The organism is Streptomyces sp. NPDC018029 (genome assembly GCF_044327655.1).
Taxonomy (GTDB): domain Bacteria; phylum Actinomycetota; class Actinomycetes; order Streptomycetales; family Streptomycetaceae; genus Streptomyces.
The window spans coordinates 852,686-906,526 of sequence record NZ_JBIRFV010000001.1 but is presented as its reverse complement, the minus strand read 5'-3'; the positions used below and the strand labels follow the sequence as shown (position 1 = coordinate 906,526).

Here is a 53,841-nt window from a genome sequence, read left to right as displayed (position 1 = left end):
ACAAGGTCCTCCCGAAGTATGAGAAGGCCTACAAGTCGCTCCCGGTGCTCGCCAAGGAGTACCCCTCCTACGAGAAGCTGCTCTCCGCCAATCCCGACTTCGTCTACGGCGGTTACGCCAGCGCCTTCCTCGCCGGCGACGGCCGCAGCCGCTCGGCACTCGCCAAGTCCGGCATCGAGAGCCGCCTCAACGTAGAGGGCTGCGCCAAGAAGCCCGTCTCCATGGACGACGTCTACCGCGAGGTCCGCGAGGTCGGCTCCACCTTCGGGGTGCGGGCCCGCGCCGACCGCTGGGTGAAGGGCGCCCAGCGCGAACTGGCCGCCACCGCCAAGAAGTCCAAGGACAAGAAGCCGCTCTCCGTCTTCGTCTACGACAGCGGCGACAAGACGGCGTTCACCGCGGGCGGCCGCGGCATCGGCAACGACATCATCGAGCGGGCGGGCGGCCGCAACATCTTCGCCCACGTCGACAAGTCCTTCAGCGACGCGTCCTGGGAATCGGTCGTCGAGCGCAGGCCCGAGACGATCCTGATCCTCGACTACGGCGCCACCACGGTCGCCCAGAAGAAGAAGCGCCTCCTGGAGGACCCCGTCCTCAAGGACGTCCCCGCCGTCAAGAACAAGCGCTTCGCGGTCCTGCGGCTCTCCGACATGGTCACGGGAGTACGAGCACCCGAGGCGGTGAGGAAGCTGGCGGCACAGCTGTGAAGCACCTGCGCTACGCCACCGTCGTGACGACGCTCTGCGCGGCCCTCGCGGTGGCGCTCGTGGCCGGTCTCGCCCTCGGCTCCGTCCGCATCCCTGCCGCCGACGTCCTGGACATCCTCACGGGCCGCGCCGAACCCTCCCCGTTCCGCACGATCGTTTTGGACGTCCGCCTGCCCAGAGTCCTGCTCGGGGCGACGGTGGGCGCCGGGCTCGCGGTCATCGGCACCGTCCTGCAAGCCCTCGTCCGCAACCCCCTCGCCGACCCGTTCCTGCTCGGCGTCTCCTCGGGCGCCTCCGTCGGCGCGGTCTGCGCGATCGTGCTCGGCAGCGTCTTCGGCCTCGGCGCGGCCCTGTCCACCACCGTCACGATCCCGGCCGCCTCCTTCGCGGGCGCGCTGCTCTCCCTCGTCCTCATCTACGCCCTGGCCCGCGGCGGCGGCAGCTTCGCCACCGGCCGCCTGATTCTCGCGGGCGTCGCCGTCTCGTACATCCTGACCGCGCTGACCAGCCTCATCCTCGTCACCGCCGACAGCGCGGACCACCTCAAGGAAGTCCTGTACTGGACGCTGGGCGGCCTCGGCAGCGCCCGCTGGGACATGCTCGCCCTGCCCTGCGCCACCCTCGCCGTCGGCACGGCCCTCCTGGTGTCCATGGCCCGGCCCCTCGACCTGCTCCTCGCCGGGGAGGAGGGCGCCACCGTCCTCGGCCTGCACGCCGCCCGCTTCCGCGCCGGCGTCTTCGTCCTCGCCTCGCTCCTGACCGGCGTCCTCGTCGCGTACAGCGGAGCCATCGGCTTCGTCGGCCTCATGGTGCCGCACGCCGCCCGCATGCTGGTCGGCGCCGCGCACCGCGCGCTGCTCCCCGTGGTGGCGCTGATGGGCGCGGTCTTCCTGGTCGTCGCCGACCTCGCCGCACGCACCGTCGCCGCGCCGCAGGACATCCCCGTCGGCGTGCTCACCGCGCTGACCGGCGGCCCGTTCTTCCTGTGGCTGCTGCGGCGGCGTACCGAAGGAGTCCCGGCATGACCGGCGAGCTGCGCACCCAGGCCCTCTCGTACGAGATCGACGGCAGGCGGCTCGTCGACGCCGTGGACCTCACCGCCGCCCCCGGCGAGACCGTCGGCGTCGTCGGCCCCAACGGCAGCGGCAAGACGACGCTGCTCCGCTGCGTCTACGGCACGCTGCGCCCCACCGCGGGCCACGCACTCCTCGACGGCGACGACCTGCACACGATGACCCCGAAGGCCCGCGCCCGGCGCCTGGCCACCGTGCCGCAGGACGGGCAGGCGGCGTTCGAGCTGACCGTCCGGCAGGTGGTCGCGATGGGCCGCTCCCCGCACAAGCGGTTCTGGGAGGCGGACACGGCGGCCGACGAGGAACTCGTCACGGCGGCCCTCGCCCGCGTCGGCGTCGAGGAGCTGGCCGACCGCGCCTTCCCCTCCCTGTCCGGCGGCGAGCGCCAGCGGGCCCTGGTGGCCCGCGCCCTGGTGCAGCAGCCCACCCTCGTCGTCCTCGACGAGCCCACCAACCACCTCGACATCCGCTACCAGCTCGAAATCCTCTCCTTCGTACGGAACTTGGGCACGACGAACCTCCTGGCCCTGCACGACCTGAACCTCGCGGCGTACTACTGCGACCGCCTCTACGTCCTCGACGGCGGCCGCCTCGTCGCCTCCGGGGCGCCCAAGGAGGTCCTCACGGCCGAGCTGCTCGCCACCGTGTACGGCGTGACGGCCGAGGTCAGCACGCATCCGCTGACCGGCGCCCCGACCGTCGTCTACCTGCCGCCGCCCGCATCCTGAACGGATTCCGTCCAGCAGGTGAGATCACATTCCGGGATCCGGACCGGGAATCGATACGATGACCGCATGGTTCCCCATGACGTGAGCGAAGAGACGCCGAGCGCACCCCTGCTGCTCGTGGCGCGGCTGCACGTCGACCTGTGCCGCCTCGCCAGCGCGATCTGTTCCCGCTGAACCGATCCGCCGCCCGGCCGTGGGCCGCGGCGCCGCACCACGCACGCGGGCGCACCCCGCGTACGCCAGGCACCACCCCGCAAGCACAGCGCCGCCGCGCGCCCACCGTCCGCACTTTCCCGCCCCCCGACAGGAGCCCCCAGCCATGGCCATCGAGGTCCGCATCCCGACCATCCTCCGCACCTACACCGGCGGCGCCAAGGCCGTCGAAGGCAGCGGGGACACCCTCGCCGAGCTCCTCACGGACCTCGACTCGCGGCACGAGGGCATCGCCGCCCGCATCGTCGACGACGGCAAGCTGCGCCGCTTCGTGAACGTGTACCTGAACGACGAGGACGTCCGCTTCCTCGACGGCATCTCCACGAAGCTCTCCGACGGCGACAACGTCACGATCCTGCCGGCCGTCGCCGGCGGCATGGTCTAGGCCCGATCCCGGATGCCTCGCTACGACTCCCCGCTCGCCGCGGTCGGCAACACGCCGCTCGTCCGCCTGCCGCGCCTGTCCCCCTCGGCGGAGGTCCGCATCTGGGCCAAGCTGGAGGACCGCAACCCGACCGGCTCCATCAAGGACCGGCCCGCGCTGCACATGGTCGAACAGGCCGAGAAGGACGGCCGGTTGACGCCCGGCTGCACGATCCTGGAGCCGACCTCCGGCAACACCGGCATCTCGCTCGCCATGGCGGCCAAGCTCAAGGGCTACCGCATCGTGTGCGTCATGCCGGAGAACACCTCGCAGGAGCGGCGCGACCTGCTCGCCATGTGGGGCGCCGAGATCATCTCCTCACCGGCCGCCGGCGGCTCCAACACCGCCGTCCGCGTCGCCAAGGAGCTGGCCGCGGAGCACCCGGACTGGGTCATGCTCTACCAGTACGGCAACCCGGACAACGCGGGCGCCCACTACGCCACGACCGGCCCCGAGGTCCTCGCCGACCTCCCCTCGATCACCCACTTCGTGGCGGGCCTCGGCACCACGGGCACCCTCATGGGCGTCGGCCGCTACCTGCGCGAGCAGAAGCCCGACATCAAGATCGTCGCCGCCGAGCCGCGCTACGACGACCTCGTCTATGGCCTGCGCAACCTCGACGAGGGCTTCGTCCCCGAGCTGTACGACGCCTCCGTCCTCACCACCCGCTTCTCCGTCGGCTCGGCCGACGCGGTGACCCGCACCCGGGAGCTCCTCCAGCAGGAGGGCATCTTCGCGGGCGTCTCCACCGGCGCGGCGCTGCACGCGGCGATCGGTGTCGGCAAGAAGGCGGTGGCGGCGGGCGAGCGGGCCGACATCGTCTTCGTCGTCGCCGACGGCGGCTGGAAGTACCTCTCGACGGGCGTGTACACCGCCCCGACCACGGAGGCGGCGATCGAGACGCTGCAGGGCCAGCTCTGGGCGTAGAACCTCAGACCGCCGGAGGGGGAAAGCCCAGCCCCTCTGGGGGTCCCCCCTGCTCTTCAAGAGCTCGGGGGAGTTTGAGGAGCGGGGTCCGGGGCGGAGCCCCGTGGACACGGCGGGTCAGCCCGCCAAGTACTTCACCTGATCCCACAGCACCGGGTCCACCACCCCGGCCCGCCTCCGAAAGTCCCCGAGGGACACGTCCCTCAGCTCATCGGTCTCCAGGAAACTGGGCCGCCCGTGCGCGTCGCCCACCGAGCCCGGCGGCAGCGGAATCACGCCCGCGCGCTCCTCGTGGTACTTGCTGGTGATCTTCGCGACCCGGGCGCGCCGCCCGCGCACGGACAGCACCAGACACGGCCGGTCCTTGCCGCCGGGCCCGTCCTCGTACGGCACCCGGGCCCACCAGATCTCCGCCGGCCGCGGCGCGGGCAGCCGCTGCTGAGGCCCCCGCGGGCCCCGCGGCGGCCGCGTCCGGCCCGCCGGGCGGCTGCTCCGCTTACGCGGTCCGCGACCCCAGCCGTCCACCAGCGTGACGACGAACGCCAGCACCACCACGGCTGCCAGCGCGAGCCACCACGACGTGTCCATACGCACGACGGTACCGGTGGCGATCCCGTGGCGCCCGCCGCCTCCCCCCGGTCCCACAAGCCCCCCGAACCGGTGACAGCGCAGGTGAGTTCCCCCACAACGGCCCGCGACGGAGGAGCGACCAGGGCTTTTGCGCCTTACGCTCGATCCACCGCACACTCCCCAGCTCTCCTGCCAGCGCGGAGGTTCCAGCTTCATGAAGCTCACCGTCGTCGGCTGCTCGGGGTCGTTTCCGTCCGCGGAGTCGGCCTGCTCGAGCTACCTCGTCGAGGCCGACGGCTTCCGGTTGCTGCTCGACATGGGCAACGGCGCCCTCGGCGAGCTGCAGCGCCACATCGGTCTGTACGACCTGGACGCGGTCTTCCTCAGCCATCTGCACGCCGATCACTGCATCGACATGTGCGCGTACTTCGTGGCCCGCTACTACCGGCACGAGGGCGGCCGCTGCGCCCCCATCCCGGTCTTCGGCCCCGAAGGCACCGAGCAGCGCCTGACGACCGCGTACGCCGACACGCCCTCCGCCTCCTCGATGAGCGAGGTCTTCGACTTCCACACGGTCAAGCCGGGCTCGTTCGAGATCGGCCCGTTCTCGGTGCGCACCGAGAAGATGTGCCACCCGGTCGAGGCGTACGCCATCCGGGTCGAGCACGCCGGGAAGTCCCTCACGTACTCCGGCGACACCGGGCCCTGCGAGCCCCTGGACGAACTCGCTGCGGGCACCGACCTGTTCCTGTGCGAGGCGGCCTTCACGTACGGCAAGGAGAACATCCCCGACCTCCACCTGAACGGCCGCGAGGCGGGCGAGTCCGCCCGGCGCGCGGGCGCAGGAAGGTTGCTGCTCACCCACATCCCGCCGTGGACGGACCCGCAGGTGAACCTCGCCGACGCGCGCGCGGTGTACGACGGCCCCACCGCGCTGGCGGCGCCGGGCGCGACGTACGAGATCTGACGACAGCGAAAGAGCCCCTCAACCGTCGCGTGGACGGTGAGGGGCTCTTTCGTGTGGGCTTCGTGTGGGCCGGTGCGGCGGAGGCTACTTCGCCTCGGCCTTCTGGAGCTCGGCGAGCTCCTCGTCGGACTCGCGGCCCGGCGTCGGCAGGTTGAACTTGGTGATCGCGAAGCGGAAGACCACGTAGTAGACCGCCGCGAAGCAGAGGCCGACCAGGGCGAGGCCCCACGGGTTTTTCGCGATGCCGAGGTTCAGGAAGAAGTCGACCGCGCCGGCCGAGAAGCCGAAGCCGTCCTTCATGCCGAGCGACCAGGTCAGCGCCATGGAGATGCCGGTGAGCACCGCGTGGATCGCGTACAGGACCGGCGCGATGAACATGAAGGTGAACTCGATCGGCTCGGTCACACCGGTCACGAAGGCGGTGAGCGCGAGCGAGAACATCATGCCGCCGACGACCTTGCGGCGCTCGGGACGGGCGCAGTGCACGATCGCGAGGCAGGCCGCGGGGAGGGCGAACATCATGATCGGGAAGAAGCCGGTCATGAACTGTCCGGCGGTCGGGTCACCGGCGAGGAAGCGGTTGATGTCGCCGCTCTTGCCCTCGTACGAGCCCGCCTGGAACCACGGGAAGGAGTTCAGCAGGTGGTGCATGCCGACCGGGATCAGCGCACGGTTGGCGACACCGAAGATACCCGCGCCGACGGCGCCCGAACCGACCAGCCACTCACCGAAGTTGTGCAGACCCGTGCCGAGGACCGGCCAGATGTAGCCGAAGGCGATGCCGAGGATCAGGCCCGCGAAGGCGGACAGGATCGGGACGAGGCGGCGGCCGCCGAAGAAGCCCGCCCAGTCGGGCAGCTTGGTCCGGTAGAACTTCTGGTAGAGCAGGGCCACCACGATGCCCATCACGACACCGCCGAGGACCTTGGCGTCCACGGGCGCCTCGGTCATGACGATCTTGCCGTCGACGACCTTCGCGATCTTGTCGAGGTTCGGGTCGGTGAACGTGGCGAGGACGTTCTTGAAGACCAGGTAGCCGGTGACGGCCGCCAGCGCCGTCGAACCGTCGGACTTCTTGGCGAAGCCGATCGCGATGCCGACGGCGAACAGCAGCGCCATGTTGTCGAGGATCGCGTTGCCGCCCGCGGCCATGAAGGAGGCGATCTTGGTGATGAAGGTCGGGAAGGAGTCCCGGCCCAGCATGTCGGGGTTGCCGAGGCGGACGAGCAGGGCGCCTGCGGGCAGCACGGCGACCGGCAGCATGAGGCTGCGGCCGATGCGCTGCATGACAGCCATCACGCCGGCGCCCTTCTTCTTCTCGGCCGCGGGAGCGGAACTGGCCGTGGACACAACTTCCTCCAGTGGGCAAGGCGCCGCCTGGGGACATGGAAGTGGGGGACGGCGGCGTCTCCGGGGGACGCGGCCAGAACGGCCGCGTGGTCTACACCATTAGTGGTGTAGACCTGTTGTAGCACGGTGAAGGTGGCGTAAGGAACCTGCGATTCCTGTTACCTGGGCCATATCCGGAAATGCCGGAGGAAAGCGCCGCCCGCAGGGGAGTTAGGCCTCGGTGGTCACGCCTTGGTCTGCTCCCGGTCCTCTGCCTCCGCCTCCTCCTCCGGTTCGCGTCCGGGCGTGTGCAGATCGAACTTCGTGATGACGAAGCGGAACAGCGCGTAGTACACGACGGCGAAGCACAGCCCGATCGGAATGATCAGCCATGGCTTCGTCGCCAGGCTCCAGTTGATGACGTAGTCGATCAGGCCCGCCGAGAAGCTGAAGCCGTCCTTGACCCCCAGTCCCCACGTCACCGCCATCGAGACGCCGGTGAGCACCGCGTGGATCGCGTACAGGACCGGCGCGATGAAGAGGAACGAGTACTCGATCGGCTCGGTGATGCCGGTGACGAACGACGTCAGGCCGACCGAGAGCATCAGGCCGCCGACCACCTTGCGGCGCTCGGGGCGCGCGCAGTGCGTGATCGCGAGGGCCGCCGCGGGCAGCGCGAACATCATGATCGGGAAGAAGCCCGAGGTGAACTGGCCCGCCGTCGGGTCGCCCGCGAGGAAGCGGTTGATGTCGCCGTGCACGACCGTGCCGTCCGGCTTCGTGTAGTCGCCGAACTGGAACCAGACGAACGTGTTCAGGAACTGGTGCAGCCCCACCGTGAGCAGCGCGCGGTTGGCGACGCCGAAGATGCCCGAGCCCAGCCAGCCGAGGTCGACGAGCCACTTCGAGAAGCTGGTCAGCGCGTCGCCGATGGGCGGCCAGATCCAGACGCAGAGACCGGCGAAGATCAGACCGACGAAGGCCATGATGATCGGCACGAGTCGGCGGCCGTTGAAGAAGCCGAGCCAGTCGACCAGCTTCACGCGGTGGTAGCGCTGCCAGAACCAGGCGGCGAGCAGGCCCATCACGATGCCGCCGAACACCCCCGGATTCTGGTACGCGGCCTGCGCCACCGTCCCGTCCTCCGCCACGCACACCCCGCTCCACATGCCCGCGCTGCCGAACACCGTGTCCTGCGGGCAGTCGTCGGGGAAGGCACGCAGCACCCCGTAGTAGACGAGGAACCCCGCGACCGCCGCGAGGGCCGTGGAGCCGTCCGCCTTCTTCGCCATGCCGATCGCGACACCGATGCAGAACAGCAGCGGCAGGCCGAGCGTGGAGTCGAGCAGCGAACCGCCCGCCGCCGCGAAGACCTTGGCGACATTCGTCCAGCCGAGGCCGTCGTCGCCGAACACGTCGGGCTGTCCGAGGCGGTTCAGGATGCCGGCGGCGGGCAGCACCGCGATGGGCAGCTGGAGGCTGCGGCCCATCTTCTGCAGGCCCTGGAACAGGCCGTTCCACCACTTCTTCTGCGGCACCGTCGCGGCTGGGGAACTCATCGGCGTCCCTCCCGGAACAAGCCAGGTTTGGCGGTCGTTGAAAACTGGTGTAGACCAGTTGCGGTACGTGTGGAGCGCCGTCCGGCAGGGGCCGGCACCTTGATCGTCATCATTGGGCACGGCTGACGTAACCGCCCGCGAAGATGGTCCAACCGTGCGTTACCGTGACAAAGCGGTCCCCCGGCCGCGAGAAACACAGGGAGAAACACATGGCCAGCAAGGCTGAGAAGATCGTTGCCGGGCTCGGCGGCATCGACAACATCGAAGAGGTCGAGGGCTGCATCACGCGCCTGCGCACCGAGGTCAAGGACCCGGCCCTGGTGGACGACGCCGCCCTGAAGGTCGCCGGCGCCCACGGCGTCGTCAAGATGGGCACCGCCATCCAGGTCGTCATCGGCACCGACGCCGACCCCATCGCGGCGGACATCGAAGACATGATGTGAGTCGCCGGACTCACCCGTGAGGGCCCCTCCCCGACAAGGGGAAGGGGCCCTCACTCATGTCCGGATAGGCTCAGCCCATGTCCTCTACGCCCTCGCCCCGCATCGACGGCCGCACCCCCGAACAGCTCCGCCCGATCACCATCGAGCGCGGCTGGAGCAAGCACGCCGAGGGCTCCGTCCTCATCTCCTTCGGCGACACCAAGGTCTTCTGCACCGCCTCCGTCACCGAAGGCGTCCCGCGCTGGCGCAAGGGCAGCGGCGAGGGCTGGGTCACCGCCGAGTACTCCATGCTTCCCCGCTCCACCAACACCCGCGGCGACCGTGAGTCCGTCCGCGGCAAGATCGGCGGCCGCACCCACGAGATCAGCCGCCTCATCGGCCGCTCCCTGCGCGCCGTCATCGACTACAAGGCCCTCGGCGAGAACACCATCGTCCTCGACTGCGACGTCCTCCAGGCCGACGGCGGCACCCGCACCGCCGCCATCACCGGCGCGTACGTGGCACTGGCCGACGCCGTCGCCTGGGCCCAGGGCAAGAAGATCGTCAAGGCCGGCCGCAAGCCCCTCACCGACACCGTCAGCGCCGTCTCCGTCGGCATCGTCGGCGGCGTACCGCTCCTCGACCTCTGCTACGAGGAAGACGTGCGGGCCGACACCGACATGAACGTCGTCTGCACCGGCGACGGACGCTTCGTCGAGGTCCAGGGCACCGCCGAGGCCGAGCCCTTCGCCCGCAAGGAGCTCAACGCGCTCCTCGACCTCGCCGTCGGCGGCTGCGAGGACCTCGCCGCCCTCCAGCGCGAGGCGCTGGAGGCGACGCGCTAGCGGCGCGGGTCACGCGACGTAGGTCACGCAAGCAACCAACAACCCCCTGCCGGGCGTTGTTACGAGTACGGGCGCGCGGGAAAAGCCGCGCGCCCGTCCACACCCTGGGGAGGGACCGAACCATGGCCGCGCGCCACCGACGTATCGCCACCGCCGTCGTCACAGCCCTGATCGTCATCCCGGCCGGTGCCGGCCTCGTCGGCTGCGACGCCGTCGAGAAGGCGCTCGACTGTGTCCAGACCGCCGACACGATCGCCGACAGCGTCACCGACCTGCAGACGGCCGTCGAGAACGCCGGTGACAACCCGGCCGAGGCGGACAGGGCACTCGACGCCATCGGCAAGAACCTCGACAAGATCGGCGACAAGACCGACAACGCCGACGTCAACAAGGCCGTCGACGACCTCGACAAGGCCGTCGACAACGTCCGCGACGCCATCGACAAGGGCGACGCCACACCGGACGTCTCCGGCGTCACGGACGCGGCAGGCGAACTGACCAAGGTCTGCACGCCGTAAGAGCAGGCGCGGCGGACGCGCGGCCGGGGCGGTGAGGGAGGCGGCGATACTGGGGAGCATGACCCGCCTCATCCTCGCCACCCGCAACACCGGCAAGATCACGGAACTGAGGGCGATCCTCGCCGACGCAGGCCTCACCCACGAGCTCGTCGGCGCGGACGCCTACCCCGAGATCCCCGACGTCAAGGAAACCGGCGTCACCTTCGCCGAGAACGCCCTCCTCAAGGCCCACGCCCTCGCCCGGGCCACGGGTCTGCCCGCCGTCGCCGACGACTCGGGCCTCTGCGTCGACGTCCTCGGCGGCGCCCCCGGCATCTTCTCCGCCCGCTGGGCCGGCCGCCACGGCGACGACACCGCGAACCTGAACCTGCTCCTGGCCCAGTTGTCGGACATCTCCGCGGAACACCGCGCCGCCCACTTCGCGTGCGCGGCGGCCCTGGCCCTGCCCGACGGCACGGAACGCGTGGTCGAGGGCCGCCTGCGCGGCGTCCTCCGCACGGCCCCCGCGGGCACCGGCGGCTTCGGCTACGACCCGATCCTCCAGCCGGACGGCGAGACGCGCACGTGCGCGGAGCTCACGGCGGCGGAGAAGAACGCGATCAGCCACCGCGGGGAGGCGTTCCGGGCGCTGGCGCCGGTCGTGCGGGAGCTGCTGGGCTGAACCGAACAGCGCACACACATGGCCTGCGAATCGTGCTCCTGATTCGCAGGCCATTTCACGTGCGGCGGAAGGGATTCGAACCCTCAAGCCCGATCAAGGGCCACAGATCCTAAGTCTGCTGCGTCGCCGTTGCGCCACCGCCGCCAGCCGCCTGCCATCGTACCGGGCAGGCGGCTCCGGCTGATCACGGGTTTGCCCACAAGGCGCGGGGTCAGAACCTCGGCGCCGTCGCCTGGGCCTCGACCATTTCCGCGGCCTCCTCCTTCGTCTCCACCGAAGGCGGCGAACCCGACAGCGGCTTCTGCGCCGTCTCCTTCATGCAGGCCACCGCGATGACGCCGACCAGGGCCGCCGCCATCGAGTAGTACGCCGGGACCATGTCCGTGCCCGTGACGCTGATCAGGGACGTGATCACCAAGGGGGCCGTGCCGCCGAAGAGGGAGGCGGAGAGGTTGTAGCCGACGGAGAGGGAGCCGTAGCGGACCGAGGTGGGGAAGAGGGCGGGCAGGGTCGCCGACATCGTGCCGAGGAGGCAGACGAGGGAGAGGCCGAGCATCAGCATGCCGCCGGAGACCGCCAGCAGGCTGCCCTGCTTGATCAGGAGGAAGGCGGGGACGGAGAGGACGAGGAAGCTCAGCATGCCCGTCATCAGGAGCGGCTTGCGGCCGAAGCGGTCCGACAGCTTGCCGACCTGGTTCATGATCAGCATCAGCACGATCATCGTGCCGATGAGGATCAGCAGCCCGTGCGAGTCGTCGTATCCCAGCTCGTCCGAGAGGTACGTCGGCATGTACGACAGGAGCATGTAGTCCGTGACGTTGTACGCGCCGACCAGCGCGATGCAGAGGATCAGCGTCGGCCAGTAGTCACGGAAGATCTTCGCGAGGTCGCCCTTGGCCGTGGTCTCCACCGTGGAGGCGCCCTCGGTCGCCGAGTGGAAGGTCGCGTCCTCCATCTTCTGGAAGGCCGGGGTCTCGTCCAGCTTCAGCCGGAGGTAGAGGCCGACGAGGCCGAGCGGGCCCGCGACGAGGAACGGGATGCGCCAGCCCCACGAGTCCATGGCGTCCGAGCCGAGGGCGGTGTTGAGGATGAGGACGAGTCCGGCCGCACCCGTGTAGCCGGCGAGCGTGCCGACCTCCAGGAAGCTGCCGAAGTAGCCGCGGCGCTTGTCGGGCGCGTACTCGGCGATGAACGTGGAGGCACCGCCGTACTCACCGCCCGTCGAGAAGCCCTGCACCAGGCGGAAGAAGATCAGCAGGACCGGCGCCCAGAAGCCGATCGTCGCGTAGGACGGGATCAGGCCGATGGCGAGCGTGCCGATCGCCATCAGGATCATCGTCAGCGCGAGGACCTTCTTGCGGCCGATCTTGTCGCCCATCGGGCCGAAGACCATGCCGCCGATGGGGCGGACCAGGAAGGAGACCGCGAAGGTGGCGAAGGAGGAGATCAGCTGGGCCGTCTCGTTCCCGGAAGGGAAGAAGACGTGGCCGATGGTGACGGCCAGGTAGCTGTAGATACCGAAGTCGAACCATTCCATGGCGTTGCCGAGCGAGGCCGCTTTGACGGCCCGCTTGACCGCTGCATCGTCCGTGACCGTGATGTCCGTGCGGCGCAGGGGAGGGTTCCTGCGGCGTTTCGCGGCCCGGAACAGGGTCCGGTGGCGTCTCATCGCCTCCGGGTCGGCCTCGGCGTCGAGCTCTTCGTGGGCCGCCATGGAGTGGTTCCTTTCGTTCTTCGTACAAGTTCCCCGTGGGATCACTTGCTCGAAGATGGCCGTTGCAAACGAAAGCCCCTCGCGAGAGGGGCTTCGTCACATCACGGCGCGGGCGGCCGGAACGGCTCAGACGCCGAGGTCCCTGATGATCTTCGCCACGTGGCCCGTCGCCTTCACGTTGTAGAACGCGTGCTCGACCTTGCCCTGCTCGTCGACCACCACGGTCGACCGGATCACCCCGGTCACCGTCTTGCCGTACAGCTTCTTCTCGCCGAAGGCGCCGTACGCCTCCAGGGTCTCCTTGGAGGGGTCGCCGACCAGCGTGACCTTGAGGTTCTCCTGCTCACGGAACTTGGCGAGCTTCTCCGGCTTGTCCGGCGACACGCCGATCACGTCGTAACCTGCGGCGGCGAGCACGTCGAGGTTGTCCGTGAAGTCGCAGGCCTGCTTGGTGCAGCCGGGGGTGAGGGCCGCCGGGTAGAAGTAGACGATGACCTTGCGGCCCTTGTGGTCGGCCAGCGAGACGTCCTTGCCGTCGGCGTCGGGCAAGGTGAAGGCGGGGGCGGTGTCGCCGGGCTGCAGTCGCTCGCTCATGGTCGGTCTCCTCGTACGCGTGCTTCGCAAAGGGTGGGTGACGGAGTCGAGCGTAATAGGGGTGCCGTGGGGTGCGGCGCGCGCGAAGCTGACAGACTGTGGTCACAAGTCACGTCCACATCATCGATACGACCACGGAGGCAGCGCGGTGTCGGATGCCAGGACCCCTGCGCAGATCGAGGCGGACATCAAGCGCCGGCGCGACCAGCTGGCCGAGACCCTCGACGAGATCGGGGTGCGCGTCCACCCGAAGACGATCGTCGGTGACGCCAAGGCGAAGGTCGTCTCCAGCGTGGACAACTCCCTCGGCCGGGCGTACGTCGGTGCGAACCGCATCGTCTCGGACGTGCGGGGCCAGCTGGTCTCGGCGGACGGTTCGCCGCGCATCGAGCGGATCGTGCCGGTCGCCCTGGTGGCGGTGGGCCTCGTCGGGCTGCTCGTGGTGAGCTCGCGGCGACGTAAGTGAGTACCGACCCGGGAGCCCACGGCCCCGGCCGGGCCAGGTAGGTTCGGGGTCGTGAGCGAGAAGACCTCCCAGACCCACGACGACAAGCTGCCCATTCGCATGCTGCACGACCGCGTGCTCGTGCGGCAGGACACCAGCGAGGGCGAGCGGCGCTCCGGCGGCGGCATCCTGATCCCCGCGACCGCGGCCGTCGGCCGGCGGCTCGCCTGGGCCGAGGTGGTCGCGGTCGGGCAGAACGTCCGGACGGTCGAGACGGGCGACCGGGTCCTGTACGACCCGGAGGACCGCGCCGAGGTCGAGGTGCGGGGCGTGGCCTACGTCCTGATGCGCGAGCGCGATCTGCACGCCGTGGCCGCCGACCGGTTCGAGGGGTCGGAGGACTCGACGGGCCTGTACCTGTAGCGGACGCCCGGGTGAGGGACCTATGACGTGAAGGGCTGGTGACCATCGTCACCAGCCCTTAGCCATGGGCTTTGCTACCTTGGAAGGACCCCGACGAGACGCGCCGTACCGGGTTATCGCAAAGACGACGCACCCCCATCAGGTAACGCGCTGAGCGTTTCTACTCGTCGGAGGTGCCGTCATGGCCTGGGTTCTGTTGATCGTCGCCGGACTGCTCGAAGTGGGCTGGTCGATCGGGATGAAGTACACGGACGGCTTCACGCGGCTGTGGCCCAGCCTGTTCACGGGCGTGGGCATCGTCGCCAGCATGATGCTCCTGTCACAGGCCGCCAAGACGCTGCCCATCGGTACGGCGTACGGCGTGTGGGTCGGCATCGGCGCGGCCGGTGCGGCGGTGCTCGGCATGGTGATCCTGGGTGAGCCGGTCACCGCCGCCCGGATCTTCTTCGTCTGTCTGCTGCTGGTGGCCGTGGTCGGCCTGAAGGCGACCTCGGGCCACTAGAAGGGGCCGCCGGCCTCGGGGGCCCGGGCCGCCAGCGGTGTCCGCTAGCCGTCCGTGAGGCCGCCGAGCGCCCCGCCGTCGTCCGTGCCGCCGTCCACCGCTCCTCCTCCGGTGTCGGTGCCGCCACCCGTCGGCCCGCCCTGGGCGCCGCCGTCGGTCGGTCCGCCGTCGGCGGCGCCCCCGTCGGCGGCTCCGCCCGGGTCCTGGCCGCCGGTCTGGTCACCCGTCTGGCCCCCGTCCTGCCCACCGGTCTGACCGCCCGTCTGGCCGCCGCCGTCCTGGCCGCCCGTGGTGGCGCCTCCGCCGGTGTCCTGGCCGCCCGTGGTGGCGCCGCCGGTGTCCTGTCCGCCGCCGGTGGTGGCGCCGCCGTCCGTGGTGCCGCCGGTGCCGGGCTCGTCGGTGCCGCCGGTCGTCGGGTCGGGCACCTCGGGCACGTCGGCGCCCTGCTCCAGCTCCAGGTCGAAGTCCTTGACGGGCTTGCCCTCCAGGGCGTCCTTGGTGAACTCGGCCCAGACGCGGGCCGGGTAGCCGCCGCCGTTGATGCGGGGCTCGCCGAGCGCGCCGTACAGCGGGGTGTGGGCGCCGGTCTCGGGGTCCTGGCCCATCACCGCGACGACCGTGGCGAGGTCGGGGGTGTAGCCCGCGAACCAGGCCGCCGTGTCGTTCTCCGCGGTGCCGGTCTTGCCCGCGGCCGGCCGGCCCGCGCCCTGTGCCGCCGTACCGGTGCCGCCCTGGACGACGCTCTGCAGGATCGAGGTGGTGGTGTCGGCGGCCTCGCGGCTCACGGCCTGCCGGGTCTTCGGCTCCGGCAGCGTGATCTCGTCGCCGTTCTTGGTGATCTTCTCGACGAGCGTGTACGTGCCGTGCTTGCCGTGGTTCGCCAGCGTCGCGTACGCCTCGGTCATGTCGAGGACGCTCGCGGTGGACGGGCCGAGCGCGATCGACGGGGACGCGGTGAGGTCCGGGGTGGTCCTCGGGACGCCGAGGGCGACGGCGGTGTCCTTGACCTTGTCGGAGCCGACGTCGACGGCCATCTGCGCGTACACCGAGTTCACGGACTTGTCGGTGGCGGTGCGGACGGTGATGTCGCCGTAGTTGACGTGGTCCTCGTTCTCGGGGGCGTACGTGCCGCCGCTCCAGCCCTGGACGGGGCGCTTGTTGGTGCCGTCGTAGACGGTGTTCGGGGTGATCGGCCGGCCGTCCTGGGTGACCGAGCCGTTCTCCACCGCCGAGGTGAAGACGAACGGCTTGAACGTGGATCCGACCTGGTAGTCGCGGCGGGTCGCGTTGTTGACGTACTGCTTGGTGTAGTCGATGCCCCCGTACATGGCGACGACCTTGCCGGTGGCCGGGTCGATGGAGGCGCCGCCCGCGCGGACGTTGCGGTCGACCTTGCGGGCGTCCTTGTCGACCTTCGACATGACCTGCTCGTCGACGGCCTTCTTGAAGGCGTCCTGGCGGTCCTTCTGGAGGGTCGTGGTGATGCGGTAGCCGCCCTTGGCGAGGGTGTCCTCGTCGATGATCTTGTTGGCCATGAGGTAGTCCTCGACGGCCTTCACCACATAGCCGCGCTGCCCGGACAGGCCGGCCGCGCCCTTGGCCTCGTCGGGCATCGGAAACTTCGTCTTCGCCCGGTCGGCCTTGCTGAGCCAGCCCTCCTTGACCATGCCGTCCAGGACGTAGTTCCAGCGGCCCGCGGCGCGCTGCTTGTTCTCGGGGTGCGTGGCGACGTCGTAGGCGTTGGGGGAGTTGAGGAGGGTGGCGAGGTAGGCGCCCTGGCCGACCGTGAGGTCCTGGACGTTCTTGCCGTAGTAGGCCTGGGCTGCGGCCTGCACGCCGTACGCGTTGCGGCCGAAGTAGCTGGTGTTGAGGTAGCCCTCGAGGATGTCGTTCTTGCTCACCTCGCGGTCCAGCTTGATCGAGATGAAGAACTCCTTCACCTTGCGGGTGACCGTCTGCTCCTGGCCCAGGTAGTAGTTCTTCACGTACTGCTGGGTGATCGTGGAGCCGGACTGCTTGCCCTTGCCGGTGACCGTGTTCCAGGCCGCGCGGATCATCGCCTTCGGGTCGACCGCGGACTCGCCGTAGAAGTCGCGGTCCTCGGCGGCGAGCACGGCGTGCTGGACGGTGAGCGGGACCTGCTTGAGAGGCACCTTCTCGCGGTTGACCTCGCCGTCGCGGGCGATCTGGGTGCCGTCGGAGTACAGGTAGACGTTGCTCTGCTTGGTGGCCGCGGCGTTCGCCGGCGGGATGTCGACCAGCATGTAGCCCGCCATGAAGCCGCCGACGCACAGCAGGACGATCAGGATGAAGCCTCCGAGGACCATGCGCCAGGTCGGGAAGATCCGCCGCCAGCCCTTGCGCTTGGGACGCTTGGGCTTCTTGGCCTTCTTGGCTTTCGGGCCGTCGCCGGAGTCTGCGGAGGCTTCAGAGGCCATGGAGGCCGCAGAGACTTCAGAGGCCGCGGAGGCCGTGGAGGCTTTGGAGGCCGCGGGGATCGCCTCGGCAGGGGGCGTGTCGGCGGGGGGCGTGGCGTCGTCGGCGGTCGCCGCGTCCTCGGGCGTGTCCTGCGGCTCACGGGGCTTCCAGCCCCGGCGCCCGGCAGGATCCTGCTGCCCGGCAGGACCTTGCTGCTGCGGCTCGTCACTCATGTCTTGCGGAACTCCCGGTTAGCGTCGTACATCCAGCACGCCTCGTAAACCCCATGGCAACCCCATAGCCACCCCATTGCACACCCTGCTCACACACCTTCATGACCAGGCACGCGCCCCCACGCCGAAAATGCCTGGCACGAGCGACCCCGATCGCACTAGGCTCCAGCGCTTTGGCCCGGTTCGGGACGAAGCCCACGGTGAAAGGGATGCTCGTGCGTGCAGGACGGTTCCGTTTGTACGCGGCCGTCACCGGAGGGAGCTTCCGCAGGTACGCCACGTACCGGGTGGCGACGGCTGCCGGGGTGTTCACCAATACGGTCTTCGGCCTCATTCTCGCCTACACCTATGTGGCGCTCTGGGACGAGCGGCCGGGGCTCGGCGGCTACGACCAGTCGCAGGCGCTCACCTACGTCTGGCTCGGCCAGGGCCTCCTGACGGCGATGGCGCTGATGGGCGGCGGCTTCGAGAACGAACTGATCGAGCGCATCCGCACCGGGGACATCGCCGTCGACCTCTACCGGCCCGCCGACCTCCAGGCCTGGTGGCTCGCCACTGACCTCGGCCGGGCCGCCTTCCAGCTGCTCGGGCGGGGGATCGTACCGATGATCTTCGGCGCGCTCGTCTTCGACCTGACGCTGCCCCCGGACGCGCTGGGCTGGCTGGCGTTCCTGGTCGCCGTCCTGCTCGGCACGGTGGTCAGCTTCGCGATCCGATTCCTGGTGGCGCTCTCCGCCTTCTGGCTGATGGACGGCGCCGGCACCACCCAGGTGGCGATGCTCGCCGGCACCTTCTTCTCCGGGATGCTCCTCCCGCTGAACGTCTTCCCCGGCGCGCTCGGCGAGTTCGCCCGCGCGCTGCCCTGGTCGGCGCTGCTCCAGGTGCCCGCCGATGTGTTCCTCGGGGAGTACTCGGGCGCCGGGCTGCTGCGGACGTACGCCTTCCAGCTCGGCTGGGCGGCGGCGCTGCTCACGGCCGGACGGCTGCTGCAGGGCGTGGCCACGCGACGGGTGGTGGTCCAGGGTGGCTGACCTGCGACAGGCCCGGGAGGGGCTGCGTGCCTACCGGCTGATCTCCGCCATGTGGATCCGCTCCCTCATGGCCTACCGCGTGTCGTTCGCGATGACGGCGCTCGGCAACTTCGCGGTGACCGCGTTCGACTTCGTGGCCATCCTGCTGATGTTCTCCCAGGTGGACAGGCTCGGCGGCTACTCGCTCTCCGAGATCGCGTTCCTGTACGGCGCATCGTGCACCGCGTTCGGCCTCGCCGACCTGGCCATCGGGTCCATGGACCGGCTCGGCAGACGGGTGCGCGACGGCACGCTCGACACGCTCCTGGTGCGGCCCGCCCCGGTCATCGCGCAGGTCGCCGCCGACCGCTTCGGGCTGCACAGGATCGGCCGCCTCACGCAGGGCGCGCTGGTCCTCGCGTACGCGCTCGTGGCCCTGGACATCGACTGGACGCCGCTGAAGGTCCTGATGGTGCCGCTGATGCTGCTGAGCGGGGCGGGCATCTTCGGGGCCGTGTTCGTGGCGGGCGGCGCCTTCCAGTTCCTGGCGCAGGACGCGGCCGAGGTGCAGAACGCCTTCACGTACGGCGGTACGACCCTGCTCCAGTACCCGCCGACCGTCTTCGCCAAGGACCTGGTGCGCGGCGTCACCTTCGTCCTGCCGCTCGCCTTCGTCAACTGGCTGCCCGCGCTGTACGTCCTCGGGCGGCCCTATCCGCTGGACCTGCCGACGTGGGTGGCGTTCACGCCGCCGCTGGTGGCCGCGGGGTGCCTCGCGCTCGCCGGCCTCGCCTGGCGCACCGGTCTCCGTTCGTACCGCAGCACAGGAAGCTGAACCGCCTTGCACACAGACCTGACGGACCTGCCCACAGACCGGACGGACCTCATCGAGCTGGACGGCGTCGAGAAGGTCTTCGACGTACGCAGGAAGACGGGCTTCCTGCGGCGCGAGCGGCACCAGGTGCGGGCCGTGGACAACATCTCCTTCACCGTGCCGCGCGGCGAGATGGTCGGCTACATCGGCCCGAACGGCGCGGGCAAGTCGACGACGATCAAGATGCTGACGGGCATCCTCACACCGAGCGGCGGCCGCCTGCGGGTGGCGGGCATCGACCCGTCGCGGGAGCGCGCGAAGCTCGCCCGCCGCATCGGCGTCGTCTTCGGCCAGCGCACGACGCTCTGGTGGGACCTGCCGCTGATCGACTCGTACCGCCTGATGCACCGCATGTACCGCATCCCGGACGCCCGTTACGCCGAGAACCTCGACCGCTGCGTGGAACTCCTGGAGCTCTCCGCCCTGTTGGACGTCCCGGTACGCCAGCTCTCCCTCGGCCAGCGGATGCGCGGCGATATCGCGGCGGCGCTGCTGCACGACCCCGAGGTGCTGTACCTGGACGAGCCGACGATCGGCCTCGACGTCATCAGCAAGGCGAAGGTCCGTGGTTTCCTGCGCGACTTGAACGAGGAGGCGGGGACGACGGTCCTCCTCACCACCCACGACCTGACCGACATCGAGCAGCTCTGCAAGCGGGTGATGGTGATCGACCACGGGCGTCTGATGTACGACGGTCCGCTGGCGGGCCTGCACGAGGTGGGCGAGAGCGAGCGCACGCTGGTGGTCGACTTCGAACGCGAACTCCCGCCGATCGAGGTCGAATCGGAGTCGGCACGGGTGGTGAAGGTGGAGGGGCCGCGGCAGTGGCTCGCCTTCCCGGCGGCGGAGTCGGCGGCTCCGCTTGTCGCGCGGATCGCGGCACGCTATCCGCTGGCCGATCTCTCGGTCAGGGAACCGGACATCGAGGCGGTCATCGCGAAGATGTACGCCGAGAAGCCGACCTCGTAGGCTTCTGATTTATGAGTGACGACCTCACCGACCTGCCCGGCATCCCCGACCGGCCGGCCCTCCCCGACCTGCGGGCATCGGACGCCGACCGCGAGCGGGTGGCCGAACAGCTCCGGGACGCGATGGCCGAGGGCCGCCTCGACATGACGGAGTTCGAGGAGCGCCTGGACGCGACGTACAAGGCCCGTACGTACGGGGAGCTTGAGCCCCTCACCCGCGACCTGCCCTCGCACGGCGCCAAGGTGTCCATGGTGAAGCGGCCGGCCGGCGACAACCCCGCCGCCATCGACTGGGCCGAGCGGATGACGACCGGCGAACCGACGTCGACCGTCGGGATCGCCATCTGGAGCGGGTTCAGCCGCAAGGGCGGCTGGGTGGTCGGCCGGCAGTTCACCGGGTTCGCGCTGTGGGGCGGCGGCGACATCGACCTGCGCGAGGCACGGTTCACGGAGCGCGACGTCGAGATCCGCTGCTTCACGATCATGGGCGGCCTGCAGGTCACCGTGCCGCCCGAGATGACCGTCGTCGTCAAGGGCTTCGGCATCATGGGCGGTTTCGACGACAGGGCGACCGGCGAGGGCACGCCCGACTCACCACGCGTCGTGGTCAAGGGTTTCGCCCTGATGGGCGGCGTAGGCGTCGACCGAAAAATCCGCAAGGCCGAAAAACTCCGCCTGAAGGAAGAACGCCGCAGACAAAAACTCCAACGCAAGGAGTCCCGCAAAGAGAACCGCGCATAGGGCCGCGCCCCTCAGGGGCGCGGGGAACTGCGCAACCCCAGCCCGGTCGACCCGCGGTCGAGGCACCGAGCACCCCGTCTAGCCCAGGGGCGCGGGGAACTGCGCGACCAGCCACAACCGACCCGCAGACAAATCCCCGCCCCCGGAGCCCCCGGGAAATCAGAGCTCAGGGAAATCAGAGCTCAGCCGCAGCCGACCCCTTCAGGTCAGACAGATTGAACGTCTCCGCCATCCGGCGGAACCCCGCATCGGACGGATGCAAATGATCCCCGGAGTCATACTGCTTCCGCAGCCTCCGCGGATCGTACGGATCCCGCAACGCCCGGTCGAAGTCGACGACCTCGTCGAAGACCTTCCCGGAGCGGATCTCCGCGTTGACGGCCTGGCGCACGTCCTCCAGGGCGGGCTCGTACCCCCGGTGCCCCCCGAACGGCATCAGCGTCGCCCCGACGACCCGCAGCCCCCGCGTATGCGCCTGCCGCGTCAGCTCGCGCAGCCCCTCGACGATCCGGTCGGGATCGTTCTGGTGCGGGTTGCGCAGGATGTCGTTGACGCCGAGCGCGATGACCACGGCCTTGACGCCGGTCCGGTCCAGCACGTCCCGGTCGAAGCGGGAGAGCCCGCTCGGGTTGACGGCGGGGTTGCCGTTCCCGTCGGAGAGGATGCGGTTGCCGCTGATGCCCTGGTTGGCGACGCCGTAGCGGGGCGCGCCCGACTCGGTGCGCAGCCGGTCGGCGAGGACGTCGGTCCAGCGCCGGTTGGCCCCCATCGTGGACGAGATGCCGTCGGTGATGGAGTCGCCGAAGACGACGACGGTGCCGTCGGTCTCGTTGCTGAGGACGTCCACCGCGGAGAGGTAGCGCCAGTACGGGCTCTGCTCGGTGTACGCGTCGCCCAGCTGGTCCTCGGTGCGGTCGCCCTCCGCGACGTAGCTGATCTGGCGCGCGTGCGGGTGGTAGGTGACCGGGCCGGACGGGGTCGGCGAGTACGTCGTGACGAGCAGGTCCGCGTCGTGCGGGACGCGCAGCCGCGCCGCGTCGCTCATCACCTGGGCGCCCGGCGGGATCACCACCGACGTGTTGCCGTTGAAAGTGAGCCTGCGCAGCGTGCCGGCCGCCGCGGCGGGGCTGTTCGACGCGGAGGCGAGGGCGATCGAGGCGTGCGTGATGCTGAGCGGTGTGGTCCCGTACAGGTTCGAAAGGGTGACGCGGGCGCTGGTGCCGCCGACGCTGGTGTGCACCACATTGCGGATCGAGCGGCCGGCGAACCCCTTCTGTGCCGTGCCCGGTTCGGACCCCGCGGGCGAGGCGGACCAGGAGCCGACCCAGATGCCGGAGGAGGCGGGTGCGGCGGAGTTGCGGGGGTTGCGGCCGCCGGCGCTGATGGTGTCCTGCGAGCCGTCGTCCGTGCCGGAGACGCCGATGTATATGGCGCCTGAAATCACCACTATGACCGCGAGAACCGCGGCGAGAAGGGCATAACCGTGTCGCTTGGTCATGCGGGCTCTTTCTCCTCGGGCAGGGGGAGCCCCGAGGCTCCGGTGTGATCACCCCATGATGCGGCATGGGCCGGGAGACGGCCGACAGTGCCCCCCTCCGCTCTTTCAGACGCCGGGAACTTGTCGTTCGTTCCAGGAGTAGGTCAGAAGGGACGTAGAACACAGGGCATGAGAACGGCGGCAGGGGAACAGTGGCAGGGGAGCAGTGCGGACGAGGACGACGCGAACGGGCCGGGTGGAGTGAGTGGAACGCACAAATGCGGAGGGTTCGACCAGGCGGGACGGCGCTTTCGGCGCCGATAGCCCCACAAATGGCCCAAAGGGGCCCGTACGGAAACCCGTGGGGCCCATGAAGGGTGGCCTCGGCGGCCTCGCCTACAGCCCCGCCGACGAGGAGAAGCGCCGGGGCGTCCGCCGCATGAAGATCACGGCGACGGGACTGCTCGTCCTGGTCGCCGTCGTCTACGTACTCGCGAAGTGGGCGCAGCACTCCGGAGCGGGCGCCTGGGCGGGGTATGTCGCCGCGGCGGCCGAGGCGGGCATGGTCGGCGCGCTCGCCGACTGGTTCGCGGTCACGGCGCTCTTCCGTCACCCGCTCGGCCTGCCCATCCCGCACACGGCGATCATCCCGAACAAGAAGGACCAGCTGGGCGCCTCCCTGGGCGACTTCGTGGGGGAGAACTTCCTCTCCGCCGATGTCGTACGAGGCCGCCTGCGCGCGGTCGGCATCGGCAGCCGCCTCGGCACCTGGCTCGCGCAGCCCGAACACGCCGACCGGGTGACCGCCGAACTGGCCACGGCCCTGCGCGGCGCGCTGACCGTGCTGCGCGACTCGGACGTGCAGGCCGTCGTCGGCGAGGCCATCACGCGGCGGGCCGACGCCCAGGAGATCGCCCCGGGCATGGGCAAGATGCTGGAGAAGGTCGTCGCGGACGGCGGCCACAAGCGGGTCGTCGACCTCGTGTGCGTACGCGCGCACGACTGGCTCGTCGAGCACGGCGACTCGGTGATGGACGCGGTGCAGGGCGGGGCGCCCGGCTGGACGCCGCGGTTCGTCGACAAGCGGGTCGGCGAGCGGGTCTACAAGGAACTGCTCCGCTTCGTCACCGAGATGCGGGACATGCCGGGGCACCCGGCGCGGGGCGCCGTCGACCGGTTCCTCGCCGACTTCGCCGCCGACCTGCAGTCCGACTCGGACACGCGGGAGCGCGTGGAGCGGCTGAAGCGCGAGGTCCTCGGACGCGGTGAGGTGCAGGACCTCATCGCCTCCGCCTGGTCGGCCGTGCGCGCCATGATCGTGGCCGCGGCGGAGGACGAGCGCAGCGAGCTGCGGCTGCGCGTGCGGGCGTCGCTGCTGTCGCTCGGCGCGCGGATGGCGAAGGACGGCCGGCTCCAGCAGAAGGTCGACGGCTGGGTCGAGGGCGCCGCGGTGTACGTGGTGACGACGTACCGCGACGAGATCACCTCGCTCATCAGCGACACCGTGGCCGGCTGGGACGCCGAGCACACCTCGAAGAAGATCGAGGCGCACATCGGCCGTGACCTGCAGTTCATCCGGATCAACGGCACGGTGGTCGGCTCCCTGGCGGGGCTCGCGATCTATACGGTGTCGCGGCTGCTGGGGGCGTAGCGGCTGCCGGGCGGGGGCGTGGGCGCACGTCTCAGGCGTACGGCTCAGGCGTACGTCTCAGGCGTACGCCTCAGGGGGCTCGACGCGGGTCGGCGAGCGTGATCGGGGGTTCGCTGGGCACTCTGGAGGAGCCCCTCGGCGTCGAGGTGGCCGTCGCCCGGTGGCGCGGGGTCGCAGCCCGTGTCCCGCGTAACGCGTCCGGCGCAACGCGACCGGCGTAACGCGTCCCGCGTCCGGCGACGTGGCTGCAGCGGAAGGAGTCACCCGCCATGACCGCGTCGTCCACGCCCGCGGAACCGCGTGACCAAGAGGGCTCGGGCAACACCGTCACCACCGCCGTCCCCGCCCGCCTGGACCGGCTGCCCTGGTCCCGCTGGCACTGGATGATCGTGATCGGCCTCGGCACGGTCTGGATCCTGGACGGCCTCGAAGTCACCACCGTCGGCAACATCGCGAGCCGCCTCTCCGAGGAGGGCAGCGGTCTGGCGATCAGCTCGGCCCAGGTCACCGGCCTCGCCGCGGCCCTCTACGTGGCGGGCGCCTGCGCCGGGGCGCTGTTCTTCGGGCGCCTCACCGACAAGTACGGCCGCAAGAAGCTCTTCATGGTCACCCTCGCGGTGTACCTCGGCGCCACGGCCCTCACCGCGCTCTCCTTCGACGCCTGGTGGTTCTTCCTCTTCCGGTTCCTGACCGGCTTCGGCATCGGCGGGGAGTACGCGGCGATCAACTCGGCCATCGACGAGCTCATCCCGTCCAAGTACCGGGGCCGCGTCGACCTGATCATCAACGGCAGCTACTGGCTGGGCGCGATCGGCGGCTCGCTGCTCTCGGTCGTCATGCTCAACACGAGCATCTTCCCGAAGGACCTGGGCTGGCGGCTGACCTTCGCCCTCGGCGTCGTACTCGGCCTGGTGATCCTCCTCGTACGCCGCCACGTCCCGGAGAGCCCGCGCTGGCAGCTGATCCACGGCCACGGGGAGAAGGCGGAGGAACTCGTCTCGTCGGTGGAACGGGAGATCGAGGAGGAGAAGGGCGAGCCGCTGCCACCGCCCGACCGCGAGATCACCATCCACCAGCGCAAGAGCATCGGCTTCGGCCTCATCGCCAAGACGGTGTTCCGCGACTACCCGAAGCGCGCGACCCTCGGCCTGTCCCTCTTCATCGGCCAGGCGTTCCTCTACAACGCGATCACGTTCGGCTTCGGCGCGATCCTGACCAAGTTCTACGACGTCCCGTCGGGCAGCACCGGCTACTACTTCGCCGTCATCGCGGCGGGCAACTTCCTCGGCCCGCTCTTCCTCGGCAAGCTCTTCGACACGGTCGGCCGCCGCATCATGATCTCTTCCACATACATCCTCTCCGGCCTCCTCCTCTTCGCCACGGCCTGGCTCTTCGACCGCGGCTCGCTGAGCGCGGCGACGCTCACGGCCTGCTGGTGCGTGGTCCTGTTCTTCGCCTCGGCGGGTGCGAGCAGCGCGTACCTCACGGTCTCGGAGATCTTCCCGATGGAGACGCGTGCCATGGCCATCGCCTTCTTCTACGCGGTGGGCACGGCGGCCGGCGGTATCAGCGGCCCCCTGATCTTCGCCAAGCTGACCGAGTCGGGCGTCGTCGGCGACACGGTCCTGGCCTTCCAGATCGGCGCGGGCCTGATGTGCGCGGCGGGCCTGGTGGCGGCGGCGCTTGCGGTGCGGGCGGAGCGGAGGTCCCTTGAGGACATCGCGACACCCCTGTCGGCGACGGCGGCGCCGGCGGGGAAGTGAGGGGCCGCTAGGTTCTTCTCATGGCCATGAGTTCCGGGACGCACGGGGTGGCGGTGCTCGTACGAGACGGCGTACTGCCCATGGAACTGGGCCTGGTGCACCAGTTGTTCGGGGGCGCGCGGGGCCCGGCGGGGGAGCGGCTGTACGAGGTGCGGACGTGCGCGGTGACGGGTCCGGGCATGATCCGCACGGACGCGGACTTCCCGGTGGGCGCACCGCACGGCCCGGAGGCGCTGGCCTGGGCGGACACGGTGATCGTGCCCGCCTCGCACGAGGAGGACGAGCAACTGCCCCCGGGCGGCCTGCCGGCACCGCTGGCACGGGCACTGGAATCGGCGTCAGGGGCGAGGCTGGCGTCGATCTGCACGGGAGCGTTCGTCCTGGCGGCGGCGGGTCTGCTCGACGGCCGCAGGGCGACGACGCACTGGTTGTCGGCGGACTTGTTCGCCCGTACGTTCCCCTCGGTGACGGTCGACCCCGATGTCCTGTACGTGGACGAGGGCCGGATCCTCACCTCGGCGGGGGAGGCGGCGGGCGTGGACCTGTGCCTCCACATGATCCGCGGGGACCACGGCGCGGCGGTGGCGGCGGACGTGGCACGCCGCACGGTGGTGCCGCCGCACAGGGAGGGCGGCCAGGCGCAGTACATCCAACGCCCGGTTCCGGTCCGGGAGTCGTCATCGACGACGAGCGCGGCGCGGGCGTGGGCGGAGGAGCACCTGTCCGACCCGCTGACGCTGGGTGAGCTGGCCGCCAGGGCCTCGATGAGCGTACGCACGTTCAACCGCCGCTTCCGCGAGGAGACGGGCCTGACGCCGATGCAGTGGCTGACGCAGCGGAGGGTCGACCGCGCGCGGGAACTCCTCGAATCCACGGACCACACGGTGGACCGGGTGGCGACGGAGGCGGGCTTCGGCACGGCGGCGTCGCTGAGGGCGCACTTCGTGGCGGGGGTGGGGGTGTCACCGGCGACGTACAGATCAACGTTCCGCGGCTAGGCCCCACTTCGGAAATGCCGGAGGGGCCGAGAGCTCAGCCCTTCCCAGGCGCTCCAGGAATGAGTACGCGTACTCTGTCGTGCCACGCGGCCGGGACGGCACCGTCGTACACATGAACGCGACGCTGATACCGCTCCGGCACACGGCACCGCTCCCCAGATACGCGACCCGCCTCCTGGGCGCGGCGCTGGCGGCCACGGCATACGTGGCGTGCCTCCCTTGGGACCTGCGCAACCGCGCGGAAACCGCGGGCGCACTCAACGAAACGACCCCGGTGACGACGTCAGGCGCAGTGCTCCTGGCCCTGTCGCTCCTGACCCTCGCGGCCTACTTCGGCATCAGAGACCGCCTTGCATGGACGCTACTGGTGGTGGCGGCCCCACCGGCGACGCTGATGTACGTCTCCTTCGACTCCCACCCCGCGCAGGACGCGAACGCGTGGCCACTGGCGTGGGCGTTCTGCACGCTGGTGATGGGGGTGGGGGTGTTGGTGACGGCGGGAGTGGCGAGGAGCGCGGCCCGCCGCAACGCCTGAGGCAGGGCTGGGCCGCAGCACCCGTGCCCTCCCCCTCCCCTCAACTACGGCGATCGGCGAGGACCCAGGAGGCGACCCCGACCCCACCCGCAACGCCGAACACGGCGGGCCAGGCGCCCACCTTCTTGGCGAGAGGATGCGACCCGGCGAACCCGGCGACGTAGGCCGCGCTGAGCGCGGCGGCGGTCTTCGCGCCGGCGGCCTCGCGCCACTGCCGAGCGGCGACGACTCCCGCGGCGGCGAGCACGGCGCCCCCGAGGGGCCGCTTCTTGGTGAACCGGGCGGTGGCGTACCCCCCGACCAGCCCACTCGCAGCCACGACTGCCGCCGGAATCCTTGCCATGATTTATCCGCCTCTCGGTATTACACCCACATTGTCTGTCTACGGACGAGGCTAACGCGGAGCAATGAGGCGGCGGCCGGCCCCCTCAGAGCTTCGGCTCAGGCTGGCACCCTCAAAGCTTCGGCTCGACCGGCTCCGGCTGCTCGGCGGCCCACGCGGCGAGCACCCCGACCGCGTCGGACCGGACCTCCCCTTCGACGGGAACCTCGTCCAACAACCGCCGCTCCCTGTTGGGCAGCGCCAGCTCCCGATAGAACTGCAGGTCCGGGTGCCCGTTGCGGGCGGCGTCGTGCCGGTCGGCGGCGTAGACGAGACGACTGATCCCCGCCCAGTAACAGGCGGTGAGACACATGGGACAGGGCTCGCAACTGGAGTACAGCGTGGCGCCCTCCAAGAGATACGTCCCGAGCCGCTGCCCCGCGTCGCGCAGGGCATTGACCTCAGCATGAGCAGTCGCATCACATGACTCGACGACAGAGTTGCTCCCGACCCCCACCACGTCCCCACCCATGACGACGACGGCCCCGAAGGGCTTCTTGCTGCTGCCCTCCTCGAGCGAGCGCCGAGAGTTGGCGACGGCCATGTCCAGGAACTTGCGGTCTTGGTCCTGCTCGGGGGCGTAAGGCAAGGGGGGCCTCCTCCTCGTACGGTGTCGCGGCTGCGGCGCGCGCCGCCCATGACTATATGGTTGACGGCTGAGCCGGTCTCATACATGACCGTGCCGCACGAGGGCCGAGAACTGTGTCACCGCCACGGACCTACCGTCAGAGCCGCTCGGCAGCGCCCGTGAGGAACTGGACCCAAGCCGCGGAGGAGACGAGGAGGCGCGGCCCGTCGGCTTGCTTGGAATCGCGTATGAGGACACCGCCGGCAAGGAAAGCAGCCTCTACGCACTCGGTGGTGTTGCCTCCGCTGTAGGAGGACTTGAACCACGTGAGGGCCGAGGGAGAAAAGGGGGTGACGGCAGGCATTACAGCTCCTTGCGGACGCGTTGAATCATGGAGGAGGAGGCTTCCATGTCCAACGCTTGTGCGCGGAGGTAGTCGAACGCAAGCCGGTAGCGCTCCAGTTCCTCGTCTTTCTCCAGGAAGAGTGATCCGGTGTGGAGGTCGACGTACACGACGTCCAGCGCTGGCTCGGTGCCACCGAGGATCACGAAGCTGCCGAGGGCGGCGCAGTGGGCCCCTTTGGAGAAGGGCAGCACTTGAAGCGTGATGCCAGGTGATTCATTCGCTTCGAGGAGACGGCCGAGCTGTTCCTTCATGGCCGCCGGAGAGCCGACGACGCGACGGATGACGGACTCGTCGAGGACCGCCCACAGGTGCGGGGCAGTCGGCCGGGTAAGGACTTCCTGTCGCTTCATGCGGATGTCTACGAGGCGTTCGATCTCGGCTGGGGCCAAGCGTACTTCGTTGGCTTGCTGGACCGCGGTGCTGTAAGCGCGGGTCTGCAGTAGCCCAGGCACGTACACGCAAGAGAAGTGGTCTTCTCGGACTGCCTCGTCCTCCAGCGTGAGCAAGAGGTTCATGCTCTCCGGAATCGAGTCGGTGAACGAACTCCACCACCCTTGCTGTTTGGCGTCCTTTGCGAGCGCCACAGCCGCGCGACGTTCGGCATCGGATGCCGCGTACTCGCGGCAAAGTGCTTCGACCACAAGCCACTTGACCGGCCCGGCCTGTGTCTCGTACCGGCTGACCGTTGCCTTCGACACCCCGACGAGGGCGCCGGCCTCCTCAAGGGTCATGCCCTTCCGGGCGCGCAGCTTCCGCATCATGGCGCCGAGCTGGCGTCGGCGAGTGGTGGTCCGTAGTGACATGTGGCTCCTCCTCGGAGGCCGGGCGTCCGGCCAAGAGGCCGCAACCAGGCTAAGTGGCCGCGCAGTTGGCCTTCCATCACGTTCACTCGAAGGATTCTCGTGAGAAGTTACATAGCGAGACTTCTCCGTGCCATGCTCGCAGCAGTTCACTACGCGGTGTAGCCGTACGAATACGGCGGGCGCAGCGCTGCGTGGCCTGAGAGGGAGTCTCTCCATGCCTATGTACGACAAGGGCGAACGGCGGCTGCGCTGCGTCCTGCCATTCGAGGCCGCGCCGGCCGAACTCCACCTGCTCCGCAAGGTGGTGAAGCACAACTTGGAGCACTGGGGTGCGCGGGACGTCGCCGACGAGGTCGCACTGATCGCGACCGAGTTGGCGTCGAACGTCATCAAGCACGTCGGTGAGGGCGCGTCGGCGACGCTGGTACTCGAACCACGCGGGGACCGCCTCCGCGTAGAGGTGCACGACGGGAGCCGTGCCGTGCCGACGCTGAGCGCCGTGTGCGGCGAAGAGGAATGCGGGCGAGGTCTCCACCTCCTGGCTTCCCTGTGCGAGGAGTGGGGCACGCTCCTCACGGCGACCGGGAAGGCCGTGTGGTGCGAACTCTCCCTCGAACCGGCACGCCATTGCATGCGGGTGCGGCGGGGCGCGCTGGTGCTGGAGGAGTACCGGCGCGTGGCCGAAACGACGACCGCGGCGGCACCCACCGCCGCGGTTCTCGAGGAGTCGGTCCCGGACGTCATCGCGGACCTGCTCCATTGGCTGGTGGCGCAGGGAGGGGATCCGGAGGAGACGGTTGAGCGGGCGCTGGTGCACTTTGAGGCGGAGGCCGAAGCTGCATAGGCCCCTGATGCCTGCCGGCACGAGCAGAGCTATGAGGTCGGAGAGGTGCCTAGGGAAGCCAATATGGTCCGGGCATCCTTGACTTGACCCGTGCCGAGAAGAGCCAGGGCGATGTTGACAGTCCCCCGCACGTCATCGCGCTGCGCGGCGGCATTGAGCATCGCCTCGATCCCGTCCTCCGCTCCGGCAACCCGGAACGAGGCGACGGTGGGCGGGAACTCATCGGGACTGAGGTTGTTTCCCATCATCCAGGCGATGAATTGCGCATGGCGGAACCGGCCTGCCGCCACGTGGCTGAGGTAGTCGGCGATGTCGGCGGCATGTGTGTCCGTGGCGAGGTGCCGGTCCCCTGTCTGCCGGGGGACCGGCACCTCAAACCGTGCCGACAGACGTGCGGCTTTCCTGCGGGCGTGCAGCATGCGCCTCTTACGGCTGCGTAACCAAGCCTCGGAAGCCGGCCCCCGCAGCAGAGAAGCGAGGACCACCGCGGCGGCCTCGGGGTCGGTCTTCTCCACCGTGGCAGCCGTACGCAAAGCGAGCAGGTGCGGCAAGGAGTGCGGCAGCCTCCTGTTGACTGCCTGCGCTTCCTCCTTCAGGACCTTGTAGATGCGCTCCAGCGTCTCTGGCTCCCCCGGTACCCGCTCGCCCTTGTAACAAGAGATGGTGGACAGACCCACAGCCGCTCTGCTCGCGATCACCTTGTGGGGGAGGTCGACGGCCTCCACGGTCTCGCTGAAGGCAGAGAAGAACGCCTTCCTGATTCTCGGTGCAGGCCCACCGCGTTGGGTGAACCTGCGTACGGGTCTCTTGGTCATGCCAGCCCTTCGCTGCCGATGCTGGAAGTTTGCGTAGACCTTCCATACTGCTCTGGCCACAACCAGGTCGAATAGAAATTTCGTCGATTGCGGTGGTGCAACATCTTGCACTGCCGCAATTCCGCGATCGGTATGGATTTTGCGGGCGTCTCTGCGTCAGGGTCCTAGTGCTGGCCACAACCGAGCTGACCGCTGGCTTCGGTGGGGACGAAAAGACCTGACGTGAGGAGTACGAGGTGGACATGCCGTCGTGGACGGACACGAAGCTCGGCACGATGAAGCGTGCCGGCCTGTGGCTGGTGACCGTCGTGGGCGAGGGGAACGTCTTCACCAAGGAAGACGTGAAGGCGGCGTTCCCGGGGGTCAGCCAGGCTGATCGCCGGGTCCGTGATCTCCGGGATCACGGCTGGCAGATCGACACGAACCGCGAGGACGCTTCCCTGGGTCAGCATGAACAGCGCTTCGTCAAGCAGGGGGAACCGGTGTGGCAGCCGGGCAAGGGGACACGCCCTGGAACCTCGATCACTCAGACCCGTCGGCGTGAAGTGCTGGCAAGGGACGGACACTTCTGCCGGTCGTGTGGCATCGCCCCGGGTGAGGTCTACGCCGGCACCTACGAGTCCGCCCAGATCGACATCGCTCGTCGCGTGGTGCGGCAGTCGAACGGTACTGAGAAGACTGAGCTCGTAGCCGAGTGCAACCGCTGCCGGGTGGGTGGGCGTGGTGCCGTGACGGACCTGGGCGAGATGCTGGACCGCGTCGAGCGTCTCAGCGGCCTGGACCGCAGGATGCTCTCAGCGTGGATGGAGCGGGACCAGCGTGAGTTCAGTACGGCAGAGGTGTTCTGGGCCGATTACCGCACGCTTCCCGAAGAGTCGAGGGCGAAGGTCCGTGATGCCCTGAAGCCGCCGGCGGAGTAGTCGGCGCAACTTTTCGTCGATGCTGGGGCCATGCTGTCTTACCACAGGTAGAGAGCATGGCCCCAGCCAGCACTAACAACCCTGAACGCTTCTGAGGAGATTTTGGTGACTAAGGAATTCGGCCGGCCGCCGCTAGCGGAGGAAAACAGGGCGCTGGTCGAACAGCGCCTCAAGGACATGGCAGGCGGGAATGGAGTCCGGGAGACACTCACCGTTGAGTGGCGGACGCAGCCACTGCATGTCGAGGTCATCGACATGCCGGTGGAGTCGCTCTACTACAACCCGGGGACGCATCGCATCCGTGCTCAGCGGAGCCACGATCCCGTGCAGGACGAGCTATTGGACCGAGAGCCATGGGCGCCAGCAAGCCAGGACTACCTGGACTACTTGTTGCAAATGCTGCCGGCAGATCCTTCGAAGAGGGACCCCGACTTCGATGACTTGCTGGAGAGCCTCCGCGCCTACCGTCAGAACGAGCCCGGGCTTATCACGCGTGAGGGCATTCTGGTTAACGGCAACACCCGGCGCGCGGCACTCAAAAAGTTGGGAGTCGCGAACATCCGGGTGGGTGTGCTGCCGGAGTCGTGCACCTGGGACGACATCAATGCGGTGGAGCTGTCTCTTCAGCTTCGACCGGACCAGCGCCGTAACTACTCGTACATCAACCGGCTGCTAGCCATGGAGGAGCAGCACCTCATGGGCCGTACGCTAGCCGACGTGGCCCGGGAGTTCCGCATCCGCGCCAGCACGTGTGAACAGGATCTGTGGATTCTCTCGTGCCTGCGTGACCTGATTGAGCGGTCCCAGGATGGCGGAGCGCAGCTGCGGCTGTTGGACTTCGAGCAGCATCAGGAAAAGCTTCGTGAGCTGTATCGTCGATACGCCAAGGAATCTGAGGTGAGCAAAGACAACGCGGAGGTTCTAAAAGAGACGCGTCTTGCTGCTATCGTCCTGGGGTTTTCCAAAACTGACGTACGGCTGATCGAACCTGACTTCAGGGAAAGGTACTTGGACAAGAAGCTACCGGACGCAATGAAGACAGAGAGCGATGCTCCGGCGGCGGTAGCGATCCCGGGGCTCAACCGCACCATGAAGCCGGCCGCCCCAAGGGTCGCCAAGGCCAAGGCGCTGACGGATGCGATCCTGAAAGCCAAGGCGGTTGAGACCGCGGAGGACGGCCTGCTCACGGAGCGCAGCAAGACGGCTGTTGAGATGTTCGGTGCTGCGCGCGTGGCAGTTGAGGAAGCCCTGGAACCGGCAGGAAAGGACGCCCGGGTCCGCAAGCGCAAGCAAGCGGCACAGGACCGCATCACCGACGCCTGTCAGGACATCGAGCAGTGCATCACCGACCTTACGCTCGCCAAGGCTTCCGGCAGCCTTGACGAGGAGGCGTTCGACGAGGCGGTCCTGACCCTGCGAGAGACTCTGACGAAGCTTGCGGTAGTGACGCAGCGCAGCATCAAGGCGCCTGGTGACGGCGTTTCGTGGCTCCGGGAGTCGGTCAAGAAGGAGGGCATGTGACAGCGGCCGCGGAACCCTCTCTGCGAATCGCTTCCGATGTCACACGCACACGTGCCGTTCTGCGTGCAGCGCCAGGACGGGAAGGCGATTTCGCCAAGCTGGCAGCGCGATTCCCCGCGGCCGGGCAGCGCACACTGCTGTCAATGGAAGTAGACCTCGATGACTTCCTCACCGGACTTGAGGCGCTGACCGTCTGGCCCTCCCCGGACGTGGAGTGGGAAGAGGAGCTGGCAACCCTTGTCGGTGGTGTGCTCGACGACGCTGAGCGCGCTGAGCAGTGGCTGGAGGACTCTGACGCGGCTTCCGCCGTAACGGCAGACACTGTGCTGGACGAGCTCGGGCCCGAGTGGCGCGCGGATCTCACCGACTTCCAGCGGCGGGATATCGCGCGTCTTCTGTCCCTGCAGCATGGTGCGAACTTCTCCGTGCCAGGGGCCGGTAAGACCCGTGTCGGCCTAGCGGTATTCGCCGCGATGCGGGAACGGGGGGACGTGCGCCGACTGCTCGTCGTCAGCCCCAAGTCCGCTTATGAATCCTGGGCTTATGAAAGTGCGGAGTGCTTCAAGGAGCCGCTCGCCGCCAGGGTTATGAAGGGCAATCCTGACCCGGGCACGGACGTGCTGATCGTGAACTACGAGCGACTTGACCGGTCTCTCGCCGGGCTCGCCACCTGGCTTCGAAGCGCACCGTCAATGATCATCCTCGACGAGGCGCACCGCATGAAGCTCGGGGCGCGCGGCATCTATGGCAGTGCCTGCATGGCACTCGGACCATTGGCGCGCCGACGTCTCATCCTTACCGGAACACCTGCCCCCAATGGGGCCCGTGACCTGGAGAACCTGCTGTCCTTCGTCTGGCCGGGACACGGCCGCCGGGTTGTGACCAACGCTGTGGCCGGCGGTGACCTCGCCCACGCGAGTACGGTGCTGCGACCCTTGTTCACCCGGACGACCAAGAACGAGCTTGGGCTTCCTCCCTTCGAGACACGCATTCGTTACGTCGCGCTGCCGTCGCTGCACCGGGAGGTGTACGACGCGCTTGTAGGCCGCTACACCGCGCGGGCCGAGGCCGGGCGGGAGGACTTTGACGCTCTGGGCAAAGCGATGCTGCGCTTGCTTATGGCGGCGACTAGTCCTGCCTTGCTCTTAGAGGGAGAGAGCCGGTACGCGCCCCTCGACTATCGCGTGCCGCCCTTGGAGGTGCCGCAGACCGACTCCCTGTACGCACTCCTCAGACAGCTGCCGGACTATGAGCTGTCTCCGAAATACCAGGAGGCGCTCACCATCGTGGCGGAGAACGCAGCTATGGGACGCAAGACGCTGGTATGGACGACGTTCGTCCGTAGCCTCACCACAATGGAGCGGCTCTTCGCCGCCTATCAGCCAGCCGTGGTGCACGGTGGGACCCCTGACCGTGAGGAGCAGCTCAAGCGGTTCAGGGAGGACCCTGACTGTCATGTGCTGCTCTCCAACCCCGCGACTCTGGGTGAGGGCATCAGCCTTCACCAGGTCTGCCATGACGCTGTGTACGTGGACCGTGACTTTATGGCCGGCCGGTTCCTGCAGAGTCTCGACCGTATCCATCGACTTGGACTTGCTCCTGGAACAGAAACACGGGTCACGGCACTAGCGGCCGAGGCGACGATAGACGACGTGGTGGCCTTGCGGCTGGGAGAGAAGCTCGAATTCATGGGCAAGATCCTGGATGATCCGTCCGTGCAGCAGCTCGCCGACCTGCAGGAGGAACCCTCTCTCGCCGCGGGAATGGACATGGCGGACGTTCGCGCTCTCCTCCGGCACATTGATTCTCATGCTGCTCGGTGAAGGGACGCGGCGAGCGGCCATTCGCTGGCTGGAGATACTCCGCATCGCTGATGTGCCGCGAGCCAGGACCTTGTTCACACACCATCCGGATTACGCGGACCTCACACCGGAGCAGTACGCCGTTGGCCTCAGGTGGCTTCACCGTACCGGGCTCTTGGATTGGCGCGGCCGACCCGCGGTGCGAGTCGCTGGATACGAAGACCCGGACAGCGCAGCGGCGAGCCGGATCGCGCAGATGAAGTGGGACGAGTCTGCCGAAGCCGCCCGCCGGATTGTTGGGACAGTCGGGGAGGTGGCGGTCCTGAGGTTGCTCAAGCGCGGTGATGCGGCACGAATCGTGCATGCCGCCGCTGTCTCCGACGCACTTGGGTATGACATCGAAGCTGAGTCTCGTGACGGCGTAGTAGCGCACTTAGAAGTCAAAGCCACAACTGACCCTACACGTCTTGTCATTCACCTCACTCGCAACGAATACGAGGTGATGTGCCGGGATGAGAACTGGCTCTTGGTGGCCGTCTTGATCGGCGTCCAAGAGCAAGCCCTCCATGTGGTGACCGTCGACAGGGAATGGTTGAGCTATGCCGCCCCTGCGGACCGAGATATGCGCGGTGCGTGGGAATCCGTCCGCTATTCGGTGCCTGCGGACGCAATGACGCCGGGCTTGGTGAGAGGTGACGGCAGTCGGTTCCTCCCGGCGGTTGCGGCACCCTTTATGCCGCTCTGGGGCATGGAACCGTTCTCAACCGTGCCGTCCGCATGATCCAGCGCATCTGTGATCACGCGGCCCATGGCTTCAGCGACCGGTGGTGGAAACGCATTGCCCACCTGCCGGTATGTAGATGTCTTGCAGCCCTGGAATTCCCACTCTGGGGGAAATCCTTGCAGGAGGGCCAACTGTCCAACGGTTAGCTTCACCGGAAGTAGCTCACCTGGGGCAGGGGGTGCGTCAGCTACGCTCGACCCATTTACGCCTAGCTTCGCCCATGCCTGCCGTGCGCGCGTAGGGCCGAGATCAGGACCACCGTGTTTCCTGGAGCCGCCACACAGGGTGGGGGCGATCTTCTGGGCCTGCGCGGCCCAGAGATCCGCCAGTTCCCACCCGCGGGACGCCATCGATTCGCGAAGGACGTTTCCCACGAACGCGGCATCAGCGGCGTGAGAAGGGCCATCCGGCCACTGAAAGTGTTCGAAGAGGTGGGATTCCATGCCTACGAGGATTGCGCGTGGGCGGAGTTGGGGGACTCCGAAATCCCGGGCGTACAGCAGTTTCCACTCCGATCTGTAGCCGAGGGCCGAGAGCTCCCGGATCACCTTGGACCGATAGTCAGAGAACTTGCTTTGAAGGAGGCCTTTCACGTTCTCAATGAGGATGGCTCGCGGCCTGATCAGTGCCGTCAGCGACAGGACGTACGGGAAGAGATCACGGTCGTCGTCGGCCCCCAGCTGTTGGCCGGCGAGCGAGAAGGGCGGGCAGGGCACTCCCGCCGCGAGGAGATCAGGCCGCCGCATGCCGGTAAGGGGAGCTGTGTGTAGCGACCGGACATCTGCCTGCAGAACATTCCAGGGTGGCCGGTTGGTGAGCAGGGTGCGGCATGCATCCGCATCCAGTTCAATCAGCGCTTCGTGATGGAATCCTGCTCGCTCCAGACCGAGCGCCTGACCCCCTGCGCCTGCGCAGAGTTCCACACAGGAATGGCGAGGGACCGATTTTTGCGTCACGGGGTTGCCCTTCGGTGTGCACGGACGGCAGATGACCTACTCGGTGCCAGCTTGCCGTTACTTGCCGCGGCAAGTAACGGCAAGCTAGTGTCTGCCCGCGAACGAAGGATGCACTGGACGGATGTTCGATCGGAGGGTGGGGAAGTCGTGGACAGCGGACTCAACTGGCGTGACGAAGCGCTCGGTACTCGCGTGAGGGTGGCTTTGTGGCTCCGGGACGAGGTCGGTGAGGGGCGGACGTTCAAGAAGCAGGCCTTGCGTACGGCCATCCCGGGCTCTGAGCAGGTGGATCGCCGCATGAGAGATCTGCGGCCTGCGGGCTGGGACATCAAGACCTACCGTGACAAGCCAAGCCTGCAAGCCGATGAGCTCTACCTGGAAAAGATCGGCCTCCCGGTCTGGGAGAGGGAGCATCGCGCGGCGGGCCTGAGGCAGATCAGTGCGAAGACCCGTCGGTTCGTCTTCGAGCGTGACGGCCATATGTGCCGTCGATGTGGTGTGGCCGCGGCAGAGGAGTATCCGGGTGAGCCGGGGTCTCGCGCCCGACTGACGCTGGGGCATGTGAACCCGCACAAGTCTGGCGGTGGGGCGAATCCCGAGGACTTGATCACCGAATGCGCCCGCTGCAACGAGACGGTGAGGCACCTGACTGGCACGCAGATGACGCGTGAGCAGGTGTGGGACAGGGTGAAGGAGCTGCCGGTGCGGTTCAAGAAGGACCTGCTGCTGTGGATGGCTGCCGACGCGAGACCGCTGAACGGCGCAGAGCGCGCTTGGGGGATGTACCGGCAGCTGCCAGCGGAGTTGCGGGACGAAGTCAGGCGGGACCTGGAGGCCCTGCTCAAGAGCTGACGCATACCGGGAAAGCTGCAACGAGGGCTGGTTCCAGTGTCTGTGGATGCGACACTTGCGTGTCTGTAGCTACACCACCGGGAGGCGTTCGATGAGTTCCAGCGGCCAGCCGCTGACCTCGATTGAGATCTGCGCGGGAGCCGGAGGCCAGGCGGTCGGCCTCCACGAGGCCGGCTTCCGGCACCTAGCACTTGTCGAGATCGACAAGCACGCGGCCGCGACGCTGCAGCTCAATGTGGCGGAGCTGCAGGCATGGGGGGAGGAAGAGGCGAAAGAGTGCCAAATTCTCTCCATGGACGTAAAGGATTTCACGTTCGAAGTAAGGGAGGAAGAGGAGCTTGATCTCCTAGCCGGCGGTGTTCCCTGCCCTCCTTTCTCTGTAGCCGGAAAACAACTTGGGAAAGATGATGAGCGGGACCTCTTTCCGGAAATGCTGAGACTGGTACGCGAGCTGGGGCCGCGTGCCGTGATGATCGAAAATGTCGCCGGGCTTGTTAGGCCTTTCGATAAATTTTCCGAATACCGAGAGTCGATTAAGCAAGAATTGCGTGACGAGGGGTATGTCGTTTGCGGATGGCGTCTCCTAGAGGCCGCCGATTTTGGGGTTCCGCAGCTTCGCCCTCGTGCGATCCTGGTAGCGATCCGAGAGGACTGCTACCGAGGATTCGACTGGCCTGAGCCGAAGCGTGAGCTTAAGACAGTGGCGCAGGCGCTGAAGGTCACGATGGAGCGCCGCTTCACTAAGGCGGGAAGGCCCGAAGGTTTCGAGAAATGGCTAAAGAAAGCCACTGAGGCTGGAACGGTAGCGCCTACCCTGGTGGGTGGTTCCAAGAAGCACGGTGGAGCCGACCTTGGGCCTACCCGCGCTAAGAGGGCCTGGGCGGCTCTTGGTGTGAACGGGATGGGTGTCGCCAACGACGAGCATGAACCCAATCTCGAAAGGGACCTTGGCAATAAGGACCTGGCGGTCAGCGTCCCGGAAGCCAAGCTCGTCGGTCCCATGCTCACTGTCGAACAGGCGGCGATCATTCAGGGCTTTCCGCCCAGTTGGCGCTTCGCCGGCCGTAAGACGGCTCGTTACCGGCAGGTGGGGAATGCATTTCCTCCGCCTGTCGCTGAGGCGGTAGGGCTTTCGATTAAGGAAGCGCTGGAGCGTACGGGCACCGTTTGGTCCCCGCCTAAGGGCGATCTGGAACCAGACGGAACAACCTATGCGTCAGGACTCGATACCATCATCTGATGGGGCTTCGCGCCGCTCCGATACCAGCCGGATGATTTCAGCTGCCGACTCGTCAGCAGGCGTATGCTCCCAAAAGCGCAAGACGAGCCAACCGGCTTCCGTCAGGCGCCGGTCGGTGTCCCGGTCGCGCTCTATGTTGCGCTTCACTTTGTCGGACCAGTAGCCGGAGTTGGTCCTTGGTGAAACGTAGTGCTCAGGGCATCCGTGCCAATAGCACCCGTCGATGAACACTGCGACCTTCGTCGGCCGGAAGACCATGTCTGCTGTCCGGCGAAGGTCGGGCAGTGGACGCGTCGCCACTCGATACCGAAGGCCATGGGCGTGAACGAGCCGTCTGATCAATCGTTCAGGCTTGGTGTCCCGACTCCGGATCGCCTGCATGTTGCGGCGCCTAGCTGCGGACGATGCCCATGATCCTTCTGGTGGGAACCATGGCTGTGGATCACTCAACGGCCGTGCTCCTAAGATCTGTCCCGGAAGGCGCCTTTTGCGCGCGCTTCGCTCGCCTGCGTGCGCGCTCAAGCCTGACGACTGCGGCTTGAGGTCCTCCAGGGGGCCAAGGCTCCCAGTGCTCTAGCCGGTAGAACGAGAGGACACGTCGCCCCTTCTTGCGCTGGGAATTCTTGATGATCCAGCCGAGGGAACGGAGTTCGCGCATGCGTTTGGTGGGGTCGCCGTTGTTCTCCTCACGGGCCACGAGGACGATCAGTTCTTTTGGAACATCTTCTCCCGCCATGGCCTTGAGTAACTCTCCGATTCGCAGATGGACTTCCGGGAGGCTGAGCGATTTCCGGAGGGCGTCGGCGTTCTCCTGATGGTCCGCGAAGAGGGCTTGCTTGTCGTGGTTGTCCTCATCGCAGAGCAGTTGGAGATTCTCGGGGTCGTTAGTCCCCCCTAGGTCAAGAGGAACCATATGGTCGATGACCAGTTTCACCTGGTCGTCTTTGGGTGTGCGGCCGCAAGCGGCACAACGGTTTCCGTAAGTGTGATGGACCAGGGCGCGTACCGACCCTGGAATGTTCTTCCGGGTGGTCCGCTTGTCGGCATCGGGGTTCCATCCCAGCAATGGATAGACGAACAGGTTTCTCTTCTCGGGTACTCGCCGTGCGGGCACATCGAAGTGCGTACGCAGTGAGCGAAGCCTCCGGTCCATCTGCAGGTTGGATTTACCGGTAAGGGCGCTGACACGCTCCCTAATAGCAGGCATCGCCAGCGGTTCTTCCCGCGCCTGGTAGAGCACGTCGTAAACGGCTCGCGTCTCGGCATCCGATATCAACCCCCGCAACTCCGCGCTGGCCGGGTCCGGGAGAGGCCTTCGTTCGTTCTTCTCTGACATGCAGTCCTGAGGTTTCACTCGTTGCGATAAGGGCGAGGCCGAGCCGAATCGAGACGGCGCCAGGCAAGTCCCTCAGAGCAGTAGCGCGTGGCTGCTAGCTCCGTGCATCAAGGCAGGCATCAATCGCTTCCGTGGCAAGCGTCATACGCGCGTCCCGACCCACACCAACACATCCCACCGCGCTCCGGTGGCCAAGGGACCGCTCGTCCTCGGGCCGCCAGTGTCGTTGCGTACTGGGGGAGGAGGGACGGGTCTTCCGGGGATGTGGCTTCTGAGGCGGCGAAGGCTTCGTAGGAGGGGACTGTGCCTGTGACGATGCCGAGGTTCGGGGTGCCGGAGGTGGAGAGTTCGCGGAGGGAGGACTCTATGGTCGACAGGTGGGCCTCGTGGGACGGGTACTCCGAGGTCAGGGACGGGTATGCCGTCAGGAGTTCTGTCAGTTCCGCGGCCGGCCAGTGGAGGATTGCCACGGGGAACGGGCGGGACAGCGCCTCGCGGTAGGAGCCCAACTCCGCCTGGATGCGGGCGATCTCCGCGCGGAGTTCCGCGGGGTTCTCCGAGCCGAGGGACCAGGTCCGCTTCGGGTCGTGGAGTTCGTCCAGGGAGACGGAGGCCGTCGAGACGCGGTCCGCGAGCGCGTCCCACTCGTCGTGCTCCGCGCCCAGGAGGCGGCGCACGCGGTGGCGGCCGAAGAGGAGCGGGTGCGTCGCGTACGGGGGGTTCGTCGTGGTGGCGGGGATCAGGAGGGACGCCGCCTCTGTGAAGGTGGCCTGTGCCTGTTCCAGTTCGTCGTGTGCCTCCAGCGACTCCGCCACGATCACCCACGGTGCCGGGTCCCGGGGCGACGCCGTGCGGACTCCGTCGATGATCGCGCGGGCCTCGGCCTCGTGGCCGTACTCCCAGAGGTTCGAGGCCTTCAGCGCGCGGATCAGGAGGGGAGCCGACGGGGGGTGCGGCGCGGAGGGAGACAGGAGGCGGTCGTAGAGCGTCGTCGCGCGGTCGCGGGCGCCGGCCAGTTCGAGGTGGGCCGCGGCCTGGATGAGGAGCTGTTCGGCGTCCTCCGGATACAGGTCGGCCGTGCGTTCCAGGCGCGCGGCTTCGGCGATGTGGTCGACGTCGACGTGGTCGGCGGCAGCAGGCTTCTCGGGGCGCATACGGGACACGGTACTGCCGAGCGTGCCTCCCGCAGGAGGGTCGGGGCGGGGTCGGTGCGGAGTCGGTGCGAGGTCCGTGCGGGTGCTGCTCCGGTTCGGCCATGGATTGTTGCCGGTGCAGGGCCTATCCTCCGGGCCGCCGGGGGCGTCGGCTTGCGAGGGCGCAGGGGGGACGTCGGCCCCTCCGGGTTGCTGGGGAACCGTCGGTCCCTCGGTCCGCCGGAGAACGTCGGCCCTCCGGGGTGCCGGGAGACATCGGGTGCGGAGGAGGCCTTGTGCGTAGTCGCGTGCCCGTCGTTCAGCAAGGGCGCCGCCCGCGTCGTCCACAGCAAGGGCCCCGCCCGCCTCGCCCCCTCGGCCTACGACTCCTCTGGAACAGCGCCGAAGTCGCCGTCACCCTCGGGGTCGTCCTGCTCCTCCTCGTCGCCCATCAGCTCTGGTGGACCAACCGGCAGGCCCGCGCCGCCGCCGAGCGGAAGGTCGAGGCCCTGGAGGAGGCGTGGGCCGCTTCCCCTGATGGGGAGCCCGGTCCGGCCGCCGGTTCCGGGCGGCCCTCGGGGTCCCCTCCCCGGGCCTCTTCGGGAGGTGGTGACCGACCATCTTCGCGCGGCGGCCGCCCAGCCGCGGGGGCCACCGGTGAGTCGGCCGCGGCGTCCGGCGCATCCGAGCCCCGCTGGGACCAGGCCTACGCCGTCCTCCGCATCCCCCGCATCGGCATCCGCGTCCCCGTCGGCGAGGGCGTGAGCAAGGGGGCCGTGCTCAATCAGGGGTACGCCGGGCACTATCCCCGCACCGCCCAGCCCGGCCGGGCCGGGAACTTCGCTCTCGCCGGGCACCGCAACACCCACGGGGAGCCCTTCCGGTACATCAACCGGCTGCGGCGCGGGGACGAGATCGAGGTCCGGACCGCGGACGCCCGCTACACGTACGTCGTCGACAAGACCCTGGCGCGGACCTCCGCCCGCGACAGCGGTGTCATCCGGAGCGTGCCCCGCAGTGACGTGCGCAAGGGATACGGGTATCGCGACGCCGGGTACTACATCACGCTCACCACCTGCACCCCCGAGTACACCTCCAAATACCGGCTCGTCGTCTGGGGCAAGCTGCGGTCCATGCGGCCCGGGTAGGCCCGGGTAGGCCCAGGTAAGTCCGGGTAGGCCCGCGCAGGCCGGGATAGGCCCGCGTAGGCCCGGATAGGGTCGGCTCTCGTGATCGCTCGCCGACCCCCGTCATACCTGTCCCGCCCTCACCTCCTCTGGCTCCTCGGACCCTTCGTGCTGTACCTCGGGGCCCTGCCCCTCGCCAACCGCGTCCGGCCCGTCGTCCTCGGGCTGCCCTTCCTCTTCTTCTGGCTCCTCTGCGCGACCCTCCTCACGCCGCTGTGCGTGTGGCTGGCCCACCGAGGGGATCGAAGGAAGGGCCGACAGCAGGGGAAGGAACAGGCATGAGTGACGGAGCCGTCGCCACCCTCGTCTTCGGCGTCTTCATGGCCGGCACCGTCGCCCTCGGCCTCGCCGCCGTGCGCGGGCGCGGGCGGCAGGGCGGGATCGCCGAGTGGTCCGTGGGCGGGCGCAGCCTCGGGGCCGTGTTCATCTGGGTGCTGATGGCGGGGGAGGGCTACACCAGCTTCAGCTATCTGGGGGCGGCGGGCTGGGGGTACAACTACGGGGCGCCCGTGCTGTACGTCGTCGCGTACATGTCCTGCGGTTACGCCGTGGGGTACGTCGTCGGGCCCATGCTGTGGGCCTACGCCCGGCGGCACGGGCTGGTCAGCATCTCCGACATGGTCGCCCACCGGTACGGGCGGCCGTGGCTCGGCGCGGGCGTCGCCCTGCTCGCCACCGTGTTCCTGCTGCCGTACATCCAGCTGCAGATCACCGGCATGGGCGTGGTCGTCTCCACCATTTCCTACGGTGCCATCAGCCTCAACTGGGCCTACTTCATCGGCTTCGCGGTCACGACCGGGTTCGTGGTGGTGAGCGGGCTGCGCGGCAGCGCCTGGGTGTCCGTGCTCAAGGACGTCCTCGTCGTGGGGACTCTTGCCTTCCTCGCCGTCTACGTACCCCTGCATTACTTCGACGGATACGGGCCGTTCCTCGACCGGGTCGTGAGAGAGAAGAGCGACTGGCTGACGTTGCCGGGGAGCGGAGGCAGCGCCTACGGAGAGGCGTGGTTCGCCACGACCTCGCTTCTCAACGCGCTCACCGTCGTCATCTTCCCCACCACCGTCGCCGGCTACCTCGGCGCCCGCAGCGCGGACGGGCTGCGGCGCAACGCCATCTGGCTGCCCGCCTACAACGTGCTGCTCTTCGTGCCCATGCTCCTCGGCATGGCCGCGCTCTTCGTCGTGCCGGGGCTCGTCGGCGCCGAGTCCAACCTCGCGCTCTTCAAGCTGGTCGTCGACTCGCTGCCCGCCTGGGCCGTCGGCCTCATCGGGGTGGCGGCCGCGCTCTCGTCCATCGTGCCGATGGCCGTGTTCATGCTGGTCATCGGGACGATGTGGGGCAGCAGCGTGCTGTCGCTGCTGCCCCGGTGGCGTACTCCGCAGCGGCAGAAGCTCGCCTCGCAGGGCGTGGTCGTCGTCGCGGGCGCGCTCGCCCTCGCCCTGACCTACGGGGCGCCCAACACCCTCGTACGGCTGTCTCTCATCTCTTACGAGGGGATGGCCCAGCTCGTACCGATGCTGCTGCTGGGTCTGGTGTGGCGGAAGCTGACGTTGGCCGGGGTGTTGAGCGGGCTCGTCGTGGGGGTCGGGATCGTGTGCGCGCTCGTCTTCAGCGAGCACGACCCCGTCTTCGGGGTGAACGCGGGGATCGTCGCGCTCGCCGTCAATCTCGCCGTGGCGCTGACCGTGACGTACGTCGGTCCGGCCGGTCGTGTGGACGAGCGGCCGGACGCGGACGTGCTCGCGAGCGATCCGCTCGGTGACGAGGATGTTCTCAGCCCCGCCGTTCCCTCAGCAGCAGCACGATGACCGCGGCCAGCAGGCCGAGGCCCGCCGAGACCGCCATCGCCACGTCCGCGCCGTGCGCGAGGTCGTCCGTGGACGTCGACACCGCGATCATCAGCGCAACGCCCGCCGCTGAACCGATGTAGCGCGCCGTGTTGTTGGCGCCCGAGCCCATCGCGGCGCGCTCGGCCGGCACGGACTCGACCGCGAGCAGCGGGAGCGCGGCGTTCAGCAGGCCGCTGCCCACGCCCGAGAGGACGAGGCCCGGCAGCAGCCGGAGCCAGGAGCCGCCCCCGGCCGCGCCGAGCATGGTCAGGACGGCGACGGCGTGCAGGGCGAAGCCGACGGCCAGCTGGTGGCGGGGTGAGACCCGGCCCGCGAGACGCCTGGCCTGCAGCGCCGCCACGAAGGACGTGCCCGACCAGATCACGAACAGCCAGGCCGCGTGCATCGTCGACAGGCCCAGCGTGTGCTGGAGCAGGGTCGGCAGGTAGCTGAAGAGGGCGATCACGGAGAAGCCCGTGAACAGGCCGCCCGTCGTCGAGGCCAGGAAGAGCGGGCGGCGCAGCAGGCCGAGGTCGAGCATCGGGTTCCTGCCGCGGCGCTCCACGGCCACGAACGCGGCGAGCAGGGCGACCGTCACGGCGAGGAGCACGCCCACCGGCGCGCGCAGCCAACCGTCCCTGCCGAGGGTGAGCGCGGCCACCAAGGAGGTCAGGGCGAGGCCGAGCGCCGACGCGCCCGCCAGGTCCGGGCGGCCGGGGTGCGCGGCGCGGGACTCCGTCACGGCCCGCGGGACGAAGGCGGCGACCACGAGTGCGGCGAGGCCGAGCACCGCGTACGCCCAGCGCCAGCCGTCCGGGCCCAGGCTCGCGATGCCGCCCGCGACGGGCGGGCCCGCGGCGATGCCGCCGCTGACGAACGCGCCCCAGATGCCGGTCGCCCTGATCCGGCCGGGCCCCGCGGGGAACGCGTGCACGAGCAGGCCGAGGCTGCTCGCGAGGATCGCCGCGCTCGCCGCGCCCTGGGCGACGCGGGCCAGCGTGAACAGCCAGGTCGAATCGGCGAGCGCGGCGAGTGCGGTGGTGATGCCGAGCGCGACGGTGCCGGAGAGGAAGATCCGGCGCCTGCCGTGGTCGTCGGCGAGGCTCCCCGCGACCAGGAGCACGGCGGCGAGGCCGAGCGGTGTGCCGTTGAGCAGCCAGGCCTGGGCGGAGAGCGGGGTGTGCAGGGCGGCGGCCGTGTCGGGGAGCGTGATCATCGGCGCGGTGTACGTCATGAGGGCCACGGCGGTGGCGGCGCTGGTGACGGCGAGCGTGGCGCCGGCGCGCGGCGCGGTGGGCGTGCGGGCGCCGGGTGGTGGTGCGGGGGCGGTCGACGGAGCGGTGGTCGGCGTGCGGACGAGCCGGGTGGACATGGGTCAGCCCTTCGAGGTTCAGTCAATGAACTCGGTGAGGTGAGTGACCGTAGCATCCGAAGTTCGTTCATTGAACCTCGTATGGGAAAAGTGGTTAGAGTGGGGCCATGGCTCTCGGCAAGGACTACGCGGCGCAGGAGTGCTCGATCGCCCGCGCGCTGGAGGTGGTCGGCGAGCGCTGGACGCTGCTCGTCGTCCGCGACGCCCTCTACGGAGTGCGGCGGTACAACGACTTCCTCGTCCACCTCGGCATCCCGCGCGCCGTCCTCGCCGCGCGCCTCCAGGCGCTCGTCGCCGCCGGGGTCCTCGACAAGCGGCCGTGCGCCGAGGCGCCAAGACGGCACGAGTACGTGCTCACGGAGCGCGGCGAGGCCCTGTGGCCCGCCCTGCGCGCACTCGGCCTGTGGGGGCGCGATCACATCCCCGGCACCGCGCCGCTGCGGTACTTCCGGCACGCGCGGTGCGGCACGGAACTGGGCCTCGTGGGGGACTGTCCGGCCTGCGGCGGGCCCGTCCCCGTCGCGGACGTCGAGATGCTGCCCGGCCCCGGACTCGATCCGGAGCCGGCGGATCCGGTCAGCCGGGCGCTCGCCCGGCCCCGCAGGCTCCTTCAGCCGGTCGACCTCGATCCTGTATAAACGGCAGTACCGCTGAACGGCAGTACGACAGATGTGAGGAGGGGGGACATGCGCGACGTGATCCGTGGCTGGAAAGCAGCCGCACGCCCCGCCCTGCTCCTCCTGTTCCTCCTCGTCGAGGTCGTCCTCGTCGACACCGGCGGCCTGGCCTCCGCCGTCGCGCTCGCCGCGACCGCCGCCGCGGGCTCCGCGCTCGCTGCCTGCTCCGTGATCGCCGCGCGCTGCGCGCCCGCCGTGCCCCGCACCAGAGTGCGCACGGCCATCCGCGACCGCGAGATGCGCACCGCCTTCCTGCCGCAACGCGACCCCGACGCCCGGGGCCGCAGGCGCCCCCGAGCACCCGGCCGTCTCCTCCTGACGGCCGCGTAGGGGATCCCGCACCACAGCAACAGCCCCTGCCCCGACCCTTCGTGGGCCGTCACGCCGACGCGACGTCTTCCGTCGCCTTCTCCTTCCGGCACGACGGAACCCCTCGGAGGGCTTCTCCATGTCCGATCTCATGTCCGCGTTCATGTCCCTGTTCGCCGGCCTCGTCGAGCACATCGCCGACCTGCTCGACCCGTTCTTCCACGGTTCGGCGACCGCCGCCGCGATCGTCCTGTTCACCGCCTGCGTACGACTCCTCGTACACCCGCTGTCGCGCGCCGCGGCCCGCGGGCAGAAGGCGCGCGCCAAGCTGTCGCCGCAGATCGCGGAGTTGCGCAAGAAGCACGCCAAGAACCCCGAGAAGCTCCAGCGGGCCGTCCTGGAACTGCACAGGAAGGAGCAGGTGTCGCCGCTCTCCGGCTGCCTGCCGAGCCTCTTCCAGCTGCCGGCCTTCTTCCTCCTCTACCACCTCTTCTCCAGCTCCCGCATCGGCGGCGAGGCGAACGCGCTGCTCGGCCACACCCTCTTCGCCGCGCCGCTCGGCGGCCGGTGGACGGACGCGCTGGCCGACGGCGGGGTCTTCGGGGCGCAGGGTCTCGTCTACGTGGCGCTGTTCGCGGTCGTCGCCGCCGTCGCCACCTTCAACTACCGGCGTACCAAGGTGCAGATGAGCGCGAATCCGCTGCCGCAGGGGCAGGCCGGGGACCAGCAGGTGCCCGGCATGGGCGCGATCACGAAGGTGATGCCGCTGATGTCGTTCATGACTCTGTTCACGGTGGCCGTGGTGCCGCTGGCCGCCGCGCTGTACGTGGTGACCAGTACGACGTGGAGCGCGGTCGAGCGGGCGGTGCTGTACCGGGACATGCCGGGCGGAGCGGGAGCGCTGGCTACCGCCGGGTAACGGTCCAGTACGTGAACCGGGTATTGCATACGGCACAGGGACCTTGGAGGATCGACCAATCCTCCGATGGCCGCACCCCATCGGCCGGGCCACGCTCGACCAAGGGAGACTGACCATGAAACTGCTGCGAGTCGGTACGGCGGGGGCGGAGCGCCCCGCGCTGCTGGACGCCGACGGGACCCTCAGGGACCTGTCCGGCGTGGTCGCCGACCTCGACGGCACCGTGCTCGCCGACGCGGCGGCACTCGACCGGATCAGGGCCGCCGCCGACGCGGGCGACCTGCCCGTACTCGCGGCCGAGGGGCTCCGCGTCGGACCGCCGGTGGCGCGGATCGGCAAGGTCGTGTGCATCGGCCTCAACTACCACGACCACGCCCGGGAGACCGGCGCCGAACCGCCCGCCGAACCCGTCGTCTTCTTCAAGGCGGCCGACACGGTGGTCGGCCCCGACGACACCGTCCTGGTGCCGCGCCGCTCGGTCAAGACGGACTGGGAGGTCGAGCTCGCCGTGGTCATCGGACGTACGGCGCGCTATCTGGAGTCGCACGAGGAGGCGCTGGCCCACGTCGCGGGGTACGCGGTGGCGCACGACGTCTCGGAGCGGGAGTTCCAGATCGAGCGGGGCGGCACCTGGGACAAGGGCAAGAACTGCGAGACGTTCAACCCGCTGGGCCCCTGGCTGGTCACCGCCGACGAGGTGCAGGACCCGCAGGCCCTCTCCCTGAAGCTCTGGGTCAATGGCGAGCTGAAGCAGGACGGCACGACCGCCGACCAGATCTTCCCGGTCGCCGAAGTGGTGCGGTACGTGAGCCAGTTCATGACGCTGTACCCGGGCGACGTCATCAACACGGGTACGCCCGCGGGGGTCGCGATGGGACAGCCCGAGCCGAAGCCGTACCTGCGGGCGGGCGATGTGGTGGAGCTGGAGATCGAGGGGCTTGGGCGGCAGCGGCAGGAGTTGAAGGACGCGTAGCCCGTCCGGAACGCGCAGCCCGCCCCCCGCCCGCACGCAGGGCCGGCGTTCCCGGTTCGCCGGGGGCGTCGGCGCGCCATGATGACGCCATGGGACTGACTCCGGCCGAAGCGGCGCTCACCGGCACGGCGTTCGGTGCCCTGGCCACGTTCTCCAGCGCGTGGCTCATTCAGCGGGCCACGACCAGACGCGAGCGCGAGAACCGCGTGTGGGACCGGCGGATGGCCGTCTACGACGAAGTGATGATCGTCGTCAGACGGATGGCCGACCTCAGGGAGGCCGTCCGGCGGACCGGCACCTTCCCCGAACGGCGGTCCGGTGAGACGGCCCCCACCGACGACATGTCCCCGCTCCTCGCCCGCCTGGAGATCTACGGCAGCGACGAGCTGCTCGCCGCCTGCAAGCACGCCTTCGCCGCCCGCAGGCGGTGGAAACTCGCCTGGGGAAAATGGCACACCCAGCGCGAGAACAACCCCCGGATCAGCGACAACGACGCATTCTGGGTCGAGTTCAAGAAGGCCGTGAAGAAGTCACGGAAAGCCGACCGCCGGTTGTTGTCGCTGCTGCGCGCGGAGGTCCATCCAGAACGGATCTCCGCGAGACGCAAGATGTTGATGCGGCTGAAGCGGTTCAGGCTGCCGAATCCACGGCGCGGACGCACGATCGACCCCGGACGAACTCCTGACCGACCCTGACGAATATTCCAGGAGATGTGCCACAGGCCCATTCCACGGCAACCGATTCTGGCTACCATGGCGTCTTCCGGGTGAAAGCGGGAGTTCGCTCAGGGGTGGCGGGGGTTCGCTCAGGGGTCTCGCTCAGGGGTCCGGACGGGGGGCTGGTCCGCGGTGTACGACGAGCACTTCATCGAGATCTTCCGGAGCGGCTGCCGCCAGGGCGGCGAATGCCGACGGGGGGACGACTGCCGACGGGACGAAGGCCTCGGGCAGGACGAGAGCTGCCGTCGGGGCTCGGGCGTGCGGCTCACCCGGGAGTTCGCCCTCACCGCCGCGCACTGCCTCAAGGCCCGCGAGCTCAAGGGCCTCGACCCGGTCATGCTCCGGCTCTCCGACGGCAAACAGGTCACGGGCGCGGTCCTCGACTACGACCGGCGGTCCGACCTCGCCCTGCTCAACCTCAGCTTCGCCGAGGGCGAGGACGTCCAGCTCCCGGGAGTCTGCTTCGACGACGCCCGCCGCGACGAGCTGTGGAAGGCGACCCACCAGCCCCCGGAGACCGACGACGTCCTGACGGGCATCGTGGCCGACGTCTCCTACGAGTACGGCGAGCCCCAGAAGGGCGTGAAGATCTGCGCCCTGCGCCTCAACTGCCACGCCAGCCTCGACGACTACGGGATGTACGCGGGCAGCCCGGTGGAGCGCGGCGACCCCTACCGCCCGACGGCGGTACTGGGACTCATCGTCGAGCGGCGCGCGGCGGCCGGCACGGCGGGCGACACGGTCTACGCCGGCACGATCCGCGAGGCCGTCCGGCAGTTCGACCGCTTCCGGTTCCGGATCGAGGACCTGGCGAGGGACCAGTGGCCCCTTGCCGTCCGGCCCTACTCGGTGGAGGCGACCGAGACGGAGCAGAAGCTCCGGGTCAGTGCCGCCGTGGCCGAGGCCCTCAAGAAAGCGGGCCACGACTCCGTGGTGGCAGTGCACTGGATACGCCGCTGACCCAGCAACCGGCACGTGGGCCGGCGACCTCCCGGGAGGGGACCATGACGACGATGCGGTACCTCGACGACGCCATAGCCGTCGCCGAAGAGATGCTCCTGGCCCCCGCCGGGCCGCGACGGCAGGACAAGGGCCGCCTCGCGGCCTGTGTGAAGCACGTCCGCAGGCCCGATCCCGCCGACAGGTCCCAGCAGTTACGGGCGGGACAGCTCATCCACCTGGCCAAGCTGCTGAGCGCCCTCGGCATGAAGACGCTGTCCCTGTCGGTGGCCGACATGACGCTGCGGCACATGGAGATCGTGGAGGCGGACCGCGAGGTGTACGCGGCGTCCGTCTGGAACGAGCTGGGCTCGCTGCTCGCCGAGCACGGCGAACTGGAAAGGGCGCGGCTCGTCCTCGGCCGCGCGCTGAGCAGGGCCGAGCGGGGCAGCCAGGTCCCCGAGCGGGGCCGCATCCTCGCCAATCTGAGCGCCGTCAGCCTGCGCAGGGGCGACCTGGGGGACGCCGACTTCTGGGCGGAGAAGGCGCTGGAGGAGATGGACACGCGGCCGGGCGACGACCCCGACGCCCGGCTGACGGCGGATCTGGTGCGGCTGGAGGTCGCCAGGTCGGGCAAGGACATCGACCGGATCCACGACACCCTGCAGAAGTTCGACCGGTCGGCGGAGCACTCCATCGCCCTCAAGGGCGGCGACCACCCCGCGGCCATCGCCGCCCGGCGCGCCCTCGCCACGGCGACGTTCGAGGCGGCCGCGGCCGGGCACGACGTGGAGCTCAGCGAGCGGCAGCTGAGCGAGCTGGAGATCGTGAAGCTGAACGCGTCGGCGTTCCTGGGGGCGACCCACCGCGAGACCATCGTGGCCCAGGCGGCCCTGGCCGTCGCGGAGTTCGAGGCGGCGAGCGGCGGCTCGGGGAGCCTGCTGCGCCGGCGGCGGGCCGTGGTGCTGCTGGAGAGCGCCGAGGAGATGGCCGTGGAGGCGCTCGGCAGGGAGCACGCCCAGACCCTCGCGATACGGGAGGCGCTCGCGCACTTACGGGCGGCCACGGTGCAGACGGACGACCTGCCGTACCGGATCGACCGCACGTACACCCCGCAGGAGAACGACGTACGCAACACCGCCAAGAAGAAGGCGATCGACGCGGAGCGGAACGTGATCCGGCTGACCGCGCACGCGGGCGCCTCCTATTTCCTCGCCGACCTGGACATCTTCTACTGGCAGATTCATCGCGCCCTGGAGCGCGGCACCTATTTCCACGTGATTCTGAGCAGTCCTTGGAACAATCTCGCGATCTTCATGCAGCACAGCGCGGACTCGGAGCCGGTGAGCCATCAGAACATCGTGGACCGGGTGCGGGCGAGCACGTATTACCAGGAGACGTTCCTGCCGGTCATCGCCTCCTATCAGGACCTGCGCGAACGATTCCCCGATCACATCGAACTGAAGCTGACGCCCACCGACATATCCGGCTCGACGCTGCTCACGTCGGAAGCGGGATTCTTCGAGCCGTACATCACGATGAATCCACTGCAGCGCACCCGCAGGGGCCTGAGCGTCTTCGAGCACCAGTTCCTGAAGGACAGCAAGTACTACGAGGACAGCCTGGCGGCGTTCCGTACGCAGTGGGAACTGACCAGCACGTGGGAGCAGTTCGGCATGCACGAGGAGAAGCACAAGGAGAGGCTGCGCGCGCTGATGACGACACAGTCCGACGACCGGTGGAGCAAGAGCCAGGAATAGGGATGCCCCCCCGGCAGGTCAGGGGCAGTGCACCGCGCCGTCCCTGATGCTTCTGAGGACACCCGCGGAGCCGACGAAGAGCGCATCGGGCAGCGCGTCCAGGGGCCAGAACTGCCAGCGCAGACAGCGGTCCGGTTCGCGTACGAGGATGTCGCCGGTGTAGTCGACGACCTCGACGCCGACCTGCATGTGGTGGTTGGCCGCCGGGTCCGGGTCGGTCACGCAGGCGACCCGCAGGTCCAGGGCGTGGATGCCGGTCTCCTCCGCCAGCTCCCTGCGGGCGGCGTCCGTCAGGGACTCGCCGACCTCCAGATGGCCGCCGGGCAGGCCCCACGTGCCCGCGCCGAAACAGTTGGCCCGCAGACCGAGCAGGACGTCACCGCCGAGGCGGACGATCGCCTGGACACCTACGCGTACATGCGCTGTCATCGGGAGCTCCTCACAGGGCCGGCGTGCCGTCCGGGTCCGGATAGGTGCCGGCGAAGTTCTCGACGTTCCGGGCAGGGGTGATCAGCTCGGCGGGCCGGAGCGTGCGGTCGGCGAGCTTCTCGAAGAGATTCCCGATCCTCCGTTCCTCACCCTCGTCGACGACGACGATCTCGCAGTCCGGGTCGATGAAGAAGTAGCTGCCGGTGCGGGTCGAGTTGCGGTACACCCGCAAGGTCACCCCATGCCGCCGCGCGGCCTCCTCGCACTCCGCGACGACGTCCTCGAACTCCGCGTCGCCGATGGAGAGCCAGTCCCGGTTGTCCGCGCCGTAGTTGGTCTCGGACATCTGGTAGACCTTCCACACGTCGGGCAGCGAGGTCTCGTCGTCGATCAGGTCCAGGACGTGCGGCGCGCCCTTCACGTTGAGGCGGGTGACGACCGTGCCCAGCTTCACCCGGACGTGCGCGTGGTTCTTGCGCACTTCCTTCAGCAGGCCGAGCACCCTCTCGCGGTGCGGTGCCGGGCTGCCGGTGCGCAGCAGGCCGTGCTCCGCCGCGTCCTTGGACTCCAGTGGCAGGGCGAGCCACGAGAGGTGGGGGAGGATGCGCTGCATGGACTTCAGCGGGGCGAGGCCGTTGGTGCTGAGGACGACGCGGGGCGGCCGCCCGGACGGCAGCGGGCGGCTCAACTCCTCGGCCAGCTCGGGGAGGTAGGGCAGCAGTGTCGGTTCTCCACCGGAGATGACGACGCCTCGCACACCCGAGTCCCGGAGGACGGAGGCGATCCGCAGCGCCGTTTCCCGGGGCATCGAGGGGACCTCGTGGCGGGGGCCGAAGCAGAAGGGGCAGCTGAGGTTGCAACGCCCGATGGGACGCAGGTCTACAAACGCGGGCAGTTGCATGGACGGACACTATGGGGTCCGTGGGGCCCCGGAGTATCGCTTCCCCTCATTCAAGCGAGTGGTTTTCACTCGTTGCGCTGAACAATCCCGGTTCGGGCTGCGAGGAACCGTTCCGGCGGTGACGAACCGTACCGTTCAGGCTGCGGTGAACCTTTCAGGTTACGGCGAACCGTTCA

Annotated in this window: 58 protein-coding genes, 1 tRNA gene, 1 pseudogene and 1 riboswitch (2 of these 61 only partly in view); of the genes and pseudogenes, 39 read left to right on the top strand and 21 right to left on the bottom strand. The window is 68.8% G+C overall.

The window, feature by feature from the left end; translation table 11 throughout:
• The 6 genes from ACH4D5_RS04000 to ACH4D5_RS03975 all read left to right on the top strand — a co-directional run.
• Window positions 1-707, top strand: partial view of an ABC transporter substrate-binding protein gene (locus tag ACH4D5_RS04000; protein ID WP_398298244.1) — the 3' portion only. 256 nt of this gene lie to the left of the window's left edge; only the last 707 of its 963 coding nucleotides appear in the window; its start codon lies beyond the left edge, outside the window; it ends in the stop codon at window positions 705-707.
• Window positions 704-1,732, top strand: coding sequence for a FecCD family ABC transporter permease (locus ACH4D5_RS03995; RefSeq protein ID WP_398298242.1), 1,029 nt, complete (start codon window positions 704-706; stop codon window positions 1,730-1,732). The genes ACH4D5_RS04000 and ACH4D5_RS03995 overlap by 4 nt, the downstream gene beginning before the upstream one ends.
• On the top strand, window positions 1,729-2,508 hold the full coding sequence (locus ACH4D5_RS03990; protein WP_398298240.1) for an ABC transporter ATP-binding protein: 780 nt from the start codon (window positions 1,729-1,731) through the stop codon (window positions 2,506-2,508). Before ACH4D5_RS03995 ends, ACH4D5_RS03990 begins: the two co-directional genes overlap by 4 nt.
• Window positions 2,509-2,574: 66 nt before the next feature.
• Window positions 2,575-2,682, top strand: a complete 108-nt coding sequence (locus ACH4D5_RS03985; protein WP_398298238.1) for a putative leader peptide — start codon at window positions 2,575-2,577, stop codon at window positions 2,680-2,682.
• Window positions 2,683-2,827: 145 nt separating this feature from the next.
• Window positions 2,828-3,106, top strand: coding sequence for a MoaD family protein (locus ACH4D5_RS03980; RefSeq protein WP_398298236.1), 279 nt, complete (start codon window positions 2,828-2,830; stop codon window positions 3,104-3,106).
• 12 nt (window positions 3,107-3,118) lie between these two features.
• Complete coding sequence (locus ACH4D5_RS03975) at window positions 3,119-4,072, top strand: PLP-dependent cysteine synthase family protein (protein ID WP_398298234.1); 954 nt, start codon at window positions 3,119-3,121, stop codon at window positions 4,070-4,072.
• Window positions 4,073-4,189: 117 nt separating this feature from the next.
• Here ACH4D5_RS03975 and ACH4D5_RS03970 read toward each other — a convergent pair whose 3' ends face one another.
• Window positions 4,190-4,660: a type II toxin-antitoxin system PemK/MazF family toxin gene (locus tag ACH4D5_RS03970; protein WP_398298232.1), complete on the bottom strand. Its 471-nt coding sequence runs from the start codon at window positions 4,658-4,660 to the stop codon at window positions 4,190-4,192.
• Window positions 4,661-4,856: 196 nt separating this feature from the next.
• Here ACH4D5_RS03970 and ACH4D5_RS03965 point away from each other — a divergent pair, with 196 nt between their 5' ends.
• Window positions 4,857-5,609 (top strand): MBL fold metallo-hydrolase, encoded by a 753-nt coding sequence (locus ACH4D5_RS03965; RefSeq protein ID WP_398298230.1) that lies wholly within the window; start codon window positions 4,857-4,859, stop codon window positions 5,607-5,609.
• An 84-nt stretch (window positions 5,610-5,693) separates the two neighbouring features.
• On the opposite strand, the gene ACH4D5_RS03960 is transcribed toward ACH4D5_RS03965, so the two are convergent.
• Both ACH4D5_RS03960 and ACH4D5_RS03955 read right to left on the bottom strand, forming a co-directional pair.
• The gene (locus ACH4D5_RS03960) at window positions 5,694-6,959 is read right to left on the bottom strand and encodes a PTS transporter subunit EIIC (RefSeq protein WP_398298228.1); all 1,266 of its coding nucleotides are present in this window, start codon (window positions 6,957-6,959) and stop codon (window positions 5,694-5,696) included.
• 224 nt (window positions 6,960-7,183) lie between these two features.
• On the bottom strand, window positions 7,184-8,497 hold the full coding sequence (locus ACH4D5_RS03955; protein WP_398298226.1) for a PTS transporter subunit EIIC: 1,314 nt from the start codon (window positions 8,495-8,497) through the stop codon (window positions 7,184-7,186).
• A 143-nt stretch (window positions 8,498-8,640) separates the two neighbouring features.
• Between ACH4D5_RS03955 and ACH4D5_RS03950 the strand changes: the two genes are divergently transcribed.
• From ACH4D5_RS03950 to rdgB, 4 genes are all read left to right on the top strand, one after another.
• Window positions 8,641-8,940, top strand: coding sequence for a glucose PTS transporter subunit EIIB (locus tag ACH4D5_RS03950; RefSeq protein WP_398298224.1), 300 nt, complete (start codon window positions 8,641-8,643; stop codon window positions 8,938-8,940).
• A 77-nt stretch (window positions 8,941-9,017) separates the two neighbouring features.
• Entirely contained in the window at window positions 9,018-9,764 is a 747-nt protein-coding gene (rph, locus tag ACH4D5_RS03945; RefSeq protein WP_398298222.1) for a ribonuclease PH, read from the top strand.
• Between the two features lie 122 nt (window positions 9,765-9,886).
• Window positions 9,887-10,282 carry a hypothetical protein gene (locus ACH4D5_RS03940; protein ID WP_398298220.1) on the top strand — a complete coding sequence of 132 codons (396 nt, stop codon included), beginning with the start codon at window positions 9,887-9,889 and terminating at the stop codon, window positions 10,280-10,282.
• Between the two features lie 58 nt (window positions 10,283-10,340).
• The gene (rdgB, locus tag ACH4D5_RS03935) at window positions 10,341-10,943 is read left to right on the top strand and encodes an RdgB/HAM1 family non-canonical purine NTP pyrophosphatase (RefSeq protein WP_398298218.1); all 603 of its coding nucleotides are present in this window, start codon (window positions 10,341-10,343) and stop codon (window positions 10,941-10,943) included.
• 60 nt (window positions 10,944-11,003) lie between these two features.
• Here the strand turns inward: rdgB and ACH4D5_RS03930 are convergent.
• The 3 genes from ACH4D5_RS03930 to bcp all read right to left on the bottom strand — a co-directional run bounded on the left by ACH4D5_RS03930 (window position 11,004) and on the right by bcp (window position 13,251).
• Window positions 11,004-11,087 (bottom strand) — tRNA-Leu (locus ACH4D5_RS03930).
• Between the two features lie 67 nt (window positions 11,088-11,154).
• Window positions 11,155-12,657, bottom strand: a complete 1,503-nt coding sequence (proP, locus tag ACH4D5_RS03925) for a glycine betaine/L-proline transporter ProP (protein ID WP_398298216.1) — start codon at window positions 12,655-12,657, stop codon at window positions 11,155-11,157.
• A 126-nt stretch (window positions 12,658-12,783) separates the two neighbouring features.
• Window positions 12,784-13,251, bottom strand: coding sequence for a thioredoxin-dependent thiol peroxidase (gene bcp / locus ACH4D5_RS03920; RefSeq protein ID WP_223774844.1), 468 nt, complete (start codon window positions 13,249-13,251; stop codon window positions 12,784-12,786).
• 148 nt (window positions 13,252-13,399) lie between these two features.
• Between bcp and ACH4D5_RS03915 the strand changes: the two genes are divergently transcribed.
• From ACH4D5_RS03915 to ACH4D5_RS03905, 3 genes are all read left to right on the top strand, one after another.
• Complete coding sequence (locus ACH4D5_RS03915) at window positions 13,400-13,717, top strand: DUF3618 domain-containing protein (RefSeq protein ID WP_398298213.1); 318 nt, start codon at window positions 13,400-13,402, stop codon at window positions 13,715-13,717.
• Window positions 13,718-13,816: 99 nt separating this feature from the next.
• Window positions 13,817-14,119 carry a co-chaperone GroES gene (locus ACH4D5_RS03910; protein WP_237695642.1) on the top strand — a complete coding sequence of 101 codons (303 nt, stop codon included), beginning with the start codon at window positions 13,817-13,819 and terminating at the stop codon, window positions 14,117-14,119.
• A 72-nt stretch (window positions 14,120-14,191) separates the two neighbouring features.
• A riboswitch (guanidine-III (ykkC-III) riboswitch) is annotated at window positions 14,192-14,253 on the top strand.
• Window positions 14,254-14,300: 47 nt separating this feature from the next.
• Window positions 14,301-14,621 (top strand): multidrug efflux SMR transporter, encoded by a 321-nt coding sequence (locus ACH4D5_RS03905; protein ID WP_361166116.1) that lies wholly within the window; start codon window positions 14,301-14,303, stop codon window positions 14,619-14,621.
• 44 nt (window positions 14,622-14,665) lie between these two features.
• Here ACH4D5_RS03905 and ACH4D5_RS03900 read toward each other — a convergent pair whose 3' ends face one another.
• The gene (locus tag ACH4D5_RS03900; RefSeq protein ID WP_398298211.1) at window positions 14,666-17,272 is read right to left on the bottom strand and encodes a transglycosylase domain-containing protein; all 2,607 of its coding nucleotides are present in this window, start codon (window positions 17,270-17,272) and stop codon (window positions 14,666-14,668) included.
• A 209-nt stretch (window positions 17,273-17,481) separates the two neighbouring features.
• Between ACH4D5_RS03900 and ACH4D5_RS03895 the strand changes: the two genes are divergently transcribed.
• The 4 genes from ACH4D5_RS03895 to ACH4D5_RS03880 are packed head-to-tail and all read left to right on the top strand — an operon-like array spanning window position 17,482 to window position 20,865.
• Complete coding sequence (locus tag ACH4D5_RS03895; protein WP_398298209.1) at window positions 17,482-18,303, top strand: ABC transporter permease; 822 nt, start codon at window positions 17,482-17,484, stop codon at window positions 18,301-18,303.
• A complete protein-coding gene (locus ACH4D5_RS03890) occupies window positions 18,296-19,117 on the top strand; it encodes an ABC transporter permease (protein ID WP_398298207.1) in 822 nt (273 codons plus the stop codon). Before ACH4D5_RS03895 ends, ACH4D5_RS03890 begins: the two co-directional genes overlap by 8 nt.
• 6 nt (window positions 19,118-19,123) lie before the next feature.
• On the top strand, window positions 19,124-20,125 hold the full coding sequence (locus ACH4D5_RS03885; RefSeq protein WP_398298205.1) for an ATP-binding cassette domain-containing protein: 1,002 nt from the start codon (window positions 19,124-19,126) through the stop codon (window positions 20,123-20,125).
• A gap of 11 nt (window positions 20,126-20,136) precedes the next feature.
• Complete coding sequence (locus ACH4D5_RS03880) at window positions 20,137-20,865, top strand: DUF1707 domain-containing protein (RefSeq protein WP_398298203.1); 729 nt, start codon at window positions 20,137-20,139, stop codon at window positions 20,863-20,865.
• Window positions 20,866-21,040: 175 nt separating this feature from the next.
• Here ACH4D5_RS03880 and ACH4D5_RS03875 read toward each other — a convergent pair whose 3' ends face one another.
• Window positions 21,041-22,363 (bottom strand): SGNH/GDSL hydrolase family protein, encoded by a 1,323-nt coding sequence (locus ACH4D5_RS03875; RefSeq protein WP_398298201.1) that lies wholly within the window; start codon window positions 22,361-22,363, stop codon window positions 21,041-21,043.
• A gap of 349 nt (window positions 22,364-22,712) precedes the next feature.
• On the opposite strand from ACH4D5_RS03875, the gene ACH4D5_RS03870 reads away from it, so the two are divergent.
• The 4 genes from ACH4D5_RS03870 (at window position 22,713) to ACH4D5_RS03855 (ending at window position 27,289) form a co-directional block, all read left to right on the top strand.
• Window positions 22,713-23,993, top strand: coding sequence for a DUF445 domain-containing protein (locus ACH4D5_RS03870; protein WP_398298537.1), 1,281 nt, complete (start codon window positions 22,713-22,715; stop codon window positions 23,991-23,993).
• Window positions 23,994-24,262: 269 nt separating this feature from the next.
• The gene (locus ACH4D5_RS03865) at window positions 24,263-25,756 is read left to right on the top strand and encodes an MFS transporter (RefSeq protein WP_398298199.1); all 1,494 of its coding nucleotides are present in this window, start codon (window positions 24,263-24,265) and stop codon (window positions 25,754-25,756) included.
• Between the two features lie 20 nt (window positions 25,757-25,776).
• Complete coding sequence (locus ACH4D5_RS03860; RefSeq protein ID WP_398298197.1) at window positions 25,777-26,754, top strand: GlxA family transcriptional regulator; 978 nt, start codon at window positions 25,777-25,779, stop codon at window positions 26,752-26,754.
• A gap of 112 nt (window positions 26,755-26,866) precedes the next feature.
• Window positions 26,867-27,289 carry a hypothetical protein gene (locus ACH4D5_RS03855; RefSeq protein WP_398298195.1) on the top strand — a complete coding sequence of 141 codons (423 nt, stop codon included), beginning with the start codon at window positions 26,867-26,869 and terminating at the stop codon, window positions 27,287-27,289.
• A 40-nt stretch (window positions 27,290-27,329) separates the two neighbouring features.
• On the opposite strand, the gene ACH4D5_RS03850 is transcribed toward ACH4D5_RS03855, so the two are convergent.
• The 4 genes from ACH4D5_RS03850 to ACH4D5_RS03835 form a co-directional block, all read right to left on the bottom strand.
• On the bottom strand, window positions 27,330-27,632 hold the full coding sequence (locus tag ACH4D5_RS03850; RefSeq protein ID WP_398298193.1) for a hypothetical protein: 303 nt from the start codon (window positions 27,630-27,632) through the stop codon (window positions 27,330-27,332).
• Between the two features lie 112 nt (window positions 27,633-27,744).
• Entirely contained in the window at window positions 27,745-28,260 is a 516-nt protein-coding gene (locus ACH4D5_RS03845) for a nucleoside deaminase (RefSeq protein WP_398298191.1), read from the bottom strand.
• A gap of 136 nt (window positions 28,261-28,396) precedes the next feature.
• A complete protein-coding gene (locus tag ACH4D5_RS03840) occupies window positions 28,397-28,603 on the bottom strand; it encodes a DUF397 domain-containing protein (protein ID WP_398298189.1) in 207 nt (68 codons plus the stop codon).
• Window positions 28,603-29,448, bottom strand: coding sequence for a helix-turn-helix domain-containing protein (locus tag ACH4D5_RS03835; RefSeq protein WP_398298187.1), 846 nt, complete (start codon window positions 29,446-29,448; stop codon window positions 28,603-28,605). Before ACH4D5_RS03835 ends, ACH4D5_RS03840 begins: the two co-directional genes overlap by 1 nt.
• 214 nt (window positions 29,449-29,662) lie before the next feature.
• Here ACH4D5_RS03835 and ACH4D5_RS03830 point away from each other — a divergent pair, with 214 nt between their 5' ends.
• On the top strand, window positions 29,663-30,292 hold the full coding sequence (locus tag ACH4D5_RS03830; protein ID WP_398298185.1) for an ATP-binding protein: 630 nt from the start codon (window positions 29,663-29,665) through the stop codon (window positions 30,290-30,292).
• Between the two features lie 29 nt (window positions 30,293-30,321).
• On the opposite strand, the gene ACH4D5_RS03825 is transcribed toward ACH4D5_RS03830, so the two are convergent.
• Window positions 30,322-31,017: a hypothetical protein gene (locus tag ACH4D5_RS03825; protein WP_398298183.1), complete on the bottom strand. Its 696-nt coding sequence runs from the start codon at window positions 31,015-31,017 to the stop codon at window positions 30,322-30,324.
• Window positions 31,018-31,343: 326 nt separating this feature from the next.
• Between ACH4D5_RS03825 and ACH4D5_RS03820 the strand changes: the two genes are divergently transcribed.
• The 4 genes from ACH4D5_RS03820 to ACH4D5_RS03805 all read left to right on the top strand — a co-directional run bounded on the left by ACH4D5_RS03820 (window position 31,344) and on the right by ACH4D5_RS03805 (window position 36,131).
• Window positions 31,344-32,027 (top strand): hypothetical protein, encoded by a 684-nt coding sequence (locus tag ACH4D5_RS03820; protein ID WP_398298181.1) that lies wholly within the window; start codon window positions 31,344-31,346, stop codon window positions 32,025-32,027.
• Between the two features lie 105 nt (window positions 32,028-32,132).
• On the top strand, window positions 32,133-33,548 hold the full coding sequence (locus ACH4D5_RS03815; protein WP_398298179.1) for a transcriptional regulator: 1,416 nt from the start codon (window positions 32,133-32,135) through the stop codon (window positions 33,546-33,548).
• Window positions 33,545-35,371: a DEAD/DEAH box helicase gene (locus tag ACH4D5_RS03810; protein WP_398298177.1), complete on the top strand. Its 1,827-nt coding sequence runs from the start codon at window positions 33,545-33,547 to the stop codon at window positions 35,369-35,371. Before ACH4D5_RS03815 ends, ACH4D5_RS03810 begins: the two co-directional genes overlap by 4 nt.
• Entirely contained in the window at window positions 35,358-36,131 is a 774-nt protein-coding gene (locus ACH4D5_RS03805) for a DUF3883 domain-containing protein (protein ID WP_398298175.1), read from the top strand. Before ACH4D5_RS03810 ends, ACH4D5_RS03805 begins: the two co-directional genes overlap by 14 nt.
• A 26-nt stretch (window positions 36,132-36,157) precedes the next feature.
• On the opposite strand, the pseudogene ACH4D5_RS03800 reads toward ACH4D5_RS03805, so the two are convergent.
• Window positions 36,158-37,057 (bottom strand): annotated as a pseudogene (locus ACH4D5_RS03800) (DNA cytosine methyltransferase); the annotation flags it as partial.
• 180 nt (window positions 37,058-37,237) lie between these two features.
• On the opposite strand from ACH4D5_RS03800, the gene ACH4D5_RS03795 reads away from it, so the two are divergent.
• Together ACH4D5_RS03795 and ACH4D5_RS03790 are read left to right on the top strand one after the other, a co-directional pair.
• Complete coding sequence (locus tag ACH4D5_RS03795; RefSeq protein ID WP_398298173.1) at window positions 37,238-37,942, top strand: HNH endonuclease; 705 nt, start codon at window positions 37,238-37,240, stop codon at window positions 37,940-37,942.
• Between the two features lie 91 nt (window positions 37,943-38,033).
• On the top strand, window positions 38,034-39,182 hold the full coding sequence (locus tag ACH4D5_RS03790) for a DNA cytosine methyltransferase (RefSeq protein ID WP_398298171.1): 1,149 nt from the start codon (window positions 38,034-38,036) through the stop codon (window positions 39,180-39,182).
• Here ACH4D5_RS03790 and ACH4D5_RS03785 read toward each other — a convergent pair.
• From ACH4D5_RS03785 to ACH4D5_RS03775, 3 genes are all read right to left on the bottom strand, one after another.
• Window positions 39,159-39,563 carry a very short patch repair endonuclease gene (locus ACH4D5_RS03785; RefSeq protein ID WP_398298169.1) on the bottom strand — a complete coding sequence of 135 codons (405 nt, stop codon included), beginning with the start codon at window positions 39,561-39,563 and terminating at the stop codon, window positions 39,159-39,161. The genes ACH4D5_RS03790 and ACH4D5_RS03785 overlap by 24 nt on opposite strands.
• Window positions 39,564-39,624: 61 nt before the next feature.
• The gene (locus ACH4D5_RS03780) at window positions 39,625-40,518 is read right to left on the bottom strand and encodes an HNH endonuclease (protein WP_398298167.1); all 894 of its coding nucleotides are present in this window, start codon (window positions 40,516-40,518) and stop codon (window positions 39,625-39,627) included.
• A gap of 119 nt (window positions 40,519-40,637) precedes the next feature.
• The gene (locus tag ACH4D5_RS03775; RefSeq protein ID WP_398298165.1) at window positions 40,638-41,672 is read right to left on the bottom strand and encodes an SEC-C domain-containing protein; all 1,035 of its coding nucleotides are present in this window, start codon (window positions 41,670-41,672) and stop codon (window positions 40,638-40,640) included.
• A gap of 275 nt (window positions 41,673-41,947) precedes the next feature.
• On the opposite strand from ACH4D5_RS03775, the gene ACH4D5_RS03770 reads away from it, so the two are divergent.
• The 3 genes from ACH4D5_RS03770 (at window position 41,948) to ACH4D5_RS03760 (ending at window position 44,646) form a co-directional block, all read left to right on the top strand.
• A complete protein-coding gene (locus tag ACH4D5_RS03770) occupies window positions 41,948-42,799 on the top strand; it encodes a class E sortase (RefSeq protein WP_398298163.1) in 852 nt (283 codons plus the stop codon).
• An 81-nt stretch (window positions 42,800-42,880) separates the two neighbouring features.
• A complete protein-coding gene (locus ACH4D5_RS03765) occupies window positions 42,881-43,120 on the top strand; it encodes a DUF3311 domain-containing protein (RefSeq protein ID WP_398298161.1) in 240 nt (79 codons plus the stop codon).
• A complete protein-coding gene (locus tag ACH4D5_RS03760) occupies window positions 43,117-44,646 on the top strand; it encodes a sodium:solute symporter (RefSeq protein ID WP_398298159.1) in 1,530 nt (509 codons plus the stop codon). Before ACH4D5_RS03765 ends, ACH4D5_RS03760 begins: the two co-directional genes overlap by 4 nt.
• On the opposite strand, the gene ACH4D5_RS03755 is transcribed toward ACH4D5_RS03760, so the two are convergent.
• Window positions 44,612-46,039 carry an MFS transporter gene (locus ACH4D5_RS03755; RefSeq protein WP_398298157.1) on the bottom strand — a complete coding sequence of 476 codons (1,428 nt, stop codon included), beginning with the start codon at window positions 46,037-46,039 and terminating at the stop codon, window positions 44,612-44,614. The two genes, ACH4D5_RS03760 and ACH4D5_RS03755, sit on opposite strands and share 35 nt — an antisense overlap.
• 107 nt (window positions 46,040-46,146) lie before the next feature.
• On the opposite strand from ACH4D5_RS03755, the gene ACH4D5_RS03750 reads away from it, so the two are divergent.
• The 7 genes from ACH4D5_RS03750 to ACH4D5_RS03720 all read left to right on the top strand — a co-directional run bounded on the left by ACH4D5_RS03750 (window position 46,147) and on the right by ACH4D5_RS03720 (window position 52,335).
• A complete protein-coding gene (locus ACH4D5_RS03750) occupies window positions 46,147-46,677 on the top strand; it encodes a winged helix-turn-helix transcriptional regulator (RefSeq protein ID WP_398298155.1) in 531 nt (176 codons plus the stop codon).
• A gap of 48 nt (window positions 46,678-46,725) precedes the next feature.
• A complete protein-coding gene (locus ACH4D5_RS03745; protein ID WP_398298153.1) occupies window positions 46,726-47,046 on the top strand; it encodes a DUF6412 domain-containing protein in 321 nt (106 codons plus the stop codon).
• Between the two features lie 130 nt (window positions 47,047-47,176).
• Window positions 47,177-47,944, top strand: coding sequence for a YidC/Oxa1 family membrane protein insertase (locus ACH4D5_RS03740; protein ID WP_398298535.1), 768 nt, complete (start codon window positions 47,177-47,179; stop codon window positions 47,942-47,944).
• Between the two features lie 115 nt (window positions 47,945-48,059).
• Window positions 48,060-48,917 (top strand): fumarylacetoacetate hydrolase family protein, encoded by an 858-nt coding sequence (locus tag ACH4D5_RS03735; protein ID WP_398298151.1) that lies wholly within the window; start codon window positions 48,060-48,062, stop codon window positions 48,915-48,917.
• An 89-nt stretch (window positions 48,918-49,006) separates the two neighbouring features.
• A complete protein-coding gene (locus tag ACH4D5_RS03730) occupies window positions 49,007-49,612 on the top strand; it encodes a hypothetical protein (RefSeq protein ID WP_398298149.1) in 606 nt (201 codons plus the stop codon).
• Window positions 49,613-49,765: 153 nt separating this feature from the next.
• The gene (locus ACH4D5_RS03725; RefSeq protein WP_398298147.1) at window positions 49,766-50,596 is read left to right on the top strand and encodes a trypsin-like peptidase domain-containing protein; all 831 of its coding nucleotides are present in this window, start codon (window positions 49,766-49,768) and stop codon (window positions 50,594-50,596) included.
• 44 nt (window positions 50,597-50,640) lie between these two features.
• Window positions 50,641-52,335 (top strand): hypothetical protein, encoded by a 1,695-nt coding sequence (locus tag ACH4D5_RS03720; RefSeq protein WP_398298145.1) that lies wholly within the window; start codon window positions 50,641-50,643, stop codon window positions 52,333-52,335.
• 18 nt (window positions 52,336-52,353) lie between these two features.
• Here ACH4D5_RS03720 and ACH4D5_RS03715 read toward each other — a convergent pair whose 3' ends face one another.
• The 3 genes from ACH4D5_RS03715 to ACH4D5_RS03705 form a co-directional block, all read right to left on the bottom strand.
• Window positions 52,354-52,764, bottom strand: a complete 411-nt coding sequence (locus tag ACH4D5_RS03715) for an NUDIX hydrolase (RefSeq protein ID WP_398298143.1) — start codon at window positions 52,762-52,764, stop codon at window positions 52,354-52,356.
• A gap of 10 nt (window positions 52,765-52,774) precedes the next feature.
• Complete coding sequence (locus ACH4D5_RS03710) at window positions 52,775-53,665, bottom strand: radical SAM protein (protein WP_398298141.1); 891 nt, start codon at window positions 53,663-53,665, stop codon at window positions 52,775-52,777.
• Window positions 53,666-53,838: 173 nt separating this feature from the next.
• A protein-coding gene (locus ACH4D5_RS03705; RefSeq protein ID WP_398298139.1) for a heme-degrading domain-containing protein crosses the window boundary here: on the bottom strand, window positions 53,839-53,841 show its end. The gene runs 477 nt beyond the window's last position; the window shows 3 of its 480 coding nt (coding positions 478-480); its start codon lies beyond the right edge, outside the window; its stop codon occupies window positions 53,839-53,841.

Excerpts from the sequence above, each read along its gene's own strand:
- ACH4D5_RS03990 (WP_398298240.1), top strand. The coding sequence starts at position 1,729 with ATGACCGGCGAGCTGCGCACCCAGGCCCTCTCGTACGAGATCGACGGC.
- ACH4D5_RS03985 (WP_398298238.1), top strand. The coding sequence starts at position 2,575 with ATGGTTCCCCATGACGTGAGCGAAGAGACGCCGAGCGCACCCCTGCTG.
- ACH4D5_RS03980 (WP_398298236.1), top strand. The coding sequence starts at position 2,828 with ATGGCCATCGAGGTCCGCATCCCGACCATCCTCCGCACCTACACCGGC.
- ACH4D5_RS03975 (WP_398298234.1), top strand. The coding sequence starts at position 3,119 with ATGCCTCGCTACGACTCCCCGCTCGCCGCGGTCGGCAACACGCCGCTC.
- ACH4D5_RS03970 (WP_398298232.1), bottom strand. The coding sequence starts at position 4,660 with ATGGACACGTCGTGGTGGCTCGCGCTGGCAGCCGTGGTGGTGCTGGCG.
- ACH4D5_RS03965 (WP_398298230.1), top strand. The coding sequence starts at position 4,857 with ATGAAGCTCACCGTCGTCGGCTGCTCGGGGTCGTTTCCGTCCGCGGAG.
- ACH4D5_RS03955 (WP_398298226.1), bottom strand. The coding sequence starts at position 8,497 with ATGAGTTCCCCAGCCGCGACGGTGCCGCAGAAGAAGTGGTGGAACGGC.
- ACH4D5_RS03950 (WP_398298224.1), top strand. The coding sequence starts at position 8,641 with ATGGTCCAACCGTGCGTTACCGTGACAAAGCGGTCCCCCGGCCGCGAG.
- rph (WP_398298222.1), top strand. The coding sequence starts at position 9,018 with ATGTCCTCTACGCCCTCGCCCCGCATCGACGGCCGCACCCCCGAACAG.
- ACH4D5_RS03940 (WP_398298220.1), top strand. The coding sequence starts at position 9,887 with ATGGCCGCGCGCCACCGACGTATCGCCACCGCCGTCGTCACAGCCCTG.
- rdgB (WP_398298218.1), top strand. The coding sequence starts at position 10,341 with ATGACCCGCCTCATCCTCGCCACCCGCAACACCGGCAAGATCACGGAA.
- proP (WP_398298216.1), bottom strand. The coding sequence starts at position 12,657 with ATGGCGGCCCACGAAGAGCTCGACGCCGAGGCCGACCCGGAGGCGATG.
- bcp (WP_223774844.1), bottom strand. The coding sequence starts at position 13,251 with ATGAGCGAGCGACTGCAGCCCGGCGACACCGCCCCCGCCTTCACCTTG.
- ACH4D5_RS03910 (WP_237695642.1), top strand. The coding sequence starts at position 13,817 with ATGCTGCACGACCGCGTGCTCGTGCGGCAGGACACCAGCGAGGGCGAG.
- ACH4D5_RS03905 (WP_361166116.1), top strand. The coding sequence starts at position 14,301 with ATGGCCTGGGTTCTGTTGATCGTCGCCGGACTGCTCGAAGTGGGCTGG.
- ACH4D5_RS03900 (WP_398298211.1), bottom strand. The coding sequence starts at position 17,272 with ATGAGTGACGAGCCGCAGCAGCAAGGTCCTGCCGGGCAGCAGGATCCT.
- ACH4D5_RS03895 (WP_398298209.1), top strand. The coding sequence starts at position 17,482 with ATGCTCGTGCGTGCAGGACGGTTCCGTTTGTACGCGGCCGTCACCGGA.
- ACH4D5_RS03880 (WP_398298203.1), top strand. The coding sequence starts at position 20,137 with ATGAGTGACGACCTCACCGACCTGCCCGGCATCCCCGACCGGCCGGCC.
- ACH4D5_RS03875 (WP_398298201.1), bottom strand. The coding sequence starts at position 22,363 with ATGACCAAGCGACACGGTTATGCCCTTCTCGCCGCGGTTCTCGCGGTC.
- ACH4D5_RS03870 (WP_398298537.1), top strand. The coding sequence starts at position 22,713 with ATGAAGGGTGGCCTCGGCGGCCTCGCCTACAGCCCCGCCGACGAGGAG.
- ACH4D5_RS03865 (WP_398298199.1), top strand. The coding sequence starts at position 24,263 with ATGACCGCGTCGTCCACGCCCGCGGAACCGCGTGACCAAGAGGGCTCG.
- ACH4D5_RS03860 (WP_398298197.1), top strand. The coding sequence starts at position 25,777 with ATGGCCATGAGTTCCGGGACGCACGGGGTGGCGGTGCTCGTACGAGAC.
- ACH4D5_RS03855 (WP_398298195.1), top strand. The coding sequence starts at position 26,867 with ATGAACGCGACGCTGATACCGCTCCGGCACACGGCACCGCTCCCCAGA.
- ACH4D5_RS03850 (WP_398298193.1), bottom strand. The coding sequence starts at position 27,632 with ATGGCAAGGATTCCGGCGGCAGTCGTGGCTGCGAGTGGGCTGGTCGGG.
- ACH4D5_RS03840 (WP_398298189.1), bottom strand. The coding sequence starts at position 28,603 with ATGCCTGCCGTCACCCCCTTTTCTCCCTCGGCCCTCACGTGGTTCAAG.
- ACH4D5_RS03835 (WP_398298187.1), bottom strand. The coding sequence starts at position 29,448 with ATGTCACTACGGACCACCACTCGCCGACGCCAGCTCGGCGCCATGATG.
- ACH4D5_RS03830 (WP_398298185.1), top strand. The coding sequence starts at position 29,663 with ATGCCTATGTACGACAAGGGCGAACGGCGGCTGCGCTGCGTCCTGCCA.
- ACH4D5_RS03805 (WP_398298175.1), top strand. The coding sequence starts at position 35,358 with ATGCTGCTCGGTGAAGGGACGCGGCGAGCGGCCATTCGCTGGCTGGAG.
- ACH4D5_RS03790 (WP_398298171.1), top strand. The coding sequence starts at position 38,034 with ATGAGTTCCAGCGGCCAGCCGCTGACCTCGATTGAGATCTGCGCGGGA.
- ACH4D5_RS03785 (WP_398298169.1), bottom strand. The coding sequence starts at position 39,563 with ATGCAGGCGATCCGGAGTCGGGACACCAAGCCTGAACGATTGATCAGA.
- ACH4D5_RS03780 (WP_398298167.1), bottom strand. The coding sequence starts at position 40,518 with ATGTCAGAGAAGAACGAACGAAGGCCTCTCCCGGACCCGGCCAGCGCG.
- ACH4D5_RS03775 (WP_398298165.1), bottom strand. The coding sequence starts at position 41,672 with ATGCGCCCCGAGAAGCCTGCTGCCGCCGACCACGTCGACGTCGACCAC.
- ACH4D5_RS03760 (WP_398298159.1), top strand. The coding sequence starts at position 43,117 with ATGAGTGACGGAGCCGTCGCCACCCTCGTCTTCGGCGTCTTCATGGCC.
- ACH4D5_RS03755 (WP_398298157.1), bottom strand. The coding sequence starts at position 46,039 with ATGTCCACCCGGCTCGTCCGCACGCCGACCACCGCTCCGTCGACCGCC.
- ACH4D5_RS03750 (WP_398298155.1), top strand. The coding sequence starts at position 46,147 with ATGGCTCTCGGCAAGGACTACGCGGCGCAGGAGTGCTCGATCGCCCGC.
- ACH4D5_RS03745 (WP_398298153.1), top strand. The coding sequence starts at position 46,726 with ATGCGCGACGTGATCCGTGGCTGGAAAGCAGCCGCACGCCCCGCCCTG.
- ACH4D5_RS03740 (WP_398298535.1), top strand. The coding sequence starts at position 47,177 with ATGTCCGCGTTCATGTCCCTGTTCGCCGGCCTCGTCGAGCACATCGCC.
- ACH4D5_RS03735 (WP_398298151.1), top strand. The coding sequence starts at position 48,060 with ATGAAACTGCTGCGAGTCGGTACGGCGGGGGCGGAGCGCCCCGCGCTG.
- ACH4D5_RS03730 (WP_398298149.1), top strand. The coding sequence starts at position 49,007 with ATGGGACTGACTCCGGCCGAAGCGGCGCTCACCGGCACGGCGTTCGGT.
- ACH4D5_RS03720 (WP_398298145.1), top strand. The coding sequence starts at position 50,641 with ATGACGACGATGCGGTACCTCGACGACGCCATAGCCGTCGCCGAAGAG.
- ACH4D5_RS03715 (WP_398298143.1), bottom strand. The coding sequence starts at position 52,764 with ATGACAGCGCATGTACGCGTAGGTGTCCAGGCGATCGTCCGCCTCGGC.
- ACH4D5_RS03710 (WP_398298141.1), bottom strand. The coding sequence starts at position 53,665 with ATGCAACTGCCCGCGTTTGTAGACCTGCGTCCCATCGGGCGTTGCAAC.